Genomic DNA, 56,873 nt, shown 5'->3' on the forward strand with positions numbered 1-56,873 from the left:
AGAAAGAAGATCATCGAGGCGGTGTCCCCCGCGCGGGCCTTGTTGATCAGCCCCTGCGCAATGGCCCCGATGGCGCGGGCCTTGCCGCGTTTATAACGTGCTGCAATCTCCTCATCGCGTTCCATCAGCGCATAGAAGGTCCGCCGGGCGATGCCGAAGTAATCCGCCACCTGTTCGGCGGTCAGGACAGCGGCGAGAGTCTCCACCTCGGCCATCTGCGCCTCAGTGAGGGTTGTGGGCGTCCGTCCCATCAGGCCACCTCCGCCGTTGCATTGGCGAGGGTCCCAGCCCCGCGTTCAGCGGCAACCTCGGCAAAGCTGCCCCCGCCCTCCAATACGGCCTCTTGCCCGGTCAGGGCCTGCCAACGCAGCACGGCGACATCGACGTAAGCCGGGTCCAGTTCCACCGCATGACAGATGCGCCCCGCGGTCTCGGCGGCGATCAATCCGCTCCCCGATCCGAGGAAGGGCTCATAGATGGCCTGACCGGGGGAGGAATTGTTCAGCATCGGGCGGCGCATGCAATCGACCGGCTTTTGCGTGCCATGCACGGTCGTCGCATCCTGCTGCCCGCTGGCAATGGTCCAGAGCGTGGTCTGTTTGCGATCCCCCGACCAATGCCCCTTGCCGGAAGTGCGCACCGCATACCAGCAGGGTTCATGCTGCCAGTGATAATCGCCGCGCGACAAGACCAGCCGTTCCTTGGCCCAGATGATCTGGCTGCGCACCGCAAAGCCGCTGGCGATCAGGCTGTCGGCGACCGTCGTGGCATGCAAGGCCCCGTGCCAGACATAGGCGACGTCCCCCGGAAACAGCGCCCAGGCTTCCCGCCAATCGGCGCGATGATCGTTCAGCACCTTGCCGGTGCGTTTGGTCTGTGCCGCGCCCACCGCATTGCGCCAAGCGGGATCATAGTTCACCCCGAACGGAGGGTCTGTGATCATGAGGTGCGGTCTGACCCCGCCCAGCACCCGGGACACGGTTGCCACATCTGTCGCGTCGCCGCAGATCACGCGGTGGTTCCCCAGCCGCCAGAGATCGCCCGGACGCGAGACAGGCTGATCGGGCACCGGCGGCACATCCTCTTCGCGGGGGTCCGCCAGATTGGCGTTCAGCAGCTGATCAATCTCGCGCCCGGTAAAACCCAGATCACCAAGGTCGATCCCGAGATCAGCCAGCTCACCCAGTTCCAGCGCCAGCAAGTCATTGTCCCACCCCGCCTGTTCCGCCAGCTTGTTGTCGGCCAGCACATAGGCCCGCTTCTGCGCCTCGGTCAGATGCGCGAGTTCGATCACCGGCACCAAGTCCAACCCCAACTGCCGCGCTGCCATGACCCGGCCATGGCCCGCGATGATGCCATTCTCGCCATCGACCAGCACCGGATTGGTAAAGCCGAATTCCCGGATCGATCCGGCGATCATCGCCACCTGCGCCGGACTGTGCGTGCGGGCATTCCGCGCGTAAGGGATCAGCGCCTCCACCGCGCGGTAGTCCACCGCCAGTCCCCGTTTCTGCTGCTTGGCCGCCATAATCACCCCCACCCCCCCGGTCCGACCATCTGCGGCGCTCTCTGCGGGGTTTGAGGGAGTATATCACACAGCTAATTCATTGATAAGTATGACATTATTACGCAGGATCGCGCAAATCTGCGCAGGAGGCGACGGGGAGTTTAGTTCAAGCAGCTACGGCACAAAATTGAAGTCGGCCAACTTTGGGTGGCGCCAGCTCTTCGCTTCTGGCCCTGGTCTAACCTGCTCGCGATATGCCCCCCAAACACGCTTAAGGTCGCCCCTGAATAGCTCGTTGGCTATCTGAGTCCGCCCATTCTTGATGTAGGGCAGTTCAATTTTTAGATCTTCCAATGCGCGATGAATGCCGAACTCAATCTTGCCTGCCGACTGGACGTAGGAGTGGGCAATTCGTTCCCAGTCGGAAAAGCCGCCGTAGCCACCTTCGAGGTTGAGGGTCGCGCTCCTACCGACAGGGTCTGCGCTGAACCCGATCTTCAGAATTCGACCCGTTTGCGATGCCGCCAGATAAATGTACCCGTCCGAGTTTCCCCGGCGGATGAAAGCGATGGAAGCGGTATTGCACTCGATGCAGTGTCCTCGCCGCGTGAAGAGACGATGACCGTTGCTGCATGGTTTTGCCATACCAAACAGATAACCTCCCGCCTCCGCCTCCGCATGGAATGTCGCAGGGCCGCGTCCCCTTGCATCGAAGACCTGCGATAGCAAAATCTTCTGCGACACCAGAAAGGCAAATTCTCTGTCCGTGATATCGCTTCTTGAGAGCATTCAGGCGGTCCTCCGTCAGGTTACTGCCCAGAAATACCACACGGGTACTGCCAGCATAGACGTCTCAGCCTAGACTCCAGCCATCCAACGGTCCAAGCGCAGAAACCATCTCTGCACGCACGACATCCGCATTGACGCTGATCCAATAGGCCGTTTGCCAAGATCGACCTCGACCTGAACGGCGGTAGCGGGCCGATTTAAGCGACATTCCCCTATATGTATTACTCATAGGGAAATGTCGCTTAAATCCCCACCGCTCCATCGCCTTCTGCGCCTGCTTTTCATTTTCGAACATGTCCGGATGCAAAACCGCTGCATCGGCAGGGCTATCCACCGCGATCCCTGCCAAAAGCATGCGCTGCAAGAGATCAGGCAAGATGCTCTCCCAAGCGACCACACGATCATGCAGCATCGGCAACGCCACATCCGCCAGCACTTGCACCTCCAGCGGATTGTCGACGGTCCGGTTGACGCCGCGCCCGCGTCCGATGGCTTGGACGATCTCATCGTCGCAGATGGCCGCGCGCAGAAGTTCGGCTGTGGGGTCTTCGTGCTGGCGCACGCGATACGCCCGTCGCGTTCCTTCACGCATCAGAAGCCCGGCGTTGCGTTCGACCAGCTTGCCTTGGGGAACATGCCCCAGATGCACTCCGGAAAGCTCGGCCAGCGCGTCTTCTGATGGCATCGGCCTGCCGATGACGATCAGCAGTGCCACGTCCTTATAGATGTCCAAACCGGCGATGGCGTTAAAATGGCCCGTTGATACATTGGGAATTCCTGCAAAAGCGCTCTCAAGGTCAATGTGCGTCACCACCAGGACAGTCCGCGGTGACACACGTGCTGCCTCCCAGCGGACATGATTGACGCATTCTCTCAGCCGATTTGCCCTGCGGGTGTTTTCGGCGCGGGAGGCCTTTGCATCCTGCACCAGCGTTGTCTTGCCAAAACGCCCTTGAACTGCTTTCAGGCGCATATGGGGCATCGCGGCCGTGATCTCGGTGACCTCAAGACCGGGCAAGACGGTCTCAGCGAGATCGGGCCGCAAGGTCGCATCCAGATGCAGGATGGGAAGGCTGGCCAGCGCCGGATCGATCTGGTGCAACCCCATGACCTTGATCGCCTGCACCCCGGTTTCCGGATCGGAAGGCCGCAACACGATCCGCCCGTCCTGCTCGGCCTCACCCGCGAGCAAGCGTTCCATGGCCAGGAACAGCGCTTCGCGCGCCACGGATTTCTGGGCGGCCTTGCTGAGTTCGAAGGCCTTTTTCCGCTCCGACTGGTACATCCCTGGGCGCAATCCGGGATCGACGCGCAGCTGGATTTCCATTACACCCGCCGTCGCACAATCGGAAACGCTCAAGCCTTTGTCCAGTAGAACTTGCCGTGACAAGGGGCCGCGCCCGTTCGCCTGCAAGGCATCTGCCGCTTTGTAGCGCAGGGCAAAAAGGGCGGCCCAAGCCTCGGCTTCGTGATCTGCGTCGCCCGAACGCTGCTCGTCAACGGCATCAGGCTGACGCAGGTCATGCAGATAGAGACCTGTTTCCTTGACGGATCGAACCCAGCAGCCTTCGTCGATCAACACCAAGGCCAGTTTTTCGGGTGAGACTGGCAGCCCCGTGTAAAGCGCGTCGTAGGCCGCCAGCACAATGTCGGCCTTTTCCACATCGTCGCGGTTCCATTGTTTTGGGCACAGCTCAAACGCGTGGCATTTTACGCCACCTTTGCGGAGGCAGGTGTTTGGGAACACTGGCAGCCCAGCCTTAGTAGCCATGCGCACCATGTCGATGTCCCGACACATGATCTCCTTGCGACCGGGTTGCTTCGCCTCGTAGCCACGATGAACGGCGACTTTGAGATCGCCCTGCCGCCAAGCGGCTGCGGATTCGTCGGCCAGGGCCAGCGAAGGGGTCACGATCAGCAAGCGATGCGGCAAACCATCTGCCTTCAGCCGCGCCTGCAGTTCCAGCAAATGACGGCGCGAGACGGCGGTCTTGCCCAATCCCACGCTGGCCCGAATGCCGATGCGCGGGGCGGCATCCACTTGGCTGTTCGCGTGCCAAGCCTCGGCCCTCGTGGCAAATTCACCGATCACCGCGTCCAGACGGGCGCGCGCCTCTTCCAGAGGCAGACCCGGCTCGACGACAACGGGTTGCAAGTCCGTCAGATTGCGTGCCGGAAGCCGTCCCTTCTTGGCCAGTCCGAGCTTGTCCCGGACCTTCTGCAGCGCATCGGCGCGGCTGTATCCAACCTCCCCATCCTTCTTGCCCCGCGTCAGATCAGTGGTTTCCGCAAAGCGATCCCAGACCCGGTCCGCCAGAGCGACAGGCTCGGGCGTTCCCCCGGCATCCATGGCGTCCCAGACCGCATGATAGGCGATGCTGGACAGCCAGCCGTCGCGGCCATCAATGACAAGGCCGTTCTTGTCCCGGACCGGTGCATGTCCCGAAGATTGGACCCCAGCCCGGCTTTCCCGCCGTCGCGATCCGGTTTCTTCGGCGGGGAACAGGGCTGCAGCCTCGGCGAGAAACGCCTCGATATCGCGTTTGGTGATCAGAGGCAGTTGGTCGAACGCCACATCCAGCGGGGTCTCGCCAAAGGGCCAGCCATAAGGCTTTTGGGTCTTCGGATGGATGCCGAACGCCACGAACTGCTGGCCCTGCGCCAGAACCTCGACCTGCCCGACCTTCATTTTGACAAAGGGCACGTCCGTCCGATACAGCAGCAGGTGCTTCGGCCACAGACCGACCCGCATCAGCGTTGGCCCGAACCGCGCAACGGCCAGGGCTTGCAATCCATGGGCACAATCAGGATCCAGTACATCGATGTCGATCGCCACCAGCCACCCGGTGCGAAGTCCGATGCCATGATCGGGGAACGCGCTCGCCCAAGCTTCAACCTGCGCCGCGTCGATGTGCACGGTGGTCCAGCCCTTGGCCACCGCTTCCTTAGTGCGCGGTTTGATCGGTAGGGGCTCGTAGCCCATTTCCAGCAGACGGGTGGCCCAGTCGCGATAGGACAAGCCGGGTTGTTCCCCGACAGGAGGTCCTGTCGCAGGCAGGGGGGCAAATTCGCGGCCCATGGATCAGCCGCCCTTCCGCCGTGCCGCCTGTTCCCAAGCCTCAACATCGCTCAGAGCGTAGCGGACCTGCCCGCCGATCTGATGCCAGGCGGGGCCGGTGCCCATCGCCCTCCAGCGGTCGAGGCTGCGCGCGCTGATCGACCAGCGCTGCGCCAATTCTTGAGGTGACAGGAAAGAGTTCTGCCGGGCATCCAGCGACATCATGGCCGGACCTCCGCCATATCCGCTTCAAAGCGGCTGTCGCGGTAGATCGCAAACAACTGCGTGCCATCAGCGGTTTCGCCCGCGCTTTCCACGCGGTAGTCGCAATCGGCTTGGACGATCTGTGCCAGTTCCCAAGCACGATATAGGCCCGGCAAACGCGAAAGGTCCGGTGGTTCGATGTCAGACGGCATGAGGCAATCCCCCCACTGCCACCGAGGGCTTCGGTGACTTCTGCAGAGGAAAAGCCAATCTCAGTCCAGTTTTGGGACATCAGGCATCGAGATATTTGCGCAGTTTCTGCACGGCACGCTGATGCCGCTTGCGACCGGCGTCGGGGGCAAGACCCAAACTGATTGCCGCCGCCTGTTGCGTGTATCCCAGAACCGTGACCCCAAGCAGCAGGTCGGCGTCCTGACCGACGAGGGGCTCCAGCCGCTGCCGCAGTCGGGCGGTGTCGGCATCGGCATCGCCCATCTCCGGGGCAAAGCCAAAAACCGAGCTGTGGGTCGGCGCTGGCATGTCGTCGGTCAGATCACGCCGCGAACCAGCGGCCAGCCATTCGCCCGCCAATCTGCGCCGGATGTCGCGTTCCGCGTTCATCAGAATGGTCGCGGCGATCTTGGTCACTTTGTCCAGATCAATCGTGCGGATTCCATCGACGACGCGCGCGGTGATCTCCGATGCCAGCTCGTCCGGATCGCTTTTGAAATGCCGAAGCAATCGGCCGTAGATCGCATCCATGCCCGGCCAAAGGGCCAGCAAAACGATAAGTAGGCTGGTGTCGCCGTTGGAGGCTTCGGACTTGGCCTCGTGGCAAAGTGCCCGCAGCACTTCATTGCGGGCGAGAAATTCCTCACTTGCACCCGATTGGAAGGCCAGCAATTCTGCCGGGTCAGCGAAGCGGCGCAGCGACTCGTGCCGCACCCTGATCTCCCGAAAGCCCTGCTGATTTTTGAAACGGTTCAGATCGCGAACCATCCCGCGATGGAGTTCGCACCATGCCCTGCGCATGAGACGCCTGCCTCACGGCCGGGCGTCTCGCGCCTCCCTCGGGCCAGTTCGGGCGTCGCGCGCCTCTGGATGTGAAGGAAAACCGGTCAGGCCAAAGCCCAACCGGGAAGGGTTCAGACTGCGCTCTTCTGGTTCAGAGTTTTGCAGTCAGGGCAGATGGTCCGCACAGGCAGGCTGACCAGATAGTCGTGGCCTCCGCCAAACCGCAGATGCATGCGGCCATCCCTGCAAACACCGAGCATCTTACGGCAGTGTTTGCAGCGCCAGTCGCGGTGATTTTGGACCGGCGAAATGGCGGTGTTGGTGAAATCGCGTTTTGGCGTCGGCGGGGTCTTATGGGCGAATGTCGTCATCTGAGCGCTCCTGTCTGATGGAGCCTCGAATTGCCTTGCCCGTTATCGGACGGTCCCACCCGAAAAGTCGGATCAGCGTCCGACTTCGGAATTCAATGCTGCCCGATCAATCAACCTTCAGTCGCCAGAGATTCCGGCCTGCATGTTCAAAATAAACACCTACAACGGTCTTTCGCGCATCGGATCTCCACGCGTCTGCTGGCGTTCTTGCTCCTGTGTCGGCTATCAAATTACCCGTGTTCACACCCGGAGACCCCGCTTTGTGGGCCGCAACCAGTCGTTCCAGGATGGTGATTTGCTTTGCTCCGCTGACAGCGAGCGGGATTTTGTTCGGAATGTAGAGCATCGCCATGTGCGGGCCAAATTTCATCAGCGCGACATCCGCGCCTCCGAGCGCCAACCAGCGGCCTACCTTGTGCTTGTCTAAAATTCTGGCAATCGCATCGGCATCAAGACCATGTCCTCCTAGGACACTTGGCAATGATACAACAACATTCGGTCCAAGATGGTTTATGGGCGTGTCAGTCGCCGTCAGGACAATACCCACTCCACCTTCCTGGCGACTGCGCAACGTCACATCGGCCGAGGTCAGAGCGTCGATCTGATTCACGCACCGCGCCAAATAGATCGGCACTTTGCTCCCATCGGCCGGAACTTTGCCAAAATATGACAGGTGTTCGTTCAACCGCTGAATAGGCCCTCTTCCAACGAAGGGGCGCAACGCGCCCGCGACGATCTCTTCAAGCCATTCCCGCTTGATTTCATATTCCGTCACATCAGATGGGTCCAACGATCCAGCTTTTTCTTCAAAGACAGTTTGGGCGGTTACTTCCCCATCCCTCGGTCCTAGGTCAATCAAAACTTCGTCGTCATCCTCCAGAAGAACGGCCCTGCTTCGCTTGCGGAACGCAATCACTCCGCCGTCAGCCAGACGCTTTGGATCAAGTCCCAAGTTCCGAAGACGCGCACCGGTAACGCAGTTGTCGGGCAGATCATGAAGGCCCAACAGCTGTGGCAAAGTTTGAATGACCTCATCAAATTCCAAAGGTTTCAAGCGGTTCAAAATGCCCCAATGTTTCAACAGACGCTGACCAAGTTCTCGTTGGCTGCTATCTGTCTTGCCTTGAAGATTTGACCTCCGATCACCGAAGGAAATCTCCATGGTGCGTTCTCGCTTGTCAGTCCTGCCTTGATAACTGACTGCAACGATTAAACTGCTGAATCCCTCGGCATTTCCCAGGAACTGGTTGCCACCGAGATAGCGCTTTGCGATTTGAGCAATGTCGTCGTCGATCGTAACTTTTAGCGAAAGCCTGCGGGACCAGTTTCCGAGGCGCATTTCGACCGCAATGATCTTTGTCGAACGTACATCGACGTCTTCCCAATCGGGTGGAGGCAGGTCTAGAGAGGCGTGGAAGCGCGAAAGATCGTAATAGCGCCAAGTGAGTGGCTTGGTTGACAAATCGGTGCCGCATACGGTTTGCGCAAAGCCTTCCGCGACCACGCGCCGGACCTGCGGGCTGGGGCCACAGACTTCGAGTGTTTGCTCCGAGGGGGTCCAGATCAGCGTCGCCTCATTTGGAGGGCGATAGTAAATGGGTGCTCGCAGCCCATTCTCCTTGTGGTGAAAAACGCTGGACAGGGGACCTGCATGGCGAACGATCACCAGCAGTGAGGCAGGATGGGTTGATGTCGCCGATAGATCAATTGTCCGGATGATCACCTTTGACGGCAATTCCAACTTCGCCGTCAGCAAGGAGGCAAGGTTCTCGGCGTCGATCGTGGAAACTGTGCTACTGTCGCTTTCTGCGGGTTCGACCTCGAATGCATCGTACATCTTGCCGAAGTCCCGGTATTGCCGTGCGCCATGAAATGCCTCGGCATCAGCAAACGCAATTTGATGGTTCAGGAAAACCCACGCGCTACGACAGGCGGCATCCGGCTGGTCGTCCAGCTCCAGCAGCTCTTCATTGCTAAGTCGCTGCTGAGTTACATGGCTTAGCGAGCTAGGCCCTTTGTCCGCCGCGAGCAGTCTGATCCTTCGGCATCGCTCTTCGATGGGTTTCAGATCTTCGGCCTCGCGATTGTCGAGCAATTCCAAAACGCGGATACGGGTGTCATCCTCGTCTGGAAGGGTGGGCCATTCTAAGTCGAGTTTGTCTGTATCATCAGCTTCCCTGAAGAACAGAACTTGTTCAACCAAGTTCAACGGCAAAGTTTCTACAATTTCGAGGGTTTCGCGCCCGAGTCGGCCAAATTTCTTGTTCACCGAAGAATTCTCCCGCCGAAAATCAACTTTGACATGTAACGGCAGGTAGCTGCTTCGCTGCAAGATATTTGGTGCGCCGTGTCCCAAATTGGGTGGCTGGTCGGCTTTTAGCTTGCAGATGAACCCGAACCGGACCTGCCATGAAACGCCCCAACCCCCTGCGTCCCGACCTGATGTCCCCCGCCGAACGCCGTGCGGAACTGTGCCGCCTGCTGGCGCTGGGTCTGGTCCGTCTACGGATGCGCGATAGGGGCGAAGATACTGCGAGGACTGGAGAATTTCCGCTACACTTCACGCGCGAACAGAGCGGTAGTCGGGGTGCAAATGACCGGAGACCCGCATGACCCCTGATCCTATTCCCGCACGCCTCGCGGCGCTGAAGACGGCGACGACGCCCGATCTGAAGGCGCAATGGCGTGAGCTGTTTGACAGCGAACCGCCGCCCTTCAATCGCCGCTATCTGGAAAGCCGCTTGGCCTACCGCATTCAGGAACTGGCCTATGGCGGGCTGAAGCCAGAAACCATCAAGCGGCTGGAACAGCTGGGCGAGGAGTTGGATGGGGGCGACAGGAAGAAGCGCTCCATGCGCCTCGACCGGGATCGACCCATCATCGGCACGCGGCTGATCCGCGAATGGCGGGGGGTGGAGCAGGTCGTCACGGTGACGCAAGGTGGCTTTGAATGGCAGGGGCGGCCCTATCAGTCGCTGTCGGCCATCGCCCGCGCCATCACCGGCACGCGCTGGAACGGCTGGGTGTTCTTCGGCCTGAAAAACCATCGGAGGGCGGCATGAACAATTCTGTCGTCCGAAAACTGCGCTGCGCGGTCTACACCCGCAAATCCTCGGAAGAGGGGCTGGAGCAGGAGTTCAATTCCTTGCATGCACAGCGTGAGGCTTGCGAAGCCTACATCGCCAGCCAGCGCTCGGAAGGCTGGGTGTTGGTGCGCGATCAATATGACGATGGCGGCATCTCGGGCGGCACGCTGGAACGCCCCGGCCTGAAGCGACTGCTGGCCGACATCGAGGATGGGCTGGTCGACGTGGTGGTGGTCTACAAGATCGACCGCCTGTCCCGCTCGCTGATGGATTTTTCCAAGCTGGTCGAGGTGTTCGACCGCAACGGCGTGACCTTCGTCTCGGTGACGCAATCGTTCAACACCACCACCTCCATGGGGCGGCTGACGCTGAACATCCTGCTGTCCTTTGCGCAGTTTGAACGCGAGGTGACGGCCGAGCGGATCCGCGACAAGGTCCGGGCCAGCCGGATGAAGGGGATGTGGATGGGGGGCTGCCCGCCGCTCGGCTATGAGGTGAAGGATCGCAAGCTGGTGATCAACGAAGGCGATGCCGCCCATGTCCACTGGGTGTTCAGTCGGTTCATCGAGATCGGCTCAGGCACCGTGCTGGCGCAGGAACTGGCCGAGCGGGGCGTCACCACCAGCCGAGGCCACCGCATCGACAAGAAGTTCATCTACCGCATGCTGAACAACCGGGTCTACATCGGCGAGGCGGTCCACAAGGGCACCAGCTATCCCGGCGAGCACAAAGCCATCATCGACCACGCCACATGGGACAAGGTCCATGCCATCCTGACCGAAAGCCCGAGGAAGCGCGCCAGCAACACCCGCGCCGACACACCCGCGCTGCTGAAGGGGTTGCTCTATGGTCCCGATGGTGCAGCGTTTTCACCGACACACACCCGCAAGGGCGGGCGGCTGTACCGCTACTATGTCAGCCAAGCGGTGTTGAAGCACGGTGCGGGGGCTTGTTCGATTGGCCGCGTGCCTGCGGGGGGGTGCTGTCAGACGAATGCGAACCAGTCTCAGTTTCCCCAACCCCTGGCTGGCGTCAGGCCACGAGAAGACCGCGCCACTCGGCGAGAGCGGCGGCGCGGTAAAGCTTGTAATGTTCGCGGTTCTGGAGATGGCGCTCCGTTGGAAAATGGTTGTGGATTGACGCATGGATCGAGGCGAACTTCTGAAGGGTTCGCATGCGCCGAAACCGCAACATCGCCCGTTCTCGTCGCCGGAAAGGCAGGTGCGAATTCTCAGCCCGGTTGTTAATCCAACGGCCCATCTCTCGGTCATCACCGCGGCCCAAATCCTTCAGGGCCGCGCCATATGAACGAAGCCGGTCGGTCACGAGAACTGCTGGTCGGCCATGCCGCTTCATGGATTTCTTGAGGAATTTCAACGCCGCTTTGCGATCGCGTGTCAGCGTGACGAAGCTTTCCAACACTTCGCCCTCGTGATCGACGGCGCGCCATAGGTAATGAGTCACGCCATTGATTTTCACGTAGACCTCATCCAGATGCCAGCGCCAGTGCTTCCTCGCCCGCATTCTGTCGACCCGCCTGCGCCGAATTTCGGCGGCAAACATGGGGCCAAATCTGTTCCACCAGAACCGCACGGTTTCATGGCTGATCTCAATGCCCCGTTCATGCAGAAGATCCTCGACGTTCCGCAGCGACAGCGGGAAGCGGATGTAGAGCATCACCGCCAAGCGGATGATCTCGCGGCTGGTCTTGAAGTACCGAAAGGGCGAAGGCTGGGTCATCCTGGAAGGTTAGCCATCAGAAGATGTCACGGCAACGGATGTTCCTCTGACAGTGCCCGCAGAAAGGCTCGAAGCGGACCCGGCGTTTCTGGCCGATCTGATTGCAAGCATCGATCTTGGTCAGGGCTTTGTGCACATCAGCCTTGCGCAGGATCCGATCGCCACCGCGCTGGCGGTGCCCGCCGAAGCCCTGACCCCTGATTTGCTTGATTTTGCGCAGCCGTTCTCACTGCGCCGCCGAGGGATCGAGACCCGCATCATAGCGGGCGAAAGCCTGCCTGCACCGGACCCTATCCTGATCCGCGCACTGGCCGAGGCCCGTGTTTGGGTCAAAGCCCTGCGCGACGGCACTTCGCTCGCCGAGATTGCAAAAGCCAAAGGATGCTCTGAACCCTATGTCCGCAACCGCATTCCGCTGGCCTTTCTGGCCCCGCGTCTTCAGGCACTTATTCTGGAAGGGCGTCAGCCACCGGACCTTTCCCTTGCTCGGCTCCTCCGCGACGGCATCCCGATGGACTGGGAGGAACAGGCGCGGAGCTTTGGCATCGCCTGATCCACAGGCGGGTCGGCGGCGTGAGTGAAAACAACCCATCAGCCCCAAAACGCAAGTCCCTGTTCTTGCGAGTTTTTTCCCTGTTCCGCTGAATTCTATTCCCTGATCGCCTTGATCAAATTCCCTGTTCTTCGAGAACAGGGAATTCCTCGCTAAGCCACGGGTATTGCTGCAGTATTCCGGGCAGATTCAGTAAAAGAAGCCTCACAGCAACGCAAATTCCCTGTTAATTCCCTGTTTCCGACCTGAACCAGCGCAAACCGAACGGGTCTCACCGCCCGCGGAGACGCGGGCGAGAAATCCAGCCAAAATTGGAGATGCGTTCAGTCTCTGTCAGCGCCGGGCCGCGCTAAGCCCCGGAAACACGGAGGAAAATCCGCGAAGAACGGAAATCACACGCAGAGATGGGGCAAGTGGCGGAGGGGACGGGACCGGAGTCGAACCTTGTCTAGTGCCTAGGTCATTATTATTGTTATGGCTGCATAGGCTTTCGAGTCCCATTTTGATGCTAACGCCACTGTGATCCGAACCGGGTTTCGTAATCAAGGCATGCATCCCCAACAAAAACCGCACCGTTTCATAACTGATTTCGATCCCGCGTTTATGCAGGATCCTAGACATTCCGCAGTGACAGCGGAAACCGTATGTCGTCATAACAGCCAGACGGATGATTCCGGGATTTGTCTTGAACTCGCGGAAGGGGGAAGGCGGGGCCATCGGGAAAAGCGAGCCATCAGATATTGTGAGGGCAGGGGCTGCAAAGATAGCTGCTTTGCAGGCGGATGTGGTCTGGTTTGTAACCGGGGGGAAGTCGGCAGGTTGGCCCTCGGGGAGATGCGGTGGGTGGGGGGATTTCACGCGTGAAATGGGGGTTAAGAGGTTGGAATTATTGTGATATTCGTATTTTAGAATGTGTTTGAGTGTCAAAGCTTGTGGATATTTTGGCCAAAAGGGGTTGTGGCGGAAAGGCCGCGCCGTACTGGGGTTGAATGGGTTTGGGATTGGCGTTGGATGCGTCATTTTGGGCGGAAAGGGGTAAGGTGTTGGGAAGGCGCAAGGATTTTGGATTTCGTGGTGTTGCGCGCGGCATTGCAAAACGTTTGTGGTTGTGCGATGGGGGCTTGGCAAATCGGGAGGGAGTGTGGCAGGTAGGATTCGCGTATGGAGCGTTAGTGGAAGTGGGCGATCAGATTGTCTTTTTTGAGCATGAAAGTAAGTATTTGGCTTCTTTTGATACTGTGCAGTTTGATATCTTTCGCGCAACTCTCTAGAGCGGATACTGAATCAGAAAAAACTCGCGTGGCGGAGTTGATCTCTGTCTGTCTTGGTGAAGCCAATCTTGTTTCGGATGAAGATACTATTGATTATGAGCTTGATTATCAAATATTTGCCTGTCAAAATTCAAAACTCATGATTGAAGGGGCGAATTATTTAGTAAACTCTCTTACTGATCTAAAAAATAGAAAATTCAGCTCTTCAATCGAGATTTTGAGGGATTGCGTGGATAGGTACCCGCAACTTTCGCAATGTTGGTACTATCTATCTAAGTTAGTTTATGCGGACCCGGAAAATATTGGACCAGAGAGGCTACGTGCTTTATCATATATTTCGAGGGCAATATCTACTTCAAGGGATAGACCTAGAGATTATTATTATTTGTCGAGAGCGACAATGTATGCATCAGAGGCGAGGCTGTTGAGGGAAGATGATGAGATGCATCTTACTTTTTTAACATTAGCAGCAACAGATATGACTGTTTATCTTGATCTTAGTGAGGAATCGATATCTAAGAGCGATCTCAAATTGCGGCCCCAAGTGCAAGCCCTCATTGCAGAAATTTCGCTGAAAAAGTCCAATAAGCAGCATCTAGATGCTGCTGAGCTTGATAAGTAGCATCTCTCAAAATCTGAAAGAAAACAAAATGCAAGATATTAGCTCCCCTGAAGATCAGAACCCTTGGGGATTTGACTCTGGTATAAATGGTTTGAGTGTCGGTACAGACAACTTGGCCGGAACGCTCCTCAGTTTAACAGATGTCGGGACAGATGGGGGCACTGCGTTAAAGTTAATTGATGAATACTTTGAGAATTTTTCGTCTCTGGAGGGAACATTAGATGGCGTACATGACGGCTCTGATAGGTTGAATGCTGCTCTTGATGCCATTGAATTGACGGACGGCATTGCTAAACGACATGTGCATAACAAGATTATAGATTCTTTATTGGGTGATAGTGAAGTTGAGAGAGAAGCTGCGCAGAATTTAAAGGATGAGCTTGTAAAAAGTGGATATTGGTCTGAAGACTATGAGAGAGATTATAAGCTATATTTGGAGGAAGCTAAGGCTGTTTATATTAAAAACATCAATGAACTTGTAGTGGTGGGTTTTGATCAAAAAAACGAACCTGATCTCTATAAATTTAGCGCAGGACATCTTTCTGAAGAAACAAAGTACAAACTGCTTTATGGCTACATGGGCAACCCCAACGGCGGTGGTGGAGGCATCGGATTTGAAATTGGAACGACAGGGCCAAAAATTCCTTCCGGGTTGATGAAGGGTCTCCCGCCTTTGCCGGGGGGGGGCGGTTCTGGCGGGGGCGCTGGGTCTGGATATAGCAATTCTAATCCGTCTGGAGATGAGGGAAGTCATGGCCGTAACGAACATGGCAGCGGCTCTTATGGCGGAGACTCCGGATATGATGGCGATTCAGGCTACGGCGGAGACTCCGGATATGGTGGCGGTTCAGGCTACGGAGGAGATTCAGGAAACACTGGCGGATCCGGTGGTGGGTCCTTCTATGGTGGTGGAACCAATACTCCCTATGGCGGAGGAACCTACTATGGCGGGGTAGATTATACCTACGGAGCGACTGGCAGTGGCAATGGGTCGGGAAATACTGGCACTGGGGGCAATCCTGGAAAAGGCAAGGATGACAAAGTCACGCCAAGTACTTCCCCAAATACGACTTCGAAGCCCGATCCAACAATTCCGCTGGCCCCCATCCTTCTCGACCTAAACAACGACAACATCATAGGGATCACGGAACGCTCCAAATCCTCGTTCTACGTGGATGGGGGCGATGGGAAGGAGCATCGCACGGCCTGGGCGGGCGCTGGCGATGGGGTCCTTTTCTTTGACGCTGGGATGGACGGGAAGATCACCGAGAAGCGGGAGTTTGTGTTTACGGAATGGGCCGAGGGGTCCACGAGTGACATGGAGGCCCTGCGGGAGACGTTTGACACCAATCATGACGGAGTTTTGAGCGGCGCGGAGTTGGAGCCCTTCAAGGTGATGGTGACCCAGGCGGATGGGACTGTTATCGCGCAGACCTTGGGCGATCTTGGCATCACGGCGATCAATCTTAATCCCGATGCGACGCATATTGAATTGCCGGATGGCTCGGTGATTACCGGCAAGACGACGTTCACGCAGAATGGGGTCACCAGAATGGTGGCGGATACGACGCTGAGCATGGACGCCGAGGGGCATCGGGTTGTGCGGGTGGAGTCGGTGATCTCGGGTGGGGATTTCCAGAAGGAAATCGTGAACACGGGTTACAAGGAAGACGGCAAGATCGCCTTTGTGCAAACGACGCTTGCGAAGGCGGATGGGAGCCATGTTCGCCATTTGTTCGATGATAATGGTGACGGGGTGGTGGATCGTCGGCAGGATATCAAGACCTCGGTTGTGAATGGGGTGAAGACGGAATGGGTCGTGAACCGGGTGAATGACAGCTCGGATGAGAATAACGCGTTCAGCGTGGTGGACCGGACGAAGACGGTGACGATCACGAGTGCGGACGGGAACACGGTGACGATCGAGCGGGATACGAACGGGGGGGGTGTTTTCGAGGTCAGGGAAACGCGGGTGACGCGAAACCTGCCTGGCGACGTGACCGAGGTGGATGTGACGATCGAGCGTCTGGGGCCGAATGGGACGGTTCTGGAAAGCGTGACGAAGACGGCGTCGAACAACGGTCTGACGCGGGTTGAGACGCATGACAGCGATGGGGCTGGGGCGAGTTTTGGGCTGAAGACGTCGGTCGTGATCTCGGACGTGGCGGGGGTGCGGACGGAGACGGTGCTGCGTGAGGCTTTCAACGGGGCGGACATCGGGCGGACGGTGGAAGTGACGAGCGCGGATGGGCGTTCGGATACGGTGACGGAATGGGTGGACCGGGATCGGGATGGGGATCTGGATCTGGTGTCGACGAAGACAGTTGTTGTGACGGACGGGGCCGATGGCTCGAAGGTGACGACGACCGAGGTTCGGAACGGGAACGGTGGGCTGATCTCGAAGAGCGTGGGGACGGTGAGTTCGGACGCGCGGGCGAAGGAGCTGAAGGTCGATCCGGACGGGGACGGGGATTACGACGTGACGACAGGGGATGTCGTGACGGTTGTGAACGGGGTTCGGACGCAGGTTCAGACGGAGGTACATGGGGACGGGTCTGGGAACCTTGGGAAGAAGGTGGAGATTGCGGCGGACGGTGTGACGTCGAAGACCTGGTTGGATCTGGATGGAGATGGCGTCTTTGAGGCGCAGGAACTGGTGAAGGATGTGACGGTGGGGACCGGGGGGCTGCGGACGGAAAGTTCGTGGACGAAGGCTGCCGATGGGACGGTTGTGGCGTCTCAGGTGAGTGAGACGACGGCGGACGGGAAGCATCGGACGACGCGGATCGATCTGGACGGGGATGGGGATACGGATCGGGTTGTCAGCGATGTGACAGAGTTGCGTTGGGGCGGTTCGTCGGAGCGGGTTGTGACGACCTATGCGGCGAATGGGACGACGGAGCTGTCGAAAGTAGAGACGACGACCTCGGCGGATGGGTTGACGCAGGAAAGCGTGTCAACGGTGAAGGAGGATGGTCAGGAGGTGGTTACGCGTTCGACGCTGGCGGTGACGCTGGGAGAGGATGGCGAGACGATCCGGACCTATGTGGAAGCGGCTGAAAACGGCAAGGTGATCCAAAAGCGCGTTGTGACGGAGAGCGCGGATCGGCAGACGACGACAACGACGCTGGACGTGAACGGGGACGGTCAGATCGACAGCGAGACAGTGCAGACGGTTGCGTTGAACGGGAACGTGACGACGGTGGTGCGGAAGTTGGGCCTGGGCGGCGTTGAAATCTCGGAAGTGCGGGAAGAGGTGAGCCGGAACGGACAGGATGTCTGGGCGCGGGAAGATCTGGAAGGTGACGGCGACTATGATGTGAAGACGCTGACGACGTCGGTGGTGAATGCGGATGGATCGGTGACGGTGGCGCGTGAGGTCGATAGCCGGAACAACACGGACATCGGGCGAACGAAGACGGTGACATCGGCGGATGGCCTGGAGAAAGAAACCTTCAGCGATCTGGACATGTCAAATGCGATGCTGGAGCGGAGTTCGCGGCAGGAGACAAGCATCGAAGCCGATGGCTCTCGGGTGACGACAGAGACGAGTTTTGCGGGGGGCAACTATGCGACGGGCACCGTTGGGTCGGTGAAGCTTGTTGCGCAGGAAACGCGGGTATCGGCCAATGGGCTGAAGACCGAGGCGCGCTCTGACACGGATGGTGATGGCAGTTTTGACCGTATGAGCATCAGCACGACGGTGCTGACGAATGACGGATCAGGTCGGAAGACCGTGACGCAGATCGGACTTGTCGGGGCGGATGGCGGCTTCAAGATCGATCTGGATGAACAGAACGAGATCAAGCGGACCCACATTTATTCGACGACGGAAGAGACGATTCTTGTGGATGGCGAAGGCGTGCGCACGCGGGAACAGAAGATTGACGTCAATGGCGACTGGTCGGCCCTGGATGGCAATTTCGACACGATTGTTCGAACCGTACTTGGAACAAATGGTGCACAAACTGAGGCGCGCATCGAACAAGACCGGAACGGCGGGTTGCTTTGGAAATCGGAAAAGACAACGTCGCGCCATGGTCTGGAGGTCGAAACGCGTGTGGATGCGAATGGTGACGGAACAGCGGACGCGATCACCGTTGAAAACCTGATTCTGAACAGCAACGGTTCTACGACAAAGACCACCACCAACTATGGAAGTGTTGTCGATCCGTTTGGCGGCGGCAGCGAAACCGTGAACAGTCAATCTGTGGTCACCAGTTCAGCCAACGGCCATCGGGTGGTCGAAACGCAAGACATTGACGGTGATGGTGTCTTGGACTTCCGAACCACCACGGTCAAGACGGTTGCCGCCAATGGCGACAAGGTCACGGATGTCACGCGCGATGGTGGTGACAATGCCAATCTGATCGCGTCCGAAACGACGACGACCTCGCGCACCGGGCGCTCAGTGACTGTTGAAAGTGACTTGGACGGCAATGGCAAGAACGACATTCAAACGGTCACGAACATCAATGCCGACGGGACGAAAACCAGCGCGGTGACCTATTACTCGCTGGACGAAGTTAAAGTTGCCAAGACGATCAGCACGACCAGTGCGAACGGGCTGGTGACGTACATCACCAAGGACACGAATGGTGACGGCGACACGGACATCAAGATTCATCAGGAAAAGGTGCTGCAGAACGATGGCGATGTCCTGACGACAACAGTGGTCGACAACGGCCGCAACGAGCGGCTGGGTTCGATCACCGAGATCAAGTCGATGGACGGATTGCAATCCTCTGTGTCGCTGGATTGGGATGGCCGCGACGGCGTGGATTGGCGGTCGGAAACCAAACGCGTCTATGAAGGCGACGGCGATATCGTCGACACGATGATTTCGCTGGATGGCGTGTGGAATGTTCGCGCGCAGATCACGTCGATCACCAGCGGCAATGGCTTGAACCGTTATGTGACGACCGACTATGACGGCGATCATTCGCTCGATCGGATCCTCGACAGTCAGACGGCCGCAGACGGATCGAAGATTGTGACCACGACCGAATTCACCCCCGGTCTCGATGTGCGTAGGGAAACGACGATCAGCACAAGTGCGGATGGTCGGAATTCAATCACGGAAATCGACTTGAACGGGGATGGTCTGGTGGATCGCCGTTCGGATAGTACCGTCAATCTCGACCGGCAAACCCGCACGGAATATGCCGAGGTCAATCTGGATGGTTCCATCGGTGACCGGATTGTCGAGACGAAAAATTTCAACGGAACCGAGCATCGCTTTGCCTTTGACGTCGGGGGTGGTGACAGCCCGGAGTTCGTTCGAGAAACGGAAGTCAGCTACGGCGCGGCTGGCGAGAAGATCACCACCTTCAGCGAAAGCTATGGCGATCGCGTGGTGTATTCGGCGAAGACTATCACGCAACAAAACGGCCTGAAGACCCGGGTGGAAATTGATACCGACGGCGATGGCACGGTCGATGCCGTGACGGTGACCGAGACGACGATCAGCAAGAAGGGCGCGCGGACGACGACATCCGAGACGAGTTACACCAAGGAATATGACAATGACGTCCGATCGACCTCCAAGGTTTGGGTCAGCGCGGATGGGCGCGAGACGCGCACGAATGTAGACTATGACGGCAATGGCATCGACGACAAGACATCCGTTTTGAAGATTGGTTCGGATGGTTCGCGGATCGAGACCGAAAAGAGCTATGACAAGGCGGGCGGGCTGATCGGTGAAACCGTGACGGAAACCTCGGCCGATGGTTTGATCACGACGATTTCTCGGCAAGGCAACACCCAGTCGATCATCCGCTCGGCCGTCAGCGACAAGAGCTATGTCTGGAAGGGCGGCAATGAGGTTGGCTATGAAAAGGCCGAAGGCGCCGAAGCTGTTGCGGGTGACGTTGTCTCTGTTTGGGGAAGTGGTGGGGGCTACGTCAGCTATGTCCGGACCCTGACACAGAAAGAAGTGGTGCATGAGGTTGATGCTTTTGGCATCGAGACTTGGCGCTATACCGAGCGGGAAACCGTCAACGGCGACGTGACGACCACGGTGCATTCCACGCGGATTGATGCAGAAGCCAAGGCACGGATTCTGGCCGAAGCGGCGCGCATCTATGACGCCGTTCTGGATCGGGACATGGATGTCGCCGAGATGGAAGTTCTGGTTGAATTCGTGAGCAACGGGGAGTTGAACCGGCTGGCGCTGGTCGAAGAACTGATCCAGTCGGATGAATACGAAACCCGCTATGGCAATATGTCGCGGGCGGAATTCATCAACCAGATTTATTACAACACGATGGGTCGCGGAGCGACTTTGGCCGAAGCTGCGGAACTGATCGGCGAATTGGACGATGGTGTGACCCGGGCAGAAGTCGCGCGCGATCTGGCCGAACGGCTGGAGCATGTGATCGTCGGCAATGGCCATATGTCGACCAACAATTTCGACGTGATCATGAATCCGGCGGTCTTTGAACGCAGTCTGGATCGAGCCTTTGTGCACGAGCAGGTTCGCCGTCTGATAGACGTGGTTTACGATCGCAAGGCGACTGACAATGAATTGTCGGTGCTGGGAGGCAAGCTGATGTCCGGCACCGAGACGCTGGCGGACATTGCGCAGTTGCTGCTGGACACCGAAGGCAAGCTATTCGGGGGGCGGACGACGGCGATTGATGCGGGGATGAGCGCGACCAGCTTCGTGCGCAACGCTTTTGAGAATGCCTTTGGGCGTTTGCCGTCCGAAACGGAAGAGTTGCGCTGGGTCGCGCAGTTGGATCAGGGGCGCATCTCGAAGGCGGGCCTCGTGGTTTTGTTTGCGAACTCCATTGATCATTTTGCCAATGGCAATGTGACCCTGCCCTTTGAAAACACCGTCGCAAATACGGTCCGGAACGGCACATCCAGCAACGAGGTGCTGAACGGAAATGGCGGCCAGGACGACATGGATGGCCGAGACGGCGCTGACACTTTGAATGGCAATGATGGGGCCGATCGTCTGGAAGGCGGTGCGGGTTCAGACTCTCTCGTGGGGGGGAAAGGACAAGACAGGTATTTCTGGTCACGAGGCGAAGGCAGCGACACGATCGACGACAATGACGTGTCGACGCTGACCACAGATACGTTGATCCTGACGGATGTGAGTTCGACGGCGGGGGATTTTTCGCTGGAGCGTTCGGGGAACCATCTGCTGGTGAAGATTGGGGCCTATACGATCACAGTGAAGGACCGGCTTCAGGATGGGACGAAGGGTCTTGGCATTGAGGCGCTTCAGTTCAGTGACGGCGTGGTCTGGGATTTGCGGACCATTCTGCTGAATACGAAATCTGTCGGCGCGGCTGCGACGGCTGGTGGCGCCTATCGGGACAATCTGAAGGGCACCAGCGGGAATGACACGATCACCGGCGGCGGTGGTCGGGACACCTTGACGGGCAATGCAGGGCAGGACCGGCTTGATGGCGGTGCCGCAGGCGACCGTTATGTCTGGAGCCGTGGTGACGGCAATGACACGATCGTCGAAGGTGCGGACAGCACGAATGCCATCGACATTCTGGAACTGACCGATGTGGCGATGGGACAGGTCTTTGATGTGTTGCGGATCAATGGCACGAATGACATCCGCATTTACATCGACAGCGCGACCGGTCCGACCATCACCGTTCTGAACCAATTCAACGACACTGTGGTCGGTGGTGGTATCGAGAGGATCGTCTTTAGTGACGGCATCTGGACGCTGCATGATCTGTTGCGCAAGTCGAACTTCAACGACGGGGACGACCCCAGCTTGGTGACGGGCAGCCGCTATGATGATCTCGTCACTGGAGCAGGCGGCGGCGATACGCTGAGTTCTGGCGAGGGGGACGATACCCTTTTGGGCGGGACTGGTGCCGATGTCTTGCAGGGTGGCGCGGGCGGGGATGAATACCGCTGGAACCGTGGGGATGGCGCGGACACGATCAACGATTGGGGCAACCGTGGCAACGGTCGGGATGAGCTGAAGCTGCTGAACGCGCGTTCGGATGAAGTCAGTTTCCAACGGGAAAACAACAGCGAAGACCTGAAGATCATCATCGATGGCGCGCATGGCGCAATCCTGATCGATCAGGGTTTCTTCTCGGACAGCGTAGCGGGGCGCGGCATTGATCGCATTGTCCTGTCGGATGGTGTGATTTGGGATCGCGACGACATTCTGGATCGCGCCATAGCCTTTGGTGGTAATTCCGGCACCACCCTGAATGGAACCGGATCACGCGACCGTCTTTCGGGCGGTGACGGCAATGATGTGATCATTGGTCGCGGCGGCGCGGACACGATGGTGGGGGGCGATGGTGCAGACACCCTGAAGGGTGGCTCGGGATCTGATTTATACATCTGGAACGCAGAAACGTCCCGGGGCAGCGATCGGATCGAGGATTTCTCGGATCACGCAGGTGACGTCGACACATTGCGGATCGTCGGCGTCGGCGGAAATGACGTGCGCCTGCGAAAGGATGGGGGAAACCTCCTTGTCGATATTGATGTGAACGGTGGCGGCTATGACCACACCATAACCGACGTCAGCCGTTTTGATCAGGCGGGGAATGGCGGGATCGAAATCATCGAATTCGATGATGGCTCCCGGATCCTTGTCCGCGGAACTGACCTTGCGACGGCCGAGTACCAAGGGACGGGCGACGGCGATCTGAAGTCGGGCTGGAACTACCGTGACCTGATGGAGGGTCGGGAAGGGAATGACACGCTGGATGGCGGCGAATGGGGTATGGATACCCTGATTGGGGGCAAAGGTCAGGATTTGCTGGATGGCAGACACGGATCGGACGATTACCGCTGGTCCATTGGCGATGGAAACGACACGATCAATGACACCGGGACATCGACTGCGGACGCTGACAGGCTGGTCATCGATCTGGACAACCTGACCGCCGAAGACGTCTTGTTGCGGCGGTTGACCGGCGCAGATGGGTTGCGCGTCATCATCGGCGACGAGGTCATCCGCATCGACCAGCAATATCTGGCGGGTGGCGATGGCAAAGGGATTGAGTCCATTGTGCTGAGCGATGGCACTGTCTGGACGTTGGAAGACATCTATGCACTGACCCGTACGGTCGGAACGGACGAAACAGCGGACACTTTGATCGGCACGGCCTACCGTGACAACATATTTGGCCGTGCGGGCGGGGATCGCCTGGAGGGCGCCGGAGGCGCCGATCATCTTTATGGTGGTGAGGGCAATGACCGGCTGTTCGGCGGTGCGGGTTCCGATGTCTATCACTGGGCGATCGGAGACGGAGCAGACACCATCGAGGATGGCTACAGCAGTTCGTCTCAATCCGACATTCTGGCCTTCGATGATATGACTTCGGCCATGGCTGAGACCGGGCAAGTCGTTCTGGAACGCACCCGCAACGATCTCCTGGTGAAGATCACCGCAGGCGGCGTTGAAAGGGTCATCACCGTTGTCGGGCAATATGACGATGCCAATCCGGGCGTTGGTCTTGAAGGCTTCCAATTTGCTGATGGCGTGATCTGGTCCTGGGATGATCTCTTGGAAAAGACCAACTGGCAGGCGTCCGAGGGAGACACGGTTGTCGAAGGCTCTTCGCTGCGTGACAACATCCACGGCCGGGGCGGCAATGATGAACTTCTTGGACTGGGTGGGCAGGACCATCTCTATGGCGGTGCCGGTGCGGACACGTTGGACGGCGCCGCTGGGCACGATACCTATTATTGGCAAACCGGCTGGGGCTATGACATCATCAGGGATCACTATGTCGGCGGTGAAGACCATGTTGACACGCTCAATCTGACGGGCGTCACCGCTATCGAGCTTGTTCGTGAACCTGTGTCGGGCAGTGGCCGTTTTGATTTGCTGGTCAAGGTTGGTGGCAGCACGGCCATCCGGGTGACGGATCAGTTTGAAACCCTGGGTTCGGGTCAAGGTATCGAACGGATTGTCTTCGGTTCGGATGGAGAGCTCAGCTGGACCCTGGCGGACATTCTTGCCAATACAAAAACCAATGGAACTGGCCTTGCTGACACGATCGACGGAACTGGCTTTGCCGACAATTTGATCGGCTATGGTGGGGCGGACAAGCTTTATGGTGGCTATGGCCAGGATACCCTTATCGGAGGGTATGGAGCCGATACGCTGGATGGCGGGGCAGGTGACGATGAGGTCGACTATTCCGACTCGGATGCCTCTGTGGATGTGGACCTTGCCCGGACGGGCGATCAGATCGGTGGTAAAGCTGCCGGAGATCGGCTGGTCAGTATAGAGGGTTTGATCGGCTCGAATTATGCTGATCTCCTCTCCGGCGATGATGCCGCGAACGTTTTCACGGGCGGAGAAGGCAATGACACCTTGCTGGGACGTGCCGGGTTTGACCGTCTTTACGGCGGTAAAGGCAACGACCGGCTGAACGGTGGCGAAGATTCTGACATGCTCTACGGAGGCGACGGTGCGGATCGGTTTGTGTTCTGGCTGGGCACAGGGGAAGATACCATCGCGTCGTTCAATGCTGCCGAAGGTGACACGATCGAATTTGCACGGGCGTCAGGTGCGAACGGCAACTTCGTGTTCCGGGGCGCTGGGTCGTTCGGAGCTGGTGGTAGCGGGCCCGAGGCAAGGCTTGTCGGCGATCTTCTGATGATCGACGTGGACGATGATGGCGTGGCAGACATTCGCGTGACCATCAACAACTTTGAAGGTTCCACCGCTTTTGGGGCGAGTTCCTTCATCATCAGTTGAGCCATCGGGTATCACGAACAGTTCCAGGCCAGTCGCTGTGCAGATTGGCTTGGGAGGTGCCTGGCCGCCAGCTATGGATCGCCTGAAGCGGGGTGTGACATCAGTGCCCGGCATCTCCCCACAAGTCCCATCACATTGGACACCTGCCACTTCCCGCCTCGCCTTGTCTGTATCCCGCGTCGGGTGAGTTCGGCTGCGATGGCGCGCAGCGAGAGGTGACCCTCGGCGCGGATGTCGGCGAGGACAGGGGCCAGGTCTTGTGCGAAGGCCTCGGCATTGGCGGTGACGGTGGCGCGCAGGGCTTCCCCGCCTTTGCCCGCACGGCGCAGGGCGGCAGCGCCGTTGGGGTTGCCGAGTTTGGTGCCCCGGGCGCGGGCGGCGGCGAGGGCCTCCTTGGTGCGGCGCGAGATGGCTTCGCGTTCGGCTTCGGCGACAAGGGCCATGATGCCCACCGTCAGGTCGTTGGCCTGTGGCATGTCGCAGGCAAGGAAACGGACGCCAGAGTCGCGCAGGGCCAGCAGGAAGGCCGCGTTGCGGGACAGGCGGTCGAGTTTGGCGATCACCAGCGTGGCCCCGGTGACCTTGGCCAGATGCAGGGCCTTGACGAGTTCGGGCCGATTGCCTTTGCGCCCGCTTTCCACTTCGGTGAATCGGCCCACCAGCGTGGCACCCGAGTTCTTCGCATGATCCTCGATCACCTTGCGCTGCGCTTCCAGCCCAAGGCCTGATTGACCCTGCCGCGCGGTGGAGACCCGTTCGTAAGAAACCAGCCGCAAACCATCCGCCATCGCCGCCCCCTGTACACAACTGCCTAACGTTCGTTGCGCAGGAAGGTACCATGGCTTTGGGCGGGGGCGTAGCCAAAGCTGACGCGGATGATCGGATTTATTGTTCAGGAACAGCATCTTATTGACTTGAAGCGGCTGCAAAGCAGAGCGAACGTGATCCGGCGAAGACCCGAAGAACGGAGCCAACCATGCTGAACCCGACCCGCCAGCCCAAAGACACCCGCACGGCCCTTGATGCTTTCCTTGCCCACAAGGCGACCATTGATACGTTGCTGGAAGAGCTGACCAAACGCAGCACGGAACATTTTGACGCGGACCCGGAAGCGATCAACTGGACTGATGTTGCAGGGCTCGCCCGCCTGTCAGACGCCCTCAAGGACGCTTGCGACAGCGCGCCGTGACAGGGGCACGCTCCGCCTGAAGACACTCCCCCCGCCCGCGCGGGGTTGGCCCGGTAGGAGGGCACGGTGCCCCCGGACCGAGGAGACAGATCATGGCGAAGACGACCAAGAACGAGATCGCGGCAGAGGCGGGCACAGAGGACAGCGCCGCTCTTGCCCCCGCAAGCGATGCACCGCGCAAATCGCCCTTCCGGGCGGGCAGCAAGCTGGCCCTGCTGGTCGAGGTGCTGGAACGGGCGGAAGGGGCGACGCTGACCGAGATGCAGGCGGCGACCGGCTGGCAGGGCCACAGCGTGCGCGGGGCCATGGCGGGATCACTGAAGAAGCAGGGCCTGCAGGTGACGAACGAGAAGACCGAGGATCGCGGCAGGGTCTGGCGACTGGCGGCCCAGCAGGCTTGATGCCCATAGCATGGCGGCTGCGGGGTCTTTGCCTTTGCAGCCGCAAGGGGTGGTTGCTGTCCATTGGACCGCCCCGGCCATTGCGGCCCCTCTCAGAGGCGCGCATCCGGGCCCGAGATCACCACCTCATTAGGCAGTGCCGGATTGTCGCGACCCTCGGGTCCAACGATCAGCCGGACAACCGTCACCGGCTCGTGCACAGGTTCGGGCTCGCGCAGGCTGACAATCCTCGACCGCGCCGCCGGGGTCAGACCCAATTCGGTCATGAAGCGCCCCATCAGTTCCAACTGCCGGTTGACAATGGACAGCCAAGGCGATTGCTGCACATGGCCCGAGGGTGACTTCAGCATGATCGGCGTCACCTTCAGCTTTTGCTCTGCCTCGACCCAGCGGCCCCAGCATTGGCAATAGGCCGCCATGGCCGCCCGATCCACCGTGGTCAGCACGCCCATCTGATGCAGGGTGCTGGCCAGCCGCTGCCATTCCGCCTGCGCCTCGCCCTCCAGATGCGCCGGACATTCCGGCAGGTCGTTCGGGGGCTGCGGCTCGTCATGGTTCCAGGCCCGCTTGCCGGGATTGCCTGCCGCGCGACGCAGGGCGGTGGGTTGAGGGCGGCGGCCTGTCATCAGGAATTCCGCCCCTGCGCCAAGGCCTCGAACATGCGGCGCAGCAGGTAGGAGCGCAGGAGCGAGACCAGCAGAAAGGCCCCGGCAATCTTGAGGTTCTGCGCGAAGGTCACCTGCAGCCCGAAGGCCGGGTAGAGGAACAGCTGCAAGAGAATGGCCAGCACATAGCCGGTCAGGACATTTATCCCGGCCTCGATCAGCGAAAGGCGGCGTGATTGGCTCATCCCCGACCCTCCAGCAAGGCTTCCTCGGCAACGTCGTCGGGTGGGTCATAGGGGGAGGTTATGCGAACACCGCCGTCTGTCGTGGATTCAAGGGTCAGGGCATAGGCCTCGGCCGCGTTTTTCCGCTCGGCAATCACATCCAGATAATCGCGCAGCTTGTCCGCCGCAGAACCGCCATCCGGGACGATCTTGTCGGGCTCGGGCAGGCCATGCTCGATCCGTGTCGTCTCGCGCCATCCGGCTTGGGTCTTCAGAAAGAAGATCATCGAAGCCGTATCCCCGGCCCGCGCCTTGTTGATTAGCCCTTGCGCAATCACCCCGATCACCCGCGCCTTGCCGCGTTTATAACGTTCCGCAATATCCGGATCGCGGTTCATCATCGAAAAGAACGTGGTCCGCCCAATGCCGAAGTAATCCGCCACCTGCTCGGCCGTCAGCAAAGCCGCCAAGGTCTCGACCTCGGCCCGCTGCGTCTCGCTCAAAATCTTTTCCGGGCGTGCCTGTTGATTTCCACCCAGAAGTGACCCGGGTTTTTCATCGAGAATTGACCCGCCTGTAGGTTATGTTCTGCGGGTTATGCTTGGGTCAAGACATGCGTAGTCTCCCTTTTCGTTTTGGCTACTGCTGAGCTGGCCTTGAAGCGGAAGCTGTCGTTTCCGGTCTCCAGGATGTGGCAGCGGTGGGTGAGACGATCGAGCAAGGCGGTGGTCATTTTGGCGTCGCCAAAAACCGTGGCCCATTCGCTGAAGCTGAGGTTGGTTGTGATCACGACGCTGGTGCGCTCGTAGAGCTTGCTCAGCAGATGGAAGAGCAGCGCTCCGCCCGATGCACTGAACGGCAGATTGAGCTACTCCCCGATCTTTGGACAGATTTTCGGGTCATTTAAGCTACTGCCTGCACCCGCTGGTCGGTTTCGATTTTGTTGAAGTAGACCACAGCGGGCGCCTGTCCGCCATGGGCGGCGTGGGGCCGCTGGTGATTGTAGAAGGTGATCCATCGGCCGACGCCGGCCTTTGCCTGCGAGCCGGTCTCCCAGGCGTGTAGATAGACGCATTCATACTTCAGGGACCGCCAGAGGCGCTCGATGAAGATGTTGTCGAGACAGCGCCCCTTGCCGTCCATCGAGATCCGGGTGCCGACCCGTTTCAGCCGGTCGGTCCAGGCAAAGGATGTGAACTGGCTGCCCTGATCGGTGTTCATGATCTCGGGCGGGCCGAACTTGTGGATCGCCTCGTTCAGCGCCTCGACGCAGAAGTCGGCTTCCAGGGTGTTCGAGATGCGCCAGGCCAAGACCTTGCGGGTGTGCCAGTCCATGATGGCGACCAGATAAAGAAAGCCCCGACGCATGGGCAGGTAGGTGATATCGGCGCACCAGACTTGGTTGGGCCGCTCCACCCGCAGACCGCCCAGAAGATAGGGGTAGGTCTTGTGGCCCTTCGCGGGCTTGCTGGTGTCAGGCCTCTGGTAGATCGGCATGAGGCGCATCAGTCGCCGGATGCGCTTGTAGTTCACGGCATGGCCCTCGTTCTGCAAGTGCCACGTCATCTGCTGCACGCCGTAAAACGGTGTCTCGAGGAACTGCTTGTCGATCACCACCATGAGGTCGAGGTTCATGGCCGTCTCGCCCATCAGTTCGTAGTAGAACGACGAGCGTGCGATCGACAGCAAGCGACATTGTGCCCTTGCCGACAGGCTCGGGTGGTTCTTCTCGATCATGCCACGCCTCACTTGCCGGTCCAGGGCTTGAGCTTTCGTGACAAAAAATCGTTGGCAACAGCCAGCTCCCCGATCTTGGCATGCAGCGCCCGCACCGTGTCCTCGTCGACCTCGGGGGCCCTCTTGCCACCCCGCTCGAAGACATCCGCCGCGCCGTCCAGCAAAGCTTTCTTCCATTGATGGATCATCGTCGGATGCACGCCGTATTCGGCGGCCAGTTCCGACACTGTGCGCTCGCCCTTCACGGCTTCCAGCGCCACGCGGGCCTTGAACCCCGCGTCATGGTTCCTGCGTTTCTTCATGTCCTGATCTCCTCGTTCTTGGAGACCAGCAGACGTCAGATCATAGCTTCCGTCACTGTCCGATTTTCGGGGAGGAGCTCAAGCACGAGGGGAAAAACCGCTGCGCAATCCTGACAATCCGCGCGCAGGCCACCCATTCCGACCCGGCTCGCAACTAGCGGAAACCGCGCAACAACCCGCGATCCTGCGTGATTGTTCATTGTTTGTTCGAAACGACTCATAACCTGAAGGCCGCAGGTTCGTCATTGCTACGCAACGTGGCGTAACCTACCCCCGAACCTCCCACCACTCCGGCCAGTTGACCTTGTTTGGCGTGCGGGTTGCCTTGACCACCGTGGCCTGTTCTTCGGGGCTGAGGCGACGATCTCCCATTCGCGCCAGGGCGGCTTCGACGATCCAGGGTTCCAGCGCCATCCGGGCCGTCGGTCGATAGGGGTCGAGTTTCTTGGCCATGCGCAGAAGCTCAAGCGCGGAAGTGACACTCCCAGGCATAACTGACACACGAACAATGGCGGTCACGCGATCCGCTTCATCAACGCGCTCAGACTTGCCGGTCTCGATGACCGCCATGGCATCACGGGCTGCTGGTCCGTTGCCTTCCAGCCCGCGTTTGGCCAATTGCAAAAGGAAGGCTTCTTCGGCCGTGACTTTGGTTGTAGTGGTACCGTCCCGGATCGTGACGATTTGCCCAAGCACAGCCTCGTAAGGGGCCTCGCGATGCTTTCCGCGCGGCCGACCCTTGGAATTCCCGCTCTGGCCCTTCTGGAAGCGCCCCGAGACCGGAGGGCGACCATAGCCAATTGCCGCCTCGGCTTGATCGTCGTGTCGATCGTCAAAGCCGTCACTCATTTGCGGCGACCTGATGGCCAGACAAGATTGGCGCTGTCGCGGGTGCACCGCAGGATGTTTGTCACATCGCGGCTGTCAAAAGCGGTGGCACTGCGCCGCCGGGCGAGCGCTTGTTGCACGGCCCAAGGTTCCAGCAGGAGCCGCAGCCGCCGTTCTTCGCCAGATCCATAGTAAGAATCGGATGCCCAAGCCGGGTCAGGGCTGGCAATCCCGAGGATCAGCATGGCAGCATCCGCATTGTCGGGATCAGGGGAGAATTTCAGGGCGATGGGTGTTTGCCCCTTCGTTGCGTTCTGTTTTGCAAACCACGCCTCTCGCTTTCGAATCCATTTCAACACCTCACGCTCGGCCATGCGCTTGCCCGCAATGGCCTCTTGATAGGTGCGATGTTGCAGCGCCTCTTCCATGGTGATCTCGCGTGGCACACCGTCGCGCGTCAAGGTGAGCTTGCGGTCGATAATCACGTCCATCGCGGATGGGCGCGGCGGCGGAGCGGGCTTTTTTGGCCGCCCTTTGGGATTGCCACTCTGACCTTTCTGGAACCGACCGCCGTCGCTCGTCTTTCCATTGGCTTCCGGCGCGCCCTCGGATGCAGCTTCGCGCGGGGGGCGAGAATTTCCTGCCATGCCCTTCACCCCTCAAGCACGGGTGTTCCGCCCGTCAGGGCGGTCCACCGCTCCAGCGCGACATCGACATAGGCCGGATCGATATCGAGACCGCGGAAGCGCCGTCCCGCACGTTCTGCGGCAATCAGCGTCGTGCCGGAACCAAGGAAGATATCCAGAACGAGATCGCCATGGTTCGTGACGTCGCGGATGGCGTCGGCAACAAGGCCGGTCGGTTTGACCGTCGGATGCAGTGCCAGATCCTCGCGGCGGCTGCCGCGCATCGAGTTCACCGAAGCATAATCCCAGACATTGGTGCGGTTGCGTCCGTGTCGACCAAGTTCCACCTGATTGAGATGCGGTGCGTCGCCAACCCGATAAACAAAGATCAGTTCGTGCTTGGAGCGGTAGAGCGATCCCATGCCAGCATTCGACTTGTTCCAGACGCAGAGGTTCAGCAGATCGCCATAGATCCCGCGCCCCACCACCGACACATCGTCCATGTGGCGCCAGTCCATACAGACAAAATGCACAGCGCCGTTGCGCGACACGTGGGCCGCGGCGCCGAGGGTGTCTGCCAGAAACGCACGGAATTCCGCTTCGGTCATCTCCCCCGAAGCCATGGCGAATTCCCGGTGGCGGCCCTTGGCATTGGCATGGCCACTGATCTTCACATTGTAGGGCGGATCGAGAAAGGCACAGTCGATCGAGGCCCCATCCGCCACCACGCGACGCAGAAAGTCTGCGTCCCGTCCGTCCCCGCAGCCAATCCGGTGTTCCCCGAGAATCCAGATATCGCCCTTACGAGTGCGGGGTTTGGTCGGCACCGCCGGGATCACCTCGTCATCCGGATCATCCTGGCCCTTCAGGATGACGTCGATCTCTCCCGTGGAAAAGCCGGTCAGAACCGGATCAAAGCTGATGTCCATCGAAGTCAGCGCCGCAAGTTCGCCTTGCAGGATCTCCATATCCCAACCGGCATTGAGCGCGATCTTGTTGTCCGCGAGGCGCAGCGCGCGCTTCTGATGATCGCTCAGCCCTTCGAGATCGATCACGGGGACCGTGTCCAAGCCCATGGCTTTCGCCGCCAAGAGCCGCCCGTGCCCGGCAATGATGTGCCCCGCGGCATCGGCGAGGATGGGGTTGGTGAAGCCGAACTCCGCAATCGACGCCTTGATCTGTTCCACCTGCCGCTTGGAGTGGGTGCGGGCATTCTGAGGATCAGGGACAAGTTCCGCGATTGGGCGATAGCGCACTATAAGGGGATGGGAGATTCCGGAAGAGTTGGGCATCCTACAATTCCAAGCGCAAGAGGTCCGGCTCATTGCACCATAGGGTAGAACAAGGGGCTTCACAACAACTTGGTGGCCATTGGATGATTGGGCCCAAATGGCCAGGCCGTTGCAAGGCAAAGATCCTCGCAAAGGTGACGTGGTCTGCCCCCAACGCCAGCGTCAGCGTCAGTGCCAGTGCCAGTGCCAGTGCCAATCGAGATCGCGGTTCTCGGACGCCATTGCGTGAATAGGCGGAACCTTGGACTGGACTTCGCCGCCGAACGGAGCGTTGCTGTTCCCATGCCCGGATTTCCGGGCTTGTCCCGGTACCGGCGGCAAAGGGCCTCCGGACAATTGGAGGACAAGCAATGATCGGCAAGGTTTCGGTCAACACGACGCAAACGCGTCAGAATAGCCCTCGCGGCAAGCAAGCCACGCCAACAGCGGCAGGACAAAAGGGGTCACTCGCGAGCGCGTCTCCCGTCACTTCAGGCGCAGATCCCATCGACACAGCCCGTGACACCGGTCCCACAAGCGGCCGCCCACTTGCGCAGGCCACGGACGGCCAAACGCCGGTGGACGCGACCGCAGCCTTGGCCCCCGAGACAAAGCTATCCCAGCTGCTTGCCCTGTTGCGCCGTCCCGAGGGCACGACACTGGCCGAGATGTGCGCTGCGACCGGCTGGCAGGCGCATTCCGTGCGCGGGGCGATGGCCGGCACGCTCAAACGCAAAGGTCATGTCATCGCTTCGCAAAAGCTGGAGGATGTGCGCCGCTACCGGATCGAGGTGGTCTCGTGAGCCGCGCCGCGCCCCGGGGCAAGGGTCTGCTTTCTGATCTGGAGCAAACGGTTGAGGCCCTAGCGGGCCTTGACCTCCACGGCCTGCGGGCTGTCTGGCAGCAACAATTCGGATTGCCCCCCAAGCTGCGCTCAACCGATCTGCTGCGCCACCTGCTTGCTTGGCGCCTGCAAGCCGCGTTCCATGGTGGTCTGGATCGCGAGAGCCGCCGCAGGCTGGCGCGCCGCGGAGCCATCGCCCCGGAGGGCCAGCATCTTGGGCTCGGCGCAGTCTTGCGGCGCGACTGGCAGGGCCGCCGCATCGAGGCGGTGGTCGAGGCGGAGGGGTTTCGCTGGGAGGGCAAACTCTATCCGAGCCTGTCCGCCGTCGCGCGGGCGGTGACGGGCAGTCGGTGGAACGGGCCGCGGTTCTTTGGCCTGCGCGGGGTGCGGCCATGAAGGCCACCGTCCGGCGCTGTGCGCTCTATACCCGCAAAAGCACTGAAGAAGGCTTGGATCAGGAGTTTAACTCGCTGGATGCGCAGCGCGAAGCCTGTGCGGCTTATGTGAAGAGCCAGTCTGGCGAAGGCTGGAAGGCCCTTCCCACGGTCTATGATGATGGGGGCTATTCAGGGGGCACCATGGAACGGCCCGCCCTGCAACAGCTTCTGGCTGATGTGGCGGCGGGTCGGATCGACGTCATCGTGGTCTACAAGATCGACCGCCTGTCGCGCTCCTTGGCGGACTTCGTGCGCATGGTCGAGATCTTTGACCGGCATGGCGTGAGTTTTGTCTCGGTGACACAGGCCTTCAACACCACCACCAGCATGGGGCGACTGACGTTGAATGTGCTGCTTTCCTTTGCGCAATTCGAACGCGAGGTGACGGGCGAACGGATCCGCGACAAGATCGCCGCGTCCAAGAAGAAAGGCATGTGGATGGGCGGCACCTTGCCGCTGGGCTATGATCGGCCAGCAACGGGCAGCCGGACCCTGCTTGTGAACGCAGGGGAAGCGGTCCTTGTTCGACACATCTTCGAAAGCTACCTCGCCTCGGCCTCGGTCCATGCGCTGGAACGGCAGTTGCAGCAGGAGGGCGTGGTCTCGAAGCGCTGCGTGGCCTCCAGCGGGCAAGTCCGCGGCGGCGTTCCGTTCAGCCGGGGTGCCCTGTTCCATCTTTTGCGCAACCGCCTCTACCTTGGCGAGATCCCGCACCGCGACATGTGCCACCCCGGTCTTCATGAGGCGATTGTCGAGCCTGCCCTGTTCGACGCGGTGCAACAGAAACTCGATGCCCATGTTCGGCGCCGCGGCAAAGCGCGGGATACCGTGGCCCATGCCCCGCTGACCGGGCGTATCTTCGATGCCGACGATCAGGTGATGTCTCCCGCCTTTGCCTATGGCCGGGGTGGCAAGCTCTATCGCTATTATGTCACGGCCTCTCTGCAGCAAGGCGGCAAACGCGAGAAGGGCGACGAGGCGCTGCGCCGCGTTTCGGCCGCAGCGCTTGAAGCAAGATTGGTCTCCGTTCTGGAACGCCTGCTGCCCGAGCATTCGGGGCCGCACCTGGACCTGATCATCCGGGTCGAGCTTCACGCCAGCAGTCTTGAACTGCTCTTGCCGATCCGCTGGCTTGCACGCATGCGCGCCCGTCTTTTGCCCGGCGAGACGGCCGATGCGGATGCGACGGACCCATCGCAACTGCGACTCTCATTGCCCGTTCGCCTTCGCACTCGGGGTGGCCACACGGAGATCATCGGCGGCGAACCTGCTGCGTCCAAGCCCGATCCTGTGCTCATCAAAGCCCTGCGCGCCGCCCATGCCTTGCTGCCCACGGACAGAAACGGCACGCCCATTCTAGAGGCCGCCCCCGAGTCTTCCTATCAGCGGCGGCTTGTTCGCCTCGCCTTTCTGGCCCCGGATCTGCAGGCTGCGATCCTCGAAGGAAGGCAACCCGCGGACCTGACGCTCGCCGTCCTGATGGCCGAAGACATGCCCTTGTCTTGGGCGAACCAACGTCAGCGCTTCGGCGCGCGGGTGGATTGAGACCCTGATTCCACTGCGAACCTCGATCTGATGCGTCACCTGATGCGCTACCTGCTATTCCTGTTAAATCACCTGTATTCGCGTCTTAATCACCCCCCTATCAGGGCTTAAATCGCCTGTTATCGGCACGAACAGGAAAGTGATTTTTGACGGTCTAAGCCACGGAAATCACGCCCTTATTCCGAGCGCCCGCGCGAAATCACAAGCAAATGGCCTGTTTTTGCGCCCGATTTGCAAGTTATTCCCTGTTAACGCCAAACTGCACGGCCCTCTGGACGCGCGGAGACCGGCGTCTGCGCAGGGCCGCAAGCGGCCAGAAACGGGCGGGGAAGCCTGACGACGAAACCGGGAGTTGCGTGAATTATCCGCCTGTTCCCGTGGCTTGCGCGGACGACGAACGACCGGAGACCAGTAGCAGGGGTCGGTGGCGGAGACGAAGGGATTCGAACCCTCGAGACGGTTCCCCGCCTGCACCCTTAGCAGGGGTGTGCCTTCGACCACTCGGCCACGTCTCCACCTGCGGGAATAGCGGGGCAGGGGACGGACGGCAAGGGTGAAAATCGCCTTAGACCGTATGAAGATACAGATCGTAGTCCACATCGCTGACCGTCCGCATCACCCGCGCATATTCCGCCGCCTTGATGGCGGTAAAGGTCCGGTGCATTTCCTCGCCCAAGGCCGCCTTCAGAAACGCCGACCCTTTCGCCGCCTCAATCGCCCCGCGCCAATCCATGGGCATCGGCGGGGCATCGGCCCCGTCTTCATAGCCGTTGCCCGTGGTCTCCGGGCCGGGATCAATGCGCCCCGCCATCCCATGCCGCAGCCCCGCCAGAATGGTCGCTGCCACCAGATAGGGGTTGGCATCCACGCCCGAAGGCCGGTGTTCGATCCGCCGCGCCTTGATATCCCCTGCCGGAATGCGCAAGGCGACGGAACGGTTGTTGACGCCCCAGGTGGGCGAGACCGGCGCATAGGATTGGCTGGCAAAGCGCCGCCAAGAATTGGCATGCGGCGCCCAGACCAGCATCGCCTCGCCCATCGTCGCCCGCAGCCCGCCCATCGCGTGCAGGATGGTCTCGTTCCAATCCCCTTCGACCGCCTCCACAAACACATTCCGCCCCGCCTCATCCGCCAAGGACACATGGAAATGCATCCCCGACCCGGCGTAATCCTCGATCGGTTTCGCCATGAAACAGGCCGTCACCCCATGCGCCCGCGCCTGCGCCCGCACGATCCGTTTCAGCCGCATCAGATCATCCGCCGCCTGCATCACATCCTTTCGGTAATGCAGCGTCAGCTCATATTGCCCCGGCGCATATTCCGAAATCATGGTCTCCGCCTGGATCCCCGCCTTCTCCGCCCCTTTGTAGATGTCGCTGAAAAGGGGCAGCATCCCGTGCAGATGGTCCACCGAATAAACCTCGGTCTTATGGCTGGCCCGTCCGTCCAACACGTCCCGGGCAGGCTGGACGCGGCCATTGCCGTCGCGCTCATTCGCCAGCAGGAAGAATTCCAGCTCGAACGCCGCATGGGCTTGCAGGCCTTCGTCGGCCAAGGCCTTGGCCTGTGCGGCCAAAGCGTGGCGCGGGTCGGACAGCATGGGCGTTCCGTCCAGATGATACATCGACATCAAGACTTCGGCGCGGGGCGGGTTGGTGCCGTGCAGGGGCACAAGGGAACCCGGCAAGGGCCAGGCCCGCAGATCGCCATCGCCCTGATCCCAGATCAGACCGGTTTCATGCACATCCTCGCCGCAGATATCGAGGCCCAGGATCGAGATCGGCAGATGCCGCCCATGGGTATAAAGCCCCATCAGCTCATGCCGCCGGATGATCTTGCCCCGACCAATGCCGTTGGCGTCATGCAGGACGATATCCACCGCCTCGATTTCCGGGTGGGCGGCCAGAAAGGCTTCGGCTTCGGCGGGCAGGGCTCCGGTCGGGTTCATTCTATTCTTCCGTCAAGGCGCGGGTCACCGCGTCGAAATTGGCAACTAAGCGGTCGATCTGCGCCGTTGTGGTGACTGGCGAGATCAGCATCATGTTGTGGAACGGCGCAATCAGGCTGCCCCGGTTCAAAAGGCCGATATGCAGCGCGGCCTCGAGTTCCGGCTTATGCGCAGGCCCCGCCTCGGCCCCGTTGCGCAAAGGCCCCGCCGCGCAGATGAATTCCACCCGTGCGCCGACCCGCACCACATGCCACGGCAAGGCGCGCAGGGTGATCACGCGGCCAAGGCCCTTGGCCAGACGCGCCGCGCCCTTTTCCATGCGGGCATAATGGGCCGCGGTCATCACCTGCGAAAGGTTCGCCACCAGCGCCGCGAATTGCAAAGGGTTCGCCGAAAGCGTCGTCCCCATCCCAGAATGGCCCGAGGCCCGCGCCGCATCTGCTGCGCGATAACGGTCCTCCATCGCAGGCGTCATGCCCCAGACCGCCGTCGGCAATCCCCCCGCCACGCATTTGCCCACCACGAACATATCGGGGCGCAAGCCATGCACGCGGGTAAAGCCGCCAAATCCCGATGAGATCGTATGGGTCTCATCCATGATCAACACCGCGCCATAGCGCGTCGCCAAATCCCGCAGACCCGCATGAAACCCCGCATCCGGCAGCACCATGCAGGAATTCGTCATCACCGGTTCCGTCAAGATCGCCGCGACATCGCCCTTGGCCAGCGCCGCCTCTACCCCTGCCAGATCGTTGAACTCGCAGGCCACCGCATGCAGCGTCAGATCCGCCACTTGCCCCAGCAGCCCCGGCCGGTTCACCGTCTGACCACCCGACAGCGCCACCATCGCATCGTCCACCGTGCCGTGATAACAGCCGTTGAACACCAGAACCTTATCCCGTCCCGTCACCGCCCGCGCCACACGCAGGGCAAAGCGGTTCGCATCCGTCGCCGTCGTCGCAATCTGCCAGCGGAAATCGCCAAACACCTGCGAAAGCAAGGCCCCCGCCTGCATCGCCGCCTGCGTCGGCAGCATATAGGTCAGCCCCTTATCCGCCTGCGCCTTGATTGCTTTGGCTACCGGGCCGGGCGAATGGCCGAACATGCTGCCCGTATCGCCCAGACAGAAATCATCCAAGCTGACGCCATCCACAGCCGTCAGCCGCGCCCCCTTGGCGTGATCGACCACCAGCGGAAAGGGCAGGGGCCAATCGGCCATCCAATGCATCGGCACCCGGTTCACAAAGGCCCCCGCGCCCGCATCCAGCGCCTGCCGCGAAACAGGATGGGCCGCCGCAAACACCGCGACCTCAGCCGCGCGGAATGCCGCCAGCTTGCCCCTGTCGATCCCTGCCAGATGGTCCTGCATCAAAGCCCCCTTGCCGTCAGACGCTTATGCGCAAGAATTTGATCAAATTCAAGGCCGCGTGACAAAGCGCAAAATCCGGGTGCAGGCCTCCTCCATCTTTTCATCCGGCTGGGTCAGCGCCACACGCAACCAGCCCCCCAGCGCCGCCCCGAAACTTTCGCCCGGCATCATCGCCACACCTTCCGCCTCTAGCAAAGCCAAAGCGAAAGCCTCGCCCGTCATGCCCGTCGCCCGCACATCCAGCAGCGCAAACATCCCCGCCTGCGGCACATGCACCTGCAAGCCCGCCTGTCCATCCAGCCTTGCCTGAAACAGCGCCGCCCGCCGCGCAAAGCGTTCGCACATCCCCGCCGCTACGGGCGAGGGTTCGGAAACCGCCTTCGCCACCATATCCGCAATAAAAGGGGCGCCGCCAAACAGCATCGTCTCCGACAGGGGCATCAGCGCTGCGCAAAAACTTTCCGGCCCCACGCACCAGCCACCCCGGAAACCCGGTGCCGCATGCGACTTGGAGATGGAGGCCGCAACAATCACCCGATCCGCGAATTCCGGTAGGTCCAGGGCCGAGGTGAACGTGGTCCCCGCAAACACCAGATCCTCATAAACCTCATCCGACAGGATCCACAGGTCATGCGCCCGCGCAATCTCGCCAATGGCCTGTAAATCCGCCTTGGGGATCACCGCCCCCGTCGGATTGTGCGGCGAATTCAGAAAGATCACCCGCGTCGCTGGCGTGATCCGCGCCGCAATATCCGCCGGATCGATCCTGAAACCCCGCTCCGCCCGCAAAGGCACCGGCACCGCCCGCGCCCCCGTCGCGGCAATCAGCCCCTCATAGGTCGCATAAAGCGGATCGCCGACCAAAATCTCATCGCCCGCCTGCAACAGCCCCATCAGCACGACATACAGCGTCGTCTGCGTGCCGGGAAAGCACATCACCTGTTCCGGCGTAATGACCCGCCCCCGCCGCTGCGTGTAGCGATCCGCCAAGGCCCGCACCAAGGCAGGCTCCCCCCGCCCATTGGAATAGCCCGTCCGCCCCGCCCGCATCGAGGCAACCGCCACATCCAGCAGAACATCCGGCGTCGGCACATCCGGCTCGCCAATGGTCAGTTCGATCACATCCTGACCCGCCGCCTTCATCGCCCGCGCCTTATGGTGGACAACCCATTTTTGCCCGCCCAGACCCGCCATCCGCCCCGTAATATCCGCCAACCGCATGATCGCCCCTTTTGTTGCGGCAGGAATAGCCTGCACAGCCTTGGAATAGAAGTGCCCCCTCCCCCTGACAGGGGGAGGGCAGGGAGGGGGTTCCAACCAAGAATCTGAAAGCCCTGCCCGATTTCGGGCGGCACGTGCCGCCCGCTTTGCTATTCTGGCCGCAACGCAAAGGAATAGCCCATGTTCGACCTGCCCGACGATGACACCCTCTATCAGGCCCTTCTCGACCGCAGCCCCGCCTATGAAGGCCAGGCTTGGGTCTGCGTCTCCTCCACCGGCATCTTCTGCCGTCTCACCTGTCCCGCGCCCAAGCCGAAACGCCAGAATGTCCATTTCCGCGCCAGCCCCGGCGAATGCCTGGCCGAAGGCTTCCGCGCCTGCAAGCGCTGCCACCCGCTGCAAGCCGCTGCCGAATCCGACCCTGCCGTCACCAGCCTTTTGCAAGCCTTGGAAAAGCGCCCCGATCATCGCTGGTCGGAAGCCGACATTCAGGCGCTGGGCCATGACCCTTCCACCATCCGCCGCGCTTTTCGCCGGCAGTTCGGCATGACCTTCCTTGACCTCGCCCGCCAACGCCGCCTTCGCCACGGCTTTGCCAGCCTCGCCGAAGGCGGCAAGGTCATCGACGCCCAGCTGGAGGCTGGCTTTGACAGCCCCTCCGCCTTTCGTGCCGCCTTTGCCCGGCTACTCGGCATCCCCCCCGCCGACCTGAAAGGCGACGGCGCTCTCCGTGCCGATTGGATCGCCACCCCCTTGGGCGATATGGTCGCCGTCAGCTCGGCCCATGCCCTCCACCTCTTGGAATTCGTTGGCCGCCAAGCCCTCCAACGTGAACTCCAGCGGCTCGCCAAAGGGGCCAAGGGCGACATCGGCATCGGCACCTTTGCCCCCACCGAACAGCTCAAATCCGAACTTTCCGCCTATTTCGCCGGGGCTTCCGCCGATTTCCAGACGCCCCTCGCCCTTCACGGCACGCCCTTCTATCGTCAGGTCTGGGCCGAACTCCAACGCATCCCCCCTGGCGAAACCCGCAGCTATGGCGAACTCGCCCGCGCCATCGGTCGCCCCACCGCCATGCGCGCCGTTGCCCAAGCCAATGGGGCCAATCAACTGGCGCTGGTCATCCCCTGCCACCGCGTCATCGGCGCCGATGGCTCCATGACCGGCTATGGTGGCGGCCTCTGGCGCAAACAGAAACTGCTCGAGGTCGAGGTCGGCTACCGCCGCTCCGCCTGAAAGGACAATCCATGCCCCCCCACCTGTCCCGCCGCCCCTCTGGGCGGCGCGCTTTCCTGCACGCCCGCGCCACCCGCGCCGAATGTGTCCTTCAGGCGCTTACGCTTGTTCTTCTCGCCCCATTCGTCCCGGCCTTGCTGATCTTGCTTGTCCCGGCCGCCCTCCGCCGCCTCCACGACATCGGCGTTTCAAACCGCTGGGCCGCCCTCTTGGCCCTCTCAGGCCCCATTGGCTGGCTGGCGCTGCTCTGGCTGATCACGCTGCCCGGCGATTCCGGTCCCAACCCCTATGGCCCCCCAAACCCTCAGGTTTCCCGCACCACATCCTTATGCACGATCACATCCGCCTGCGGATAGCGCGCCAAAATCGCCCGCCGCAGCCCCGCTCCGATGTCATGCGCCTGCCGCAGAGTCTGATCCCCATCCAACTCGATATGGATCTGCACAAACACCCGGCTGCCCGCCATCCGCGTCTTGATATCGTGGAACCCCATCACCCCCGGCCAGTTCCCCGCCAGTTCCGCCACCCCTGCCACCAGCGTCGGGTCCGCCCCCCGGTCCATCAGCGCGTCAAACGCCCCCTTGCCAATCCGCAAGGCCCCCAAGGCCAGCATTGCCGCCGCCCCCAAGGCCACCACACTGTCAATCGTTTCCATCCCAAAGGTCCGCGACGCCCAAAGCGACAGCAAAGCCCCGATATTGGGCAGCAAATCCCCCAGATAATGCAGCCGGTCCGCCGCCACCACCTTGCTGCCCGTCCGCCGCGCCACCCGCCCCTGCCAGATCACCAGCCCCAGCGTCAGCGCGATGGACAGGCCCATCACCAACATCCCCGGCCCTTCGCTTTCCAGCGACGTGCCCCCCTCCAGCAGCCGCATCACGGCCGCCACCGCAATCACCCCTGCCGAAATCAGAATGAACAGCGCCTGACCCAAAGCCGCCAAGTCTTCCGCCGAGGTATGCCCGAACGCATGATCCTCATCCGCCGGTTTCGCCGCATAGATCAGCGCCGCCATCGCCCCCAGCGACACCATCAGATCCATCCCGCTGTCGGCCAAAGACGCCGCCACCGACAAGGCCCCCGTTTGCCCCAAGGCCCACAGCTTCAGCCCCACCAGAACCCCGGCCACCAGCACCGAGGCCAGCCCCGCCGAAATATTCAGCCGCATTTGCGAGCGGTTCTCAGACATGAATCATCTCCAAAGGGACGGCCTTTCTAGGCTCCCTTTGCCAGACAACCAACCTCTATTCGATGATCTCTTCCGCATCGACACCCCAAAGAGATGTCTTGCGCAGCCAGCCTTTTTCGCCGCCTGCCGCAATCCGGCACCAATCGACGTTGCATTCGATGACCTTGCCGATCACCCCCCGTTCGGCCTGCGCCACCGCTTCCGACTCGCGATCCGCCTTGGCCCGCAACTCGACCATGTCTTCCACCACCATCACCGTCCGCACCCCGGACAGCAGCGAATAGTGAATCCAGCCGCCCGCGCCATCCAGATCTTCAATCCGCCGCCAATGCTCATATTCGGCGGTGATCCGCAGTGGCATGCCCGCATGGGTAAACACCCAATCAATCCGATGCGTCAGACTGGGACCGCGCCGCGCGTTGCCCTCATTCGTCTTCAAGCTGACATAGCGCGGGATCGGCAGGTTCGTGACCGCCCCCTTCGACGGGTCGCGCGCAGGCAGAACCGGCTGCGCCGCGGCGGGGGCAGGGGTCACAGCGGCGGTTTCCACCGCCGCTGCAACAGCCTCGGCTGCCGCTTCCACCGGGCGTTCCGGCCGTGGTCTGGGCTGCACATCCTGCGCCCCCGCCATGCGGATGCCGCCGATGGTCACCAACAACACGGCTATACCAAGAATGAACTGTTTCATAACGCCTGCTCGTCCGGGTCTGTTGTGCCCTTTTGTCCTTTATGCCCGAAAAATCACGGCAGGGGAATCCACTTTGCTTCACAGGCCTGTAGGATCAGGTGCCGCGCGGTTTTGCCCGTACCGTCGGTTCCGCCTGCCGCGGATCATCCGGCCACGGGTGGCGCGGATAGCGGCCCCGCATATCCCGGCGCACATCGCCGTAACTGTTGGTCCAGAAACCCGGCAGGTCCATCGTCACCTGCACCGGCCTGCCCCCCGGCGACAGTAGGGTGATCCGCAGCGGCAGGCGTTTCGGCCCCACCACTGGATGCACCGTCACCCCGAACATTTCCTGCAACCGCACTTCGATGCCGGGGGCCTCGCCCTCATAGTCGATCGGCACATCACGACCCAAAGGCGTGGTGAAATGCGCCGGGGCCAGACGGTTCAAGGTCTGCTCTCCCTCCCATCCCAGCACCGATTGCATCATGCCCACCAGATTGAACCCGGACAGGTCATTCTTGGATTTCATGGTGTTCAGATACGGCAGAACCCATTCCTCGCGTGTGAGGATGTTCGATTCCGTAAAGTCTGGCAAGGCCTCGCCCTCGCCTCGCCCCACCGCCACTCGCGCCGCCAAACGCCGCGCCCCGGCGCTCCAACTCAGCCCGTTTTCCCGCAGACCGTCTAGCGCGGCGCGGGCGACAAGCTCGGCGGGGGCGTCGTGCCAGATCTGATCCGACAGGGCGATAGCCCCGAACATCTCTTGCCGCCGTGCCGCCACGCGCCCTTCGCGCCGCGACCATTCGCAGATGTCCCGCCGCGTGAATTGATCGCCCAGCACCTCGCGCAACTCGGCCTCGGACAGCGCCACTGCCTGCCGAATGCCCGCCTCCCGCGCGTCGCCATCCAGATCGGTGGCCACCAAAAGCCGCGCGCCCGTCAGTGGCAGGCCCGGCCCCATCGCCGCCCCCTTGCCGCCCGACAACAGCCAGCGCGGTTCGTCTCCCTTGCGCCGCAGGCCGACCCGATCAGGATAGGCCAGCGCCGCCATCTGCCCTAGGCTCAGATCCCCGGCCTCCCCCGGAACCATCTTGCGCAGCCGACGCGCCTCGTCGCGCACCCGCTCCACCACGCCCCGGTTCACCGCATAGGGCGTGTCGCTTTCCACCGCCTTGGGGTCCCGCAAAGCCCGCATCCGCAGCGCCAGATCGGGCGGCGCACCCCGCAGCGGATCGCGTTCCGCCAACAACGCCGCCAGCAGCGCCGCCTGCTCCCCACCCGCCCGGATCAGCATATGCGCCAATCGAGGCTGCAGGGGCAGGGCGGCCATAGCCTTGCCATGCGCCGTGATCCGACCCTGATGCAGCGCGCCCAAAGAGGCCAAAAGCCCCCGCGCCTCGGTCAGTGCCCCCTCGGGCGGGGGCGTCAAAAAGCGAAGGTCCGACCCGCCCCATTGCGCCAGTTCCAAGGCCAGCCCCGCCAGATCGGTCGCCGCAATTTCCGGCGGCGGATAGGCCTGCAAACCGCCTTCCTCGCCCTTCGACCACAGCCGATAGCACACGCCGGGGGCCACACGCCCCGCGCGGCCCCGCCGCTGTTCCGCCTCGGCCCGCGTCACCCGTTCCGTCACCAGCCGCGCCATGCCACTGCCCGGATCAAACCGCGCCCGCCGCGCCCGGCCCCCATCCACCACGACCCGAACGCCGGGAATGGTCAGCGAGGTTTCCGCAATCGCCGTCGCCAGCACCAGCTTGCGCCCCGGCGCAGGCCCCAAGGCCGCCCTTTGCGCCGCAAAATCCATATTGCCGAACAGGGGGGCGACCGTCACACCCTCCAGCCGCAACAACCCCTGCACCCGCCGGATTTCCCCTTCCCCCGGCAGAAAGGCCAGCACATCGCCTTCCGGACATTCCGCGAAAGCCTGCCCGATCAGCCCCGCCATCTCGTTTTCAAACCGCGCATCCCCCCGCAAGGGCCGCGCCAGATGCCGCGTCTCCACCGGAAAGGCCCGCCCTTCCGATGTCACCACCGGCGCATCCCCCATCAGCGCCGCCACCGGCCCCGTGTCCAGGGTCGCCGACATCACCAGCAGCGCCAGATCAGGTCGCAAAGCCTCACGTATGTCCAAGGCCAGGGCCAGCCCAAGGTCTGCCGTCAGGCTGCGTTCATGGAATTCGTCAAAGATCAGGCATCCTACCCCCGGCAGTTCCGCATCCGTCTGGATCATCCGTGTCAGAATGCCTTCCGTCACCACCTCGATCCGCTTGCCTGCCTTGGCCTCCCCCCGGATCCGGTAACCCACCGTCCCCCCGACCGTTTCGCCCAAACCTTCCGCCAAACGCTCCGCCGCCCCCCGCGCCGCAAGGCGCCGGGGCTCCAACATCACAATCTTGCCTTTGATTTCCGGCAGCAGCGCCAAAGGCACCCCTGTCGTCTTCCCCGCACCGGGCGGAGCCTGCAAAACCACCATCCCCCGCCCCCGAAGGGCCTGGATCAGTTCCGGCAAAACCTCAAGGATAGGCAGCGTCTCCATCCCCGGCTTATCGCCCGGCCAAACGCCCCCTGCAACCCAACCCTACCGCCGGATCAGTTTCGCCTTCCCATAGACGGTTTCCATCGACACTTCCGTCACCATCATCTTCCCGTTCCCATCCGGCGCATAGATCATGCTGAACGGGAACCGCGTCTTCTCCGCCAGATCATCCGCCGGATAGCCTGCAATCCGCCGGTATTCCCCCTGACAGACCACCTCATCCCCTGCCGTCTGCCGCTCGAACGTTTTCACCTGCGTATGCCGCCGCCCGTCGAACATCTCTTGGCTCACCGCGCATTCCTGCCCCGGCTCCACGCTTTTCAGCACCATATACATCGCCGTCAGCGGATCGACCGTCCCCCCCATCGACCCCGGATCCACATCGTAATCCTTCGCCTCTCGCGGCGGGTTATAGCTTTTCACCTGCGGCACACCCCCCTTATAGGCCATCACCGCCTGGCTTTGCCGCCGCCCCGTATCCGCATTCTCGCTGTAAGACACCGGCACGAACCGCCCCTTCGACAGGCCCCCATTCGCGCTGGCATCATACCGCACCTTCCGGATCAGCGCGACCAACCCCCCCGTCTTCAGCCGACCCGCCACCGAATAGGATTTCCCGTCCTCCACCGCCGACCACGACAGCGAACCCGCCCGGATCCCCTTCAGCTGCAAATCGAAACTCGCCTGCTGCTCATCCGCCCAGACAGGCGACGCCAGCGAAAGGGCCAGAACGCCCGCCACAACCGATTTCAACGACATCTCTGCTTCCTCGAATGATGGCGGTTCCCCCGCCTTGACCGCAATCTAGCGCGACCCGCGCTTTCACAAAAGCCTTGCGCCCCACAATCGGTTCCCCAATCCCCCTATGCGCGAAACCCCGCCAAACCCGGCCTTCCCAATCACGGAAGCCCACCCGCCTGACACACAGGTCCAAATCCTGCAAAACCCCGGCACGCTGGCTTGACGCCACCGGGGAATCTCCTTATGGACTGCCAACCGAATTCCGGAAGACGTCGCATCGGCGGCGCCTTTCCACATTAGACAAGCAAGGATCACGCACATGTCGCGCGTCTGCGAACTGAGTGGCAAGGGCCCGATGTCGGGCAACAACGTCAGCCACGCCAACAACAAAACCCGTCGGCGTTTTCTGCCGAACCTGAATGACGTCACCCTGATCTCGGATGCTCTGGGCAAATCCTTCAGCTTCCGCGTCTCGGCCGCTGCCATCCGCACCGTGGACCATCGCGGTGGTCTGGATGCTTTCTTGGCCAAAGCCAAGGATGACGAGCTTTCGGACAAGGCCTTGAAGGTCAAGAAGGAAATCGCCAAGGCGCAAGCCTCGGCCTGATCGCCTTTCACGGAAAATTCGCAAACCCCGCCCGTCAAACGGCGGGGTTTTGCATTGCAGCCGCGCCCCGCGCGTGGCAAAAATTGACCACCTGATCAAAGGAGGAGGAGCCGGAGATTCGGGTGAACCACACCAAGCCCAAAGGGCTGCCAACCTGAAGGATCGCTTCTCCATGCTCCCCATCACGAAATTCGCTGCGGCTTTCGCCGCTGTGGTCGCTTTTGCTCTGCCCAGCTTTGCGCAGAACGTCTCCGAAGCGGAAATCAGCATCTCCGACGCCTATGTCGTCGTGAACGGCCCCGATTCGGCCACGGCATTCATGACCGTGACCCACAATGTGAACTCCGCCGACCGCCTGATCTCGGTGGGTGTCGATGTTGGCATCGCCGAAATGTTCGTGCCGATGGATGATGGCCTTGGCGGCACCTATCTGAAAAAGGCCCCCTCGGGCTTTGATCTGGCCGCGAATGAGGTGTTCGTCATGTCGCCCGGTGGCAATGAAATGCGCCTCTCGAACCTGCTGACCGACCTGAAAGACGGCGACAAGGTCAAGGTCTCGCTCAGCTTTGAATGGGCCGGCGTCGTCTGGGCCGAGGCCGTGGTCGACAATTCCCGCGCGGCTGCGGGCACCAACTGATTGATACGCCCCCGGCCCTTGTGGGGGCAGGGCAGGGGGCGTATCACCCGGTTATGCCACGGATCGCTGCGCCTTTCGCCGTTTTCCTGCGCCTGACCCTTGCCTTGGCCGTGGGTCTGGGCCTGACGCCCGCTTTGCACGCCAAGGCGGGCTTTGTTATTGAACTTTGCTCGCCCGAGGGGGCGGTGGCGGTCGTGCTGGATGGCACCATCCCCGCGGCCGATTGCCCGGATTGTCCCGATTGTCTGCTGTTCGGCCCGGCCCTTCTGCCGCAGGTCCGCTTGCCCGCCCGTAGGCCCGGTTTCGGCCCGGCCGTCCTGCCCGCGCCCGACAGTCAGCGCATCACACAAAAACAGACCGTCCTGACGCCCCCGGCCCGTGGCCCCCCTGTCCCTGCTTCAGCCTGACAACCTCCACGCTGAAACAAGGAATATATCATGCTTAAAACTCTCATGGCTCTGGCCACCCTGACCCTAACCGCCCTTCCGGCCTTGGCCGATCACGAAGGCCTGCATATCAACAGCCCCTACGCCCGCGTCAGCACCGAAAACGCCCAATCCGGGGCGATCTTTTTTGAAATCGAAAACCACGGCGATGCCGACCGCCTGATCGGCGCGGCCTCCGACGTGTCGCAAAAGGCCGAACTGCACACCCATCTGGAAGACGCCAATGGCGTCATGCAGATGATCCAGATCGAAGGCGGGATCGAGATTCCGGCCCATGGTGGCCATGCGCTGGCCCGTGGCGGCGATCATGTCATGCTTCTGGGCCTGACCCGCTCGTTGAAACAGGGCGACACCATCAGCCTGACGCTGACCTTTGAGCAGGCTGGCGATGTATTGGTTCAGGTGCCGGTGGACAATGAACGCAAGGCGGATGCCGGGCACGCAGGCCATGACATGGGCGGCGAAGGCCACGCCATGGAAGGCGAGCACAAGCACGGCAACAACTGATGCCCTGCGCTTGCGGCGGGGTTACTGCCCCGCCGTCGAGCCCGCCGTCGAGGTGGTGACGGTTTCCTGCGGTGCGCAATAGGCCTCGGCCTGCGCACCGAAATTCTTGTAGCGGTCCCAGAATTCGTCATCGGCCCGGCGTTTGGACAGGAACACATCCTGCGCCCGGTCGGGATCCTTGAAGAACTTCGCCGCAAGGCGCTGGTCCTTGTTGTAAAGTGTCTGATCGGCGACCTGCTGGATACAGTTGCAGATCTGGCGATTGCCCTGATCCGACCCCATGCAGGCGCGTTCAATCGGTCCGGCCATGGCCTGACCACTCCAAGCCGCAGCCAAAAGCGCGGCGGAAACCATCAACGTTTTCATACTCTGCCTCAGACTGTCAGACCGTGTTCCCCGGCCTTTTCTGGGGCTGATTATCGCATTTGTGCAAGAAAATTCAAGAAGCATAATGGAATTAAGGGGATACAGCCCGTTCTTACCACGGAAAGTATCCCCTTTGGCCCGAAACACCAGATTCGGGGCCTTACAACGTGCCGTTGCCGCCATCGACCAGCAGATTTCCGCCGACCATATAGCGCGACGCGTCCGACGCCAGATACAGCGCCGCCTCGGCCATTTCCTCGGCCTCGGCCAAACGCCCTGCGGGAATTGTCCCAGCGAAATGCGCGATCATCGCGTCATTCAGCCCGGCCTTCGCCAAGATCGGCGTTTCCGTCAGCCCCGGCGACAGCGCATTCACCCGCACTCCCCGGCCCACCAGTTCCGCCGACAGGCTCCGCGCCAAGGACCGCACCGCCGCCTTGCTGGCCGCATAAACGCTCCCCCCCGCCGCCGCCTTGTCTGCGGCGGTGGAGGATGTCAGGATCACCGACGCCGGGTTCGCCAAATGCGGCAGCGCCAGCCGCACCGTGTTGATCAGCCCCCGCACATTCGTATCCAGAATCGCGCTGATATGATCGTCCGTCACCTGATCAATCGGCGCAAAGGGCGCGATCCCGGCATTCGCAAACAGCACGTCAATCGCCCCAAAGGCCCCCGCCACCCGCGCAATCGCGGCCCCCAGATCCTCCGCCCGCGTCACATCCGCTTGCAACGCCAAGGCCCTGTCCCCCAGCGCCTCCCCTGCCGCTGCCACCCGTTCCGCATTCTGCCCCGTCACCGCCACCCGCGCCCCTTCACGCAGGAACAGCTCCGCCGTCGCAAACCCGATCCCCGTCGTGCCGCCGGTGATCAACACCCGCTTTCCATCCAGCCGTCCCATCGCGCGCTCCTATTTATGTACTGCTTGGTATTTAATACCGAACGGTATAGAATGCGTCAAGACCCAAGGAGAACGAAATGAACACCCGTGGCCGCCCCCGCGAATTTGACACCGACGAAACGGTTGAGGCTCTGCTCACCCAGTTCTGGCAGCAGGGCTATGCCCCAACCTCCCTCACTGACCTCTGCACCGCCACCGGCCTTGCAAAGCCCTCCCTCTACGCCGCCTTTGGCAACAAAGAGGGCCTCTTTCTCGCCGCCCTCGACGCCTACCAAACCCGCCACGCCCAGCCCGCCCTCGACGCCATGATGGCCGAACCCGACGCCCGCACCGCCATCCTCCGCCTCTTCGAAAACCTCATCGACCGCCCCCAGACCGCCCTCGGCTGCCTCATCACCCACAATCTCACCGAGGCCCAGCTTCCCCCCCAAATCACCCAAGCCCTCCAGACTGCCTCCCACCACGCCACCCAAACCATCGCCCAACGCCTTCAACGCGCAAAAGACGACCACCAACTCCCCCCCGACACCGACCTTCACGCCCTTCTTTCCTTTCTCCTCCTCACCTTCGCCGGCCTCGTCACCATGGCCCGCGCCGGCACCCCACCCGAAACCCTCCGCCCCGCCCTCCACCTCGCCCTCACCCTCTGGCCGCACCCCCCGAAAAACCCATCAACATAGGGATTTTCCTTTCATCCGAAATCCACTATTCCCCCCCCATGACCCAGCTTTCGCACATCCGCAATTTCTCCATCGTGGCCCATATCGACCACGGCAAATCCACCCTCGCTGACCGGCTCATCCAGATGACCGGCACGGTCGCCCAACGCGACATGAAGGCGCAGTTGCTGGACAGCATGGACATCGAACGCGAACGCGGCATCACCATCAAGGCCAACACCGTCCGCATCGAATACCCGGCCAAGGATGGCCAGACCTATATCCTCAACCTCATCGACACCCCCGGCCATGTCGATTTCGCCTACGAAGTCTCCCGCTCCATGCGTGCGGTCGAAGGCTCCTTGCTGGTCGTTGACGCAAGCCAAGGCGTCGAAGCCCAAACCCTCGCCAACGTCTATCAGGCCATCGACGCCGGCCATGACATCGTCCCCGTCCTGAACAAGATCGACCTGCCCGCCGCCGAACCCGACCGCGTCAAGGCCCAGATCGAGGATGTCATCGGCCTCGACGCCTCTGACGCCATTCCCATTTCCGCCAAATCCGGCCTTGGCATCCCCGATGTGCTCGAGGCGATCGTCACCCGCCTTCCCGCCCCCCACGGCGACCGCGACGCCCCCCTCAAGGCCATGCTGGTTGATTCGTGGTATGACGCTTACCTTGGCGTCGTCGTCATGATCCGCGTCATGGATGGCGTCATCCGCAAAGGCGACCGCGTCCGCATGATGCAGACCAATGCCGTCTATGGCATCGACAAGCTGGCCGTTCTGAAACCCCAGATGGTCGATATCGACGAACTCGGCCCCGGCGAAATTGGCGTCTTTACCGCCTCGATCAAACAGGTCCGCGACACCCGCGTCGGCGACACCATCACCCATGAACGCAAGGGCTGCGATGCCCCTCTGCCGGGCTTCAAACCCGCCCAGCCGGTCGTCTTCTGCGGCCTGTTCCCGGTCGATGCTGCCGATTTCGAAAATCTCCGCGATGCCATCGAAAAGCTGTCGCTGAATGATGCGTCCTTTAGTTCGGAAATGGAAACTTCCGCCGCCTTGGGCTTTGGCTTCCGCTGTGGATTCCTCGGATTATTGCATCTCGAGGTGATCCGTGACCGCCTAGAACGCGAATACGATCTCGACCTGATCACCACCGCCCCCTCGGTCGTGTTCAAACTGCACATGAAGGATGGCGAGGTTCGTGACCTGCACAACCCCGCCGATATGCCCGACCTGACCTATGTCGACCATATCGAAGAGCCGCGGATCAAGGCCACGATCATGGTGCCCGACGACTATCTGGGCGACATTCTGAAACTCTGCCAAGACCGCCGCGGCATCCAGTTGGACCTGTCCTATGCCGGCTCCCGTGCCATGGTCGTCTATGACCTGCCGCTGGCCGAGGTGGTGTTCGACTTCTACGACCGCCTGAAATCGGTGACCAAGGGCTATGCCAGCTTTGACTATACGATCAGCGAGTATCGTGAGGATTTTCTGGTCAAAATGTCGATCCTGGTGAACGAAGAACCCGTCGACGCCCTCGCCATGATGGTCCACCGCGACCGGGCCGAGGCGCGGGGCCGTGCGATGGTGGAAAAACTGAAAGAACTGATCCCCCGCCACATGTTCAAAATCCCGATTCAGGCGGCGATTGGGGCGCGGGTGATTGCACGCGAGACGTTGAGCGCCATGCGCAAGGACGTGACGGCGAAATGCTACGGCGGCGACGCCAGCCGCAAGCGCAAGCTCCTGGACAAGCAGAAGGCGGGTAAGAAAAAGATGCGCCAATTCGGGAAAGTGGAAATCCCGCAAGAGGCGTTTATCTCGGCGCTGAAGATGGATGGCTAAAGGCGACAAAGCCTGACGCCCCGTAGGGTGCGCATTTATGGCGCACCTGCGTCCCCCACCCCATCCCTCCCCACCAAGGGGAGGGGGCCGCACCGCCCCGCCAAAACCCAAAACCACCCCACTCAACCGGGAACCCTCCTCCCCCCGTGGGGGGAGGCTGGGAGGGGGGCAACGGGGCCGGGAGGAGATCGACCGTCAGGACTCGGTGAAAGTGTTTTAAAGGCAATGAAACCTCGCGCAAGTTGCGACACAAGCAGAAGGCAGGCAAGAAGCGGATGCGCCAATTCGGGAAGGTGGAAATCCCGCAGGAAGCGTTTATTTCGGCGCTGAAGATGGATATTTAAAATGACTCTTCAGGTTGTATCCAATTGACGATGCGATCGCTGTATTTTTGAGAAATGAAATACTTGGACTGTGTTGCCTTCATTTGGAGTGCTGAGCTGTAGTATTCTGTCGTTTTTCTAGATTTATAGTTCACTTTAACATTCTCAAGCTCCTTTACTGAAGGATGAATTTTGCTAAAATCGTCTTGTATTCTCCTGGGCTTTGAGTGGAATTTGAAAATCTTCCACCAAAAAGCATCATGTTCGGCGTGAACTCGTGGCGCTAAATTGCTTTCGTTTAGTAATCTATTCTCTATATCTTTGGTATAAATTGAAATTTCAGGGGCGCAATATAACAGCCTATCAATCATAATCATGAGAGACAAGTCAGAAAGAGTTCTGTTGTCGTATCCTCCGCCAATGTCAGTGTGAACTCCGGGCAGCCACAGTTGTTCAAAAAAATAATCATCAAGGGATTCAGGGTGGCGTCTTCTAAATGGCTGTGGCGAGAAGAATTCCCTTGTTTCATCAATGGAAATCAAATGTAAAATAGACTCAGCGCACTTTGGGGTCTCGCCGGGGAGTATATTTAGATGTTGTAGTGCCCGTGTAAGCTTTCTTCCGCCAACGACAGTATCGAATAAACCTAAAAATGCCACCTTGGGTTTGGTTTCTCTCATTCTTGGGGCAAGGTGGCTTTTCATCGCCTCGATACTTTCGGTGTTATCTTTCGAGTCTTTTGAAAAATGATATGCATAGGAAACTTTGCAAAAAAGGTCCCAAAGTTCGGAAATATAATCAATCTCTCCAGTTTTTAGTATTCCATAGTCTAGCATCGCGCAAATAGCTCGGGCAACCACAGCGCCTCTCGAAAATCCAAAAATATATATCTTATCGCCGGGCTCATAATTTGAACATATATTCAAGTAGATATCTTGAATATTCTCATCAATTCCAAATGAAAATCCGCCAGCTGTGTATTTCCTCAGTCCCGAAGTTGCACCCAGTCCGCGAATGTAATGTGCAATTTGAGGATTTCCATTTGCATCTTTAAAGTCAAGGAGGTGATTTATCTCAAATATATTTGACGTCTTGCTGCTGTATGTGAAGCGGCCTGCGAAAAGCCAAGTTCCATCAATAAGGTAAAAAAGATGCTTCATAGTTGGCCTCTAGAACTACGTTGCTACGGTATATTTTCATATTCTCAGAAAAATCTCAACCCTAAATAAACTAAGGCTCCCACTAATCTGGCGCAAGCCTCGAACTTTTGACAGGCACTTCGATGTGCGCCTTCACGGCGCACCTTCTTTTGCCGTGAAATGGTGCGCCATAAACGCGCACCAAACACATTCAAAATATCAAATATACAAACCTTCCCAACCGCTTACCCCCCATTTCACGCGTGAAAACCCCGCTCAAAACAACCCTTCACCCCCCTCATTCTGCTCCACCGCCTTGTCCGCCACCACCGCCCCTGCGGCCCCCATGGCGACCGGAATGCACCCCGAAAGCCCGACCAAGGCCAGCATCATCCAAGCGATCTTCTTCATCATTCACCCCCATCATTTCCCGCCGATCCTGCCACCCTCGCGGCCCCCCGCCAAGCCCTTTCAAAAGGGAACCATCCTTGCCCCACCACGTTACCCCGGCAACCCTCGATGGAAAGGAAAAACCATGACCACCGAAATGGAAGCCGCCGACAAATTCTGGGACGCCCTGAAATCCGACCGGACCGTGATGCTGGGCCTGCCCGGCCGGGTGGACCCCCGCCCGATGACCGCCCTGACCCACGAAGACACGCCCGGCACGATCTGGATCTTCTCGGCCCACGGCAACGCCTTGGTCGACCAAAACCCGCAAGGCTCCTCGGCCCAGTTCACCTTCGCCAGCAAGAACCACGGCCTGTTCTCCACCGTGACCGGCCGCCTCACCCTCGACCACGACCGCGCGATGATCGAGGCCTTGTGGAACCCCTTCATCGCCGCCTGGTATGAGGGGAAAGAGGATCCGAAACTGGCCCTGCTGCGGTTCGACCCGGATCAGGCGCAGGTCTGGTTCGACGCGAACAGCCTGTTTGCTGGCATCAAGATGCTGCTGGGGATCGACCCCAAGCAGGATTATCAGGACAAGACCGCCACCATCCGGCTGGCCTAACGAACCCCCAACCCGGCGCGCATCATCGCGCGCCGGACCGGGGCCAGCGCATAGAAAGCCCCCAAAGCCCCGGCCCGCAGATCGCGCAGGGGCTGGGCCTGCACCATCGAGGCGCGGTTCAGCGCATCGATCCCTAGGGCGCGGGCATGAAACTCGGCCCAGCGGTGACGCTGATATTCGGCCAGCATCGCCGCGTCCCCCAGCCCCTCAGGCCGCGCCTGCGCCAGATCCAGCAGGCAGGCCAGATCAGCCAACGACATGTTCAGCCCTTGCGCCCCGATGGGCGGTACCACATGCGCCGCCTCGGCCATCAGGGCCGTTCTTTGTCCGATTAAACTATCGGCCAGCCGGGTGATGATCGGCCAGACCCCCCGCCGCGTGACCAAGGTCAGCGGCCCCAGAATCCCGCAGGATCGCGTCAGCAATTCGACCTCGAACGCCGCCACCGGCAGGGCCGCCAGCCGCGCCGCCTCATCCCCGCGTTCCATCCAGACCACGGCGCTGGCGGGCACACCATCCCGGTCGGGCAGCGGAACCAGCGTGAAAGGCCCGCCGGAGCGGTGGATTTCGGTGGAAACTCCGGCATGGGGCAGGGGGTGGGTGACCGCAAAGGTCAGCGCCTTTTGCCCATAGGTCCAGGTCTTGGCCCCGATCCCCAAGGCCGCCCGGACCCCACTGTCGCGTCCGTCGGCCCCGATCAGAAGGCGGGCGGCAATCTGGCGGCCATCCGAGAGGCGCACCAAAGCCTCACCCTCGCGCGTGATGACGTCCGCCGTGGCGACCCCGGCCAGAAACCGCACATTCGGCATTTCGGCCAGCCGCGCCAGCATTTCCCGCCGCAGCAGCCAGTTGGGAAGGTTCCAGCCAAAGGGCTGGTCCGACACTTCGGTGGCGTTGAAATCGCGGGTCAGGCGGGGTTTGGCCTCACGCCCGCCCGCGTCGATGATCCGCATGATCTGCAAGGGCGCGGCATGGGGCGCAAGGCGCGCCCAAAGGCCTGCCCTTTCCAACAGCTGCACGGAAGGGTGCAGAAAGGCTGTGGTGCGCAGGTCGGACCCCTGGGCAGCCTCTTCCGTGACAGGGGGCGCGGGGTCGACGCAGATCACCCGAAAGCCCGCCGCGCCAAAAGCCGCCGCCGCCGTCAGCCCAGCGACCCCGCCGCCAGAGATAAGAAGATCGGTCGGTTCAGCCATGGCTTTTGTCCTTTAGCCCAGCAGACGGCCCAGAAAACCGGTCAGGTCATCGGCATGGTGGTGAATGTGCGGGGCAGGCAGTGGATCGGGCGCGATATGCACCGTGCGCAGGCCCAGTTGATGTGGCACGATCAGATTGCGGGGGTCATCCTCGAACATCGCGGCACGGGCGGGGTTCAACCCGTCGCGGGCAAAGACCGTCCCATAGGCCTGGGCCGAGGGTTTCGGGTGAAATCCTGCCTCCTCCACCCCATACAAGGCATCGAAAAGGCCGCTCAGGCCACGCGCGGCCAGCACCTCATGCGCATAGGGCACGGTGGCATTGGTAAAGATGATCTTGCGGCCGGGCAGGGCGGCGATGTGGGCGGCAAGGATTTCATCGCGGGGAAGTTCTGTGAAATCAATGCGATGCACATCGTGCAGATAGGGGCTGGGGTCAATTTGGTGTTCAGCCATCAGCCCTGCCAGCGTCGTGCCATACAGATCCCAATAATGCTGGCGCAGATGGTTGGCGCGGTCACGGTCCACCGACAGGGCCTGCATGACCCAATCGGTCATCTTCACCTCGATCTGGTCGAACAGCCGGTGCTTGGGCGGGTAAAGCGTGTTGTCCAGGTCAAAGACCCAGGTGTCGACATGTGCGAAATCGGCGGCGATGTTCATGCGCCTGTTCTGCATCCGGGGCGCGGCGCTTGCAAGGGGCGGGGGCATTGCCTAGGGTCTGGCGACCTTGGGGAGGGGCCGGTTTTGCAGAAAGACGCCTATACGCTGATACTGGAACTGATCGAGGCGGGGCAATTCCGGCCCGGCGACCGGCTGGTCGAATCGGAACTGGCCGACCGGTTGGGCGTCAGCCGGACCCCGGTGCGCGAGGCTTTGCAGCGGCTGGAGACGCAGGCAATGCTGTCGCGCGACGGGCGAAGCCTGATCGTCGCCTCTTTGGATCACAATCAATTGGCCGAACTCTACGCGGTGCGGGCCGAGTTGGAAGGGTTGGCGGCGCGGTTGGCGGCGCGGCACGCGACCGAGGAAGAGATTCGGGTTTTACAAGGCATGGTCCAAGAGGACCGCGCCTTGCAGGGAGGCGATCCGCGCGCGCTGAGCCGGGCGAACAAAAGGTTCCACCGGCAGATTCACCTGGCCTCACACAACCGGTTTCTGGTGCAGCAACTGGATCTGGTGCATCGCTCGATGGCCTTGATGGCGAACACATCCTTTGCGGCCGAAGGGCGGGATACGGTAGCGTTGGACGAACATGCGGCCATCGTGACAGCCATCGCCGAAGGCGATGCCGAAGCGGCGGCAGCTGCGCTCAAGACCCATATTTCCAAAGCCTATGAAACGCGGCTGCGGGTCGATGCCGGGGAATTGAAGCTGCGTTA

At 60.8% G+C, this 56,873-nt stretch carries 52 protein-coding genes, 1 tRNA gene and 5 pseudogenes (2 of these 58 only partly in view); 22 read left to right on the forward strand and 36 right to left on the reverse strand.

Going from position 1 to position 56,873, the window contains the following annotated elements:
• From IE095_RS17010 to IE095_RS17050, 9 genes and pseudogenes are all read right to left on the reverse strand, one after another.
• Positions 1-251: pseudogene (locus IE095_RS17010) on the reverse strand (hypothetical protein); the annotation flags it as partial.
• Positions 251-1,528: a site-specific DNA-methyltransferase gene (locus IE095_RS17015; RefSeq protein WP_189413289.1), complete on the reverse strand. Its 1,278-nt coding sequence runs from the start codon at positions 1,526-1,528 to the stop codon at positions 251-253. The gene IE095_RS17015 and the pseudogene IE095_RS17010, both read right to left, overlap by 1 nt.
• Before the next feature lie 153 nt (positions 1,529-1,681).
• Positions 1,682-2,296 (reverse strand): GIY-YIG nuclease family protein, encoded by a 615-nt coding sequence (locus IE095_RS17020; RefSeq protein ID WP_189413291.1) that lies wholly within the window; start codon positions 2,294-2,296, stop codon positions 1,682-1,684.
• A 64-nt stretch (positions 2,297-2,360) separates the two neighbouring features.
• The gene (locus IE095_RS17025; protein ID WP_189413293.1) at positions 2,361-5,375 is read right to left on the reverse strand and encodes a bifunctional DNA primase/polymerase; all 3,015 of its coding nucleotides are present in this window, start codon (positions 5,373-5,375) and stop codon (positions 2,361-2,363) included.
• Positions 5,376-5,378: 3 nt separating this feature from the next.
• Positions 5,379-5,579, reverse strand: coding sequence for a helix-turn-helix transcriptional regulator (locus IE095_RS17030; RefSeq protein ID WP_229804892.1), 201 nt, complete (start codon positions 5,577-5,579; stop codon positions 5,379-5,381).
• Complete coding sequence (locus tag IE095_RS17035) at positions 5,576-5,770, reverse strand: hypothetical protein (protein WP_189413295.1); 195 nt, start codon at positions 5,768-5,770, stop codon at positions 5,576-5,578. The genes IE095_RS17030 and IE095_RS17035 overlap by 4 nt, the downstream gene beginning before the upstream one ends.
• Before the next feature lie 79 nt (positions 5,771-5,849).
• Positions 5,850-6,503 (reverse strand): sigma-70 RNA polymerase sigma factor region 4 domain-containing protein, encoded by a 654-nt coding sequence (locus IE095_RS17040; protein WP_189413297.1) that lies wholly within the window; start codon positions 6,501-6,503, stop codon positions 5,850-5,852.
• Between the two features lie 200 nt (positions 6,504-6,703).
• Entirely contained in the window at positions 6,704-6,943 is a 240-nt protein-coding gene (locus IE095_RS17045) for a hypothetical protein (protein WP_229804894.1), read from the reverse strand.
• A 106-nt stretch (positions 6,944-7,049) separates the two neighbouring features.
• Positions 7,050-9,212, reverse strand: a complete 2,163-nt coding sequence (locus IE095_RS17050) for a hypothetical protein (protein WP_189413299.1) — start codon at positions 9,210-9,212, stop codon at positions 7,050-7,052.
• 340 nt (positions 9,213-9,552) lie between these two features.
• Here IE095_RS17050 and IE095_RS17055 point away from each other — a divergent pair, with 340 nt between their 5' ends.
• Both IE095_RS17055 and IE095_RS17060 read left to right on the forward strand, forming a co-directional pair.
• On the forward strand, positions 9,553-10,005 hold the full coding sequence (locus tag IE095_RS17055) for a DUF2924 domain-containing protein (RefSeq protein ID WP_189413301.1): 453 nt from the start codon (positions 9,553-9,555) through the stop codon (positions 10,003-10,005).
• A pseudogene (locus IE095_RS17060) lies at positions 10,002-11,006 on the forward strand (recombinase family protein); the annotation flags it as partial. The gene IE095_RS17055 and the pseudogene IE095_RS17060, both read left to right, overlap by 4 nt.
• Positions 11,007-11,061: 55 nt before the next feature.
• Here IE095_RS17060 and IE095_RS17065 read toward each other — a convergent pair.
• A complete protein-coding gene (locus IE095_RS17065) occupies positions 11,062-11,769 on the reverse strand; it encodes an IS6 family transposase (protein ID WP_189413303.1) in 708 nt (235 codons plus the stop codon).
• A gap of 52 nt (positions 11,770-11,821) precedes the next feature.
• Here IE095_RS17065 and IE095_RS17070 point away from each other — a divergent pair, with 52 nt between their 5' ends.
• On the forward strand, positions 11,822-12,322 hold the full coding sequence (locus IE095_RS17070) for a hypothetical protein (protein ID WP_189413305.1): 501 nt from the start codon (positions 11,822-11,824) through the stop codon (positions 12,320-12,322).
• Positions 12,323-12,886: 564 nt separating this feature from the next.
• Here the strand turns inward: IE095_RS17070 and IE095_RS18475 are convergent.
• Positions 12,887-13,039, reverse strand: a pseudogene (locus IE095_RS18475) (IS6 family transposase); the annotation flags it as partial.
• 272 nt (positions 13,040-13,311) lie between these two features.
• On the opposite strand from IE095_RS18475, the gene IE095_RS17075 reads away from it, so the two are divergent.
• The 3 genes from IE095_RS17075 to IE095_RS17085 all read left to right on the forward strand — a co-directional run bounded on the left by IE095_RS17075 (position 13,312) and on the right by IE095_RS17085 (position 24,926).
• Positions 13,312-13,593, forward strand: coding sequence for a hypothetical protein (locus tag IE095_RS17075; protein ID WP_189413307.1), 282 nt, complete (start codon positions 13,312-13,314; stop codon positions 13,591-13,593).
• Positions 13,594-13,621: 28 nt separating this feature from the next.
• Positions 13,622-14,215 carry a hypothetical protein gene (locus tag IE095_RS17080; RefSeq protein ID WP_189413309.1) on the forward strand — a complete coding sequence of 198 codons (594 nt, stop codon included), beginning with the start codon at positions 13,622-13,624 and terminating at the stop codon, positions 14,213-14,215.
• A 655-nt stretch (positions 14,216-14,870) separates the two neighbouring features.
• Positions 14,871-24,926: an SPM autocatalytic domain-containing protein gene (locus IE095_RS17085; RefSeq protein ID WP_505825453.1), complete on the forward strand. Its 10,056-nt coding sequence runs from the start codon at positions 14,871-14,873 to the stop codon at positions 24,924-24,926.
• A 71-nt stretch (positions 24,927-24,997) separates the two neighbouring features.
• Here the strand turns inward: IE095_RS17085 and IE095_RS17090 are convergent, their stop codons facing one another.
• The gene (locus IE095_RS17090; RefSeq protein ID WP_189413313.1) at positions 24,998-25,714 is read right to left on the reverse strand and encodes a recombinase family protein; all 717 of its coding nucleotides are present in this window, start codon (positions 25,712-25,714) and stop codon (positions 24,998-25,000) included.
• A 188-nt stretch (positions 25,715-25,902) separates the two neighbouring features.
• Between IE095_RS17090 and IE095_RS17095 the strand changes: the two genes are divergently transcribed.
• Complete coding sequence (locus IE095_RS17095; protein ID WP_189413315.1) at positions 25,903-26,115, forward strand: hypothetical protein; 213 nt, start codon at positions 25,903-25,905, stop codon at positions 26,113-26,115.
• A 92-nt stretch (positions 26,116-26,207) separates the two neighbouring features.
• Positions 26,208-26,516 carry a DUF3489 domain-containing protein gene (locus IE095_RS17100; RefSeq protein ID WP_189413317.1) on the forward strand — a complete coding sequence of 103 codons (309 nt, stop codon included), beginning with the start codon at positions 26,208-26,210 and terminating at the stop codon, positions 26,514-26,516.
• A 92-nt stretch (positions 26,517-26,608) separates the two neighbouring features.
• Here IE095_RS17100 and IE095_RS17105 read toward each other — a convergent pair whose 3' ends face one another.
• The 8 genes and pseudogenes from IE095_RS17105 to IE095_RS17140 all read right to left on the reverse strand — a co-directional run bounded on the left by IE095_RS17105 (position 26,609) and on the right by IE095_RS17140 (position 32,163).
• Positions 26,609-27,142 (reverse strand): phage terminase small subunit P27 family, encoded by a 534-nt coding sequence (locus IE095_RS17105; protein ID WP_189413318.1) that lies wholly within the window; start codon positions 27,140-27,142, stop codon positions 26,609-26,611.
• Complete coding sequence (locus IE095_RS17110) at positions 27,142-27,366, reverse strand: DUF7220 family protein (RefSeq protein ID WP_189413320.1); 225 nt, start codon at positions 27,364-27,366, stop codon at positions 27,142-27,144. Before IE095_RS17110 ends, IE095_RS17105 begins: the two co-directional genes overlap by 1 nt.
• Complete coding sequence (locus IE095_RS17115; RefSeq protein ID WP_189413322.1) at positions 27,363-27,848, reverse strand: hypothetical protein; 486 nt, start codon at positions 27,846-27,848, stop codon at positions 27,363-27,365. Before IE095_RS17115 ends, IE095_RS17110 begins: the two co-directional genes overlap by 4 nt.
• A gap of 92 nt (positions 27,849-27,940) precedes the next feature.
• Positions 27,941-28,207 (reverse strand): annotated as a pseudogene (locus IE095_RS17120) (ATP-binding protein); the annotation flags it as partial.
• 41 nt (positions 28,208-28,248) lie between these two features.
• Positions 28,249-29,384, reverse strand: a protein-coding gene (locus IE095_RS17125; RefSeq protein ID WP_373295420.1) for an IS3 family transposase whose coding sequence is annotated in 2 segments (ribosomal slippage) — positions 28,249-29,099 and positions 29,099-29,384 — 1,137 coding nt in all. Because the reading frame shifts where the segments join, the coding sequence is not laid out codon by codon here.
• 267 nt (positions 29,385-29,651) lie between these two features.
• Entirely contained in the window at positions 29,652-30,233 is a 582-nt protein-coding gene (locus tag IE095_RS17130) for a DUF5681 domain-containing protein (RefSeq protein ID WP_189413324.1), read from the reverse strand.
• Complete coding sequence (locus IE095_RS17135) at positions 30,230-30,859, reverse strand: DUF5681 domain-containing protein (RefSeq protein ID WP_229804905.1); 630 nt, start codon at positions 30,857-30,859, stop codon at positions 30,230-30,232. The genes IE095_RS17130 and IE095_RS17135 overlap by 4 nt, the downstream gene beginning before the upstream one ends.
• Positions 30,860-30,864: 5 nt before the next feature.
• Complete coding sequence (locus tag IE095_RS17140) at positions 30,865-32,163, reverse strand: site-specific DNA-methyltransferase (RefSeq protein WP_308428912.1); 1,299 nt, start codon at positions 32,161-32,163, stop codon at positions 30,865-30,867.
• Positions 32,164-32,687: 524 nt separating this feature from the next.
• Here IE095_RS17140 and IE095_RS18480 point away from each other — a divergent pair.
• Genes IE095_RS18480 through IE095_RS17155 form a run of 3 tightly spaced genes read left to right on the forward strand, consistent with a single transcriptional unit; the run spans position 32,688 to position 34,935 of the window.
• The gene (locus tag IE095_RS18480) at positions 32,688-32,912 is read left to right on the forward strand and encodes a DUF3489 domain-containing protein (RefSeq protein WP_229804897.1); all 225 of its coding nucleotides are present in this window, start codon (positions 32,688-32,690) and stop codon (positions 32,910-32,912) included.
• On the forward strand, positions 32,909-33,349 hold the full coding sequence (locus IE095_RS17150; RefSeq protein WP_229804898.1) for a DUF2924 domain-containing protein: 441 nt from the start codon (positions 32,909-32,911) through the stop codon (positions 33,347-33,349). Before IE095_RS18480 ends, IE095_RS17150 begins: the two co-directional genes overlap by 4 nt.
• Positions 33,346-34,935 carry a recombinase family protein gene (locus IE095_RS17155; RefSeq protein WP_189413332.1) on the forward strand — a complete coding sequence of 530 codons (1,590 nt, stop codon included), beginning with the start codon at positions 33,346-33,348 and terminating at the stop codon, positions 34,933-34,935. Before IE095_RS17150 ends, IE095_RS17155 begins: the two co-directional genes overlap by 4 nt.
• Positions 34,936-35,360: 425 nt before the next feature.
• On the opposite strand, the gene IE095_RS17160 is transcribed toward IE095_RS17155, so the two are convergent.
• From IE095_RS17160 to IE095_RS17175, 4 genes are all read right to left on the reverse strand, one after another.
• A tRNA-Ser gene (locus IE095_RS17160) sits at positions 35,361-35,450 on the reverse strand.
• A 50-nt stretch (positions 35,451-35,500) separates the two neighbouring features.
• A complete protein-coding gene (locus IE095_RS17165; RefSeq protein ID WP_189413333.1) occupies positions 35,501-36,883 on the reverse strand; it encodes a glutamine synthetase family protein in 1,383 nt (460 codons plus the stop codon).
• Position 36,884: 1 nt separating this feature from the next.
• On the reverse strand, positions 36,885-38,252 hold the full coding sequence (locus tag IE095_RS17170) for an aspartate aminotransferase family protein (protein WP_189413335.1): 1,368 nt from the start codon (positions 38,250-38,252) through the stop codon (positions 36,885-36,887).
• 48 nt (positions 38,253-38,300) lie between these two features.
• Complete coding sequence (locus IE095_RS17175) at positions 38,301-39,473, reverse strand: pyridoxal phosphate-dependent aminotransferase (protein WP_189413336.1); 1,173 nt, start codon at positions 39,471-39,473, stop codon at positions 38,301-38,303.
• Between the two features lie 180 nt (positions 39,474-39,653).
• Between IE095_RS17175 and IE095_RS17180 the strand changes: the two genes are divergently transcribed.
• Positions 39,654-40,709, forward strand: a complete 1,056-nt coding sequence (locus IE095_RS17180; RefSeq protein WP_189413337.1) for a bifunctional transcriptional activator/DNA repair enzyme AdaA — start codon at positions 39,654-39,656, stop codon at positions 40,707-40,709.
• On the opposite strand, the gene IE095_RS18485 is transcribed toward IE095_RS17180, so the two are convergent.
• Positions 40,691-40,885, reverse strand: a complete 195-nt coding sequence (locus IE095_RS18485) for a hypothetical protein (protein WP_229804899.1) — start codon at positions 40,883-40,885, stop codon at positions 40,691-40,693. The genes IE095_RS17180 and IE095_RS18485 overlap by 19 nt on opposite strands.
• Here IE095_RS18485 and IE095_RS18745 point away from each other — a divergent pair.
• On the forward strand, positions 40,853-41,065 hold the full coding sequence (locus tag IE095_RS18745; protein ID WP_373295422.1) for a DUF805 domain-containing protein: 213 nt from the start codon (positions 40,853-40,855) through the stop codon (positions 41,063-41,065). The two genes, IE095_RS18485 and IE095_RS18745, sit on opposite strands and share 33 nt — an antisense overlap.
• On the opposite strand, the gene IE095_RS17190 is transcribed toward IE095_RS18745, so the two are convergent.
• The 4 genes from IE095_RS17190 to IE095_RS17205 form a co-directional block, all read right to left on the reverse strand.
• Positions 41,014-41,898 (reverse strand): cation diffusion facilitator family transporter, encoded by an 885-nt coding sequence (locus tag IE095_RS17190; RefSeq protein WP_189413339.1) that lies wholly within the window; start codon positions 41,896-41,898, stop codon positions 41,014-41,016. The genes IE095_RS18745 and IE095_RS17190 overlap by 52 nt on opposite strands.
• A 55-nt stretch (positions 41,899-41,953) precedes the next feature.
• Positions 41,954-42,529, reverse strand: coding sequence for an SH3 domain-containing protein (locus IE095_RS17195; protein ID WP_189413431.1), 576 nt, complete (start codon positions 42,527-42,529; stop codon positions 41,954-41,956).
• 151 nt (positions 42,530-42,680) lie between these two features.
• Positions 42,681-45,101, reverse strand: a complete 2,421-nt coding sequence (gene hrpB, locus IE095_RS17200) for an ATP-dependent helicase HrpB (protein ID WP_189413340.1) — start codon at positions 45,099-45,101, stop codon at positions 42,681-42,683.
• A 42-nt stretch (positions 45,102-45,143) separates the two neighbouring features.
• Positions 45,144-45,860: a DUF3108 domain-containing protein gene (locus IE095_RS17205; protein WP_189413341.1), complete on the reverse strand. Its 717-nt coding sequence runs from the start codon at positions 45,858-45,860 to the stop codon at positions 45,144-45,146.
• Positions 45,861-46,161: 301 nt separating this feature from the next.
• Here IE095_RS17205 and rpmB point away from each other — a divergent pair, with 301 nt between their 5' ends.
• The 4 genes from rpmB (at position 46,162) to IE095_RS17225 (ending at position 48,039) form a co-directional block, all read left to right on the forward strand.
• Entirely contained in the window at positions 46,162-46,449 is a 288-nt protein-coding gene (gene rpmB / locus IE095_RS17210) for a 50S ribosomal protein L28 (RefSeq protein ID WP_189413343.1), read from the forward strand.
• Positions 46,450-46,621: 172 nt separating this feature from the next.
• The gene (locus tag IE095_RS17215; RefSeq protein ID WP_189413345.1) at positions 46,622-47,086 is read left to right on the forward strand and encodes a copper chaperone PCu(A)C; all 465 of its coding nucleotides are present in this window, start codon (positions 46,622-46,624) and stop codon (positions 47,084-47,086) included.
• A 53-nt stretch (positions 47,087-47,139) separates the two neighbouring features.
• A complete protein-coding gene (locus IE095_RS17220; RefSeq protein WP_189413347.1) occupies positions 47,140-47,493 on the forward strand; it encodes a hypothetical protein in 354 nt (117 codons plus the stop codon).
• A gap of 30 nt (positions 47,494-47,523) precedes the next feature.
• Positions 47,524-48,039: a copper chaperone PCu(A)C gene (locus IE095_RS17225; RefSeq protein ID WP_189413349.1), complete on the forward strand. Its 516-nt coding sequence runs from the start codon at positions 47,524-47,526 to the stop codon at positions 48,037-48,039.
• 21 nt (positions 48,040-48,060) lie between these two features.
• Here the strand turns inward: IE095_RS17225 and IE095_RS17230 are convergent, their stop codons facing one another.
• Together IE095_RS17230 and IE095_RS17235 are read right to left on the reverse strand one after the other, a co-directional pair.
• Positions 48,061-48,405 carry a hypothetical protein gene (locus tag IE095_RS17230; protein ID WP_308428913.1) on the reverse strand — a complete coding sequence of 115 codons (345 nt, stop codon included), beginning with the start codon at positions 48,403-48,405 and terminating at the stop codon, positions 48,061-48,063.
• Between the two features lie 160 nt (positions 48,406-48,565).
• On the reverse strand, positions 48,566-49,303 hold the full coding sequence (locus IE095_RS17235) for an SDR family oxidoreductase (RefSeq protein ID WP_189413351.1): 738 nt from the start codon (positions 49,301-49,303) through the stop codon (positions 48,566-48,568).
• 77 nt (positions 49,304-49,380) lie between these two features.
• Here IE095_RS17235 and IE095_RS18750 point away from each other — a divergent pair, with 77 nt between their 5' ends.
• The 3 genes and pseudogenes from IE095_RS18750 to IE095_RS18755 all read left to right on the forward strand — a co-directional run.
• On the forward strand, positions 49,381-49,983 hold the full coding sequence (locus IE095_RS18750; RefSeq protein WP_189413353.1) for a TetR/AcrR family transcriptional regulator: 603 nt from the start codon (positions 49,381-49,383) through the stop codon (positions 49,981-49,983).
• A 38-nt stretch (positions 49,984-50,021) separates the two neighbouring features.
• A complete protein-coding gene (gene lepA, locus IE095_RS17245) occupies positions 50,022-51,821 on the forward strand; it encodes a translation elongation factor 4 (RefSeq protein ID WP_189413355.1) in 1,800 nt (599 codons plus the stop codon).
• Positions 51,822-52,051: 230 nt separating this feature from the next.
• A pseudogene (locus IE095_RS18755) lies at positions 52,052-52,165 on the forward strand (hypothetical protein); the annotation flags it as partial.
• Here IE095_RS18755 and IE095_RS17255 read toward each other — a convergent pair.
• Together IE095_RS17255 and IE095_RS18665 are read right to left on the reverse strand one after the other, a co-directional pair.
• Positions 52,162-53,304, reverse strand: a complete 1,143-nt coding sequence (locus tag IE095_RS17255) for a T6SS phospholipase effector Tle1-like catalytic domain-containing protein (RefSeq protein WP_189413359.1) — start codon at positions 53,302-53,304, stop codon at positions 52,162-52,164. The pseudogene IE095_RS18755 and the gene IE095_RS17255 overlap by 4 nt on opposite strands.
• Positions 53,305-53,559: 255 nt before the next feature.
• Positions 53,560-53,694 (reverse strand): hypothetical protein, encoded by a 135-nt coding sequence (locus tag IE095_RS18665; protein WP_268247736.1) that lies wholly within the window; start codon positions 53,692-53,694, stop codon positions 53,560-53,562.
• A 124-nt stretch (positions 53,695-53,818) separates the two neighbouring features.
• On the opposite strand from IE095_RS18665, the gene IE095_RS17265 reads away from it, so the two are divergent.
• Positions 53,819-54,298 carry a pyridoxamine 5'-phosphate oxidase family protein gene (locus IE095_RS17265; protein ID WP_189413363.1) on the forward strand — a complete coding sequence of 160 codons (480 nt, stop codon included), beginning with the start codon at positions 53,819-53,821 and terminating at the stop codon, positions 54,296-54,298.
• On the opposite strand, the gene IE095_RS17270 is transcribed toward IE095_RS17265, so the two are convergent.
• Positions 54,295-55,491: a UbiH/UbiF family hydroxylase gene (locus tag IE095_RS17270; RefSeq protein ID WP_189413365.1), complete on the reverse strand. Its 1,197-nt coding sequence runs from the start codon at positions 55,489-55,491 to the stop codon at positions 54,295-54,297. The genes IE095_RS17265 and IE095_RS17270 overlap by 4 nt on opposite strands.
• 12 nt (positions 55,492-55,503) lie before the next feature.
• Positions 55,504-56,154 carry a pyrimidine 5'-nucleotidase gene (locus IE095_RS17275; RefSeq protein WP_189413367.1) on the reverse strand — a complete coding sequence of 217 codons (651 nt, stop codon included), beginning with the start codon at positions 56,152-56,154 and terminating at the stop codon, positions 55,504-55,506.
• An 84-nt stretch (positions 56,155-56,238) separates the two neighbouring features.
• On the opposite strand from IE095_RS17275, the gene IE095_RS17280 reads away from it, so the two are divergent.
• On the forward strand, positions 56,239-56,873 hold the 5' portion of the coding sequence (locus IE095_RS17280; protein WP_189413435.1) for a GntR family transcriptional regulator. The gene runs 1 nt beyond the window's last position; only the first 635 of its 636 coding nucleotides appear in the window; the start codon lies at positions 56,239-56,241; only part of the stop codon is in view: it crosses the right edge, with 2 bases visible at positions 56,872-56,873.
• Positions 56,871-56,873 carry the end of a glycosyltransferase gene (locus tag IE095_RS17285; RefSeq protein WP_189413369.1) on the reverse strand. It continues 1,887 nt past the right edge of the window, so only the last 3 of its 1,890 coding nucleotides appear in the window; its start codon lies off the right edge, out of view; it ends in the stop codon at positions 56,871-56,873. The genes IE095_RS17280 and IE095_RS17285 overlap by 4 nt on opposite strands.

This window comes from Neogemmobacter tilapiae (assembly GCF_014652215.1).
In the GTDB taxonomy this organism is placed as follows: domain Bacteria; phylum Pseudomonadota; class Alphaproteobacteria; order Rhodobacterales; family Rhodobacteraceae; genus Neogemmobacter; species Neogemmobacter tilapiae.

What these genes read in the sequence shown, in the direction of transcription:
- IE095_RS17170 (WP_189413335.1), bottom strand. Translation starts at nt 38,252, where the DNA reads ATGCAGGACCATCTGGCAGGGATCGACAGGGGCAAGCTGGCGGCATTC.
- IE095_RS17220 (WP_189413347.1), top strand. Translation starts at nt 47,140, where the DNA reads ATGCCACGGATCGCTGCGCCTTTCGCCGTTTTCCTGCGCCTGACCCTT.
- IE095_RS17275 (WP_189413367.1), bottom strand. Translation starts at nt 56,154, where the DNA reads ATGAACATCGCCGCCGATTTCGCACATGTCGACACCTGGGTCTTTGAC.
- IE095_RS17235 (WP_189413351.1), bottom strand. Translation starts at nt 49,303, where the DNA reads ATGGGACGGCTGGATGGAAAGCGGGTGTTGATCACCGGCGGCACGACG.
- IE095_RS18665 (WP_268247736.1), bottom strand. Translation starts at nt 53,694, where the DNA reads ATGAAGAAGATCGCTTGGATGATGCTGGCCTTGGTCGGGCTTTCGGGG.
- IE095_RS17095 (WP_189413315.1), top strand. Translation starts at nt 25,903, where the DNA reads ATGCTGAACCCGACCCGCCAGCCCAAAGACACCCGCACGGCCCTTGAT.
- rpmB (WP_189413343.1), top strand. Translation starts at nt 46,162, where the DNA reads ATGTCGCGCGTCTGCGAACTGAGTGGCAAGGGCCCGATGTCGGGCAAC.
- IE095_RS17155 (WP_189413332.1), top strand. Translation starts at nt 33,346, where the DNA reads ATGAAGGCCACCGTCCGGCGCTGTGCGCTCTATACCCGCAAAAGCACT.
- IE095_RS17265 (WP_189413363.1), top strand. Translation starts at nt 53,819, where the DNA reads ATGACCACCGAAATGGAAGCCGCCGACAAATTCTGGGACGCCCTGAAA.
- IE095_RS17030 (WP_229804892.1), bottom strand. Translation starts at nt 5,579, where the DNA reads ATGATGTCGCTGGATGCCCGGCAGAACTCTTTCCTGTCACCTCAAGAA.
- IE095_RS17085 (WP_505825453.1), top strand. Translation starts at nt 14,871, where the DNA reads ATGAAGGGTCTCCCGCCTTTGCCGGGGGGGGGCGGTTCTGGCGGGGGC.
- IE095_RS17015 (WP_189413289.1), bottom strand. Translation starts at nt 1,528, where the DNA reads ATGGCGGCCAAGCAGCAGAAACGGGGACTGGCGGTGGACTACCGCGCG.
- IE095_RS18750 (WP_189413353.1), top strand. Translation starts at nt 49,381, where the DNA reads ATGAACACCCGTGGCCGCCCCCGCGAATTTGACACCGACGAAACGGTT.
- IE095_RS17075 (WP_189413307.1), top strand. Translation starts at nt 13,312, where the DNA reads ATGGGTTTGGGATTGGCGTTGGATGCGTCATTTTGGGCGGAAAGGGGT.
- lepA (WP_189413355.1), top strand. Translation starts at nt 50,022, where the DNA reads ATGACCCAGCTTTCGCACATCCGCAATTTCTCCATCGTGGCCCATATC.
- IE095_RS17090 (WP_189413313.1), bottom strand. Translation starts at nt 25,714, where the DNA reads ATGGCGGATGGTTTGCGGCTGGTTTCTTACGAACGGGTCTCCACCGCG.
- IE095_RS17165 (WP_189413333.1), bottom strand. Translation starts at nt 36,883, where the DNA reads ATGAACCCGACCGGAGCCCTGCCCGCCGAAGCCGAAGCCTTTCTGGCC.
- IE095_RS17045 (WP_229804894.1), bottom strand. Translation starts at nt 6,943, where the DNA reads ATGACGACATTCGCCCATAAGACCCCGCCGACGCCAAAACGCGATTTC.
- IE095_RS17175 (WP_189413336.1), bottom strand. Translation starts at nt 39,473, where the DNA reads ATGCGGTTGGCGGATATTACGGGGCGGATGGCGGGTCTGGGCGGGCAA.
- IE095_RS17055 (WP_189413301.1), top strand. Translation starts at nt 9,553, where the DNA reads ATGACCCCTGATCCTATTCCCGCACGCCTCGCGGCGCTGAAGACGGCG.
- IE095_RS17270 (WP_189413365.1), bottom strand. Translation starts at nt 55,491, where the DNA reads ATGGCTGAACCGACCGATCTTCTTATCTCTGGCGGCGGGGTCGCTGGG.
- IE095_RS17140 (WP_308428912.1), bottom strand. Translation starts at nt 32,163, where the DNA reads ATGAGCCGGACCTCTTGCGCTTGGAATTGTAGGATGCCCAACTCTTCC.
- IE095_RS17035 (WP_189413295.1), bottom strand. Translation starts at nt 5,770, where the DNA reads ATGCCGTCTGACATCGAACCACCGGACCTTTCGCGTTTGCCGGGCCTA.
- IE095_RS17110 (WP_189413320.1), bottom strand. Translation starts at nt 27,366, where the DNA reads ATGAGCCAATCACGCCGCCTTTCGCTGATCGAGGCCGGGATAAATGTC.
- IE095_RS17105 (WP_189413318.1), bottom strand. Translation starts at nt 27,142, where the DNA reads ATGACAGGCCGCCGCCCTCAACCCACCGCCCTGCGTCGCGCGGCAGGC.
- IE095_RS17205 (WP_189413341.1), bottom strand. Translation starts at nt 45,860, where the DNA reads ATGTCGTTGAAATCGGTTGTGGCGGGCGTTCTGGCCCTTTCGCTGGCG.
- IE095_RS17100 (WP_189413317.1), top strand. Translation starts at nt 26,208, where the DNA reads ATGGCGAAGACGACCAAGAACGAGATCGCGGCAGAGGCGGGCACAGAG.
- IE095_RS17190 (WP_189413339.1), bottom strand. Translation starts at nt 41,898, where the DNA reads ATGTCTGAGAACCGCTCGCAAATGCGGCTGAATATTTCGGCGGGGCTG.
- IE095_RS17255 (WP_189413359.1), bottom strand. Translation starts at nt 53,304, where the DNA reads ATGAAGCATCTTTTTTACCTTATTGATGGAACTTGGCTTTTCGCAGGC.
- IE095_RS17230 (WP_308428913.1), bottom strand. Translation starts at nt 48,405, where the DNA reads ATGAAAACGTTGATGGTTTCCGCCGCGCTTTTGGCTGCGGCTTGGAGT.
- hrpB (WP_189413340.1), bottom strand. Translation starts at nt 45,101, where the DNA reads ATGGAGACGCTGCCTATCCTTGAGGTTTTGCCGGAACTGATCCAGGCC.
- IE095_RS17180 (WP_189413337.1), top strand. Translation starts at nt 39,654, where the DNA reads ATGTTCGACCTGCCCGACGATGACACCCTCTATCAGGCCCTTCTCGAC.
- IE095_RS17020 (WP_189413291.1), bottom strand. Translation starts at nt 2,296, where the DNA reads ATGCTCTCAAGAAGCGATATCACGGACAGAGAATTTGCCTTTCTGGTG.
- IE095_RS17135 (WP_229804905.1), bottom strand. Translation starts at nt 30,859, where the DNA reads ATGGCAGGAAATTCTCGCCCCCCGCGCGAAGCTGCATCCGAGGGCGCG.
- IE095_RS17225 (WP_189413349.1), top strand. Translation starts at nt 47,524, where the DNA reads ATGCTTAAAACTCTCATGGCTCTGGCCACCCTGACCCTAACCGCCCTT.
- IE095_RS17025 (WP_189413293.1), bottom strand. Translation starts at nt 5,375, where the DNA reads ATGGGCCGCGAATTTGCCCCCCTGCCTGCGACAGGACCTCCTGTCGGG.
- IE095_RS17195 (WP_189413431.1), bottom strand. Translation starts at nt 42,529, where the DNA reads ATGGCGGGGGCGCAGGATGTGCAGCCCAGACCACGGCCGGAACGCCCG.
- IE095_RS17215 (WP_189413345.1), top strand. Translation starts at nt 46,622, where the DNA reads ATGCTCCCCATCACGAAATTCGCTGCGGCTTTCGCCGCTGTGGTCGCT.
- IE095_RS17130 (WP_189413324.1), bottom strand. Translation starts at nt 30,233, where the DNA reads ATGAGTGACGGCTTTGACGATCGACACGACGATCAAGCCGAGGCGGCA.
- IE095_RS17065 (WP_189413303.1), bottom strand. Translation starts at nt 11,769, where the DNA reads ATGACCCAGCCTTCGCCCTTTCGGTACTTCAAGACCAGCCGCGAGATC.